This window comes from uncultured Sphingomonas sp. (assembly GCF_964237155.1).
In the GTDB taxonomy this organism is placed as follows: Bacteria; Pseudomonadota; Alphaproteobacteria; order Sphingomonadales; family Sphingomonadaceae; genus Sphingomonas.
In genome coordinates, this window is record NZ_CAXSHH010000006.1 from 1 (window position 1) to 56236 (window position 56236).

The following is a 56236-nucleotide window of genomic DNA, read 5'->3' on the forward strand; positions in this document are numbered from 1 at the left end:
CGGTGAATCAGCGAACGGCGCTCAGCTCAACCCGCTGATTGGGTTTGAGCCCTAGATGAACTTTGCGCTACTGCATGGGCGAGGAGACCCGGCACGTGCTCCATCATTACACTCAAACCATTTACCCAAGTTCGAACCGCCAGCCCGTCACGGGAGTAAATCCCGTGACGTCGAACGGGTCGGTTAGCCGACCCGCCGGCCGGGCTTGGGCGTCTCGCTTCGAGCTGCGCTCGGCGCGTGCGCCCTTACGCCGCGTCCCTACTCCGCCATCGCCTCCGCTGCGAGCGCCTCCGCCTCGATCAGCAGTGCGTCGTCGCCCTGGCTGGTCGAGATGCGCTCCCGCCCGATCAGCACCAGCACCGGCACCGCGAGCGGGGAGACGCGGGGGAGGTCGATGTGGACCATCGTCTCGGCGGCCCGGTCGAGGAGGTTCGCTAACCTCCCCACGTCGGTCATGCGGGCGCGGGCGTCGTCCCAGGCGGCTTGGAGGAGGAGGTGGCTCGGCTCGTATTTGCGGAGCACGTCGTAGATCAGGTCGGTCGAGAAGGTGACCTGACGCCCCGTCTTGCGCTTGCCGGGGATCTGGCGCTCGACGAGGCCGCCGATGACGGCGACCTCGCGGAAGGCGCGCTTCAGGAGCGAGGAGCCCTGCACCCATTCGACGAACTCGTCCTCGAGGATGTCGGGGGAGAACAGGCTCGCGGGGTCGGTGATCGGCTCCAGCCCGAAACAGGCGAGCGCGTAGTCGTTCGAGACGAAGCCGGTGGGTTTGAGCCCCTGCGCCTCCATGCGGCGAGTCACCAACATGCCGAGCGACTGGTGCGCGTTCCAGCCCTCGAAGCTGTAGGCGACCATGTAATGGCGGCCCTCGCGCGGGAAGGTTTCCACCAGAAGCTGGCCGGGGCGGGGCAGGACCGATCGGCGCGCCTGGATCTCCAGCCATTCGCGCACGTCGCCCGGGAACTCCGGCCACTTGCTCGGGTCGGCCAGGAAGCCGCGCACCCGGTCGGCCAGGCTCGTCGACAAGGCCATGCGGCTGCCCCCGTAGCTCGGCACGCGCGCGGGGCGGCTGGTGGCGCGGACGACGAGCTCCTCGGTGTCCATCCGCTCGACTTCGAGGCTTAAGCCCGCGAAGAAGAAGGTGTCGCCGGGGCTGAGGGTGGCGGCGAACGCCTCCTCGACGCGGCCGAGCTGGCGGCCGTTCTTGAAGCGGACGCCGAGCATCGTCGCCTCGACGATGATGCCCGCGTTCAGGCGGTGCTGGACGATGAACTTCGGGTGGGCGACGCGCCATGTCCCGTCGGGGTCGCGCGTCAGCCGCTTGAAGCGGTCATAGGCCTTCAGCGAATAACCGCCGTCCTGGATGAAGCCGAGCACCTGCGCGAACAGTTCGTCGGTGAGCGCCGAATAGGGGAGCGCGGAGCGGAGTTCGGCGAGCAGCCCCCGCTCCTCGAACGGCGCGGCGCAGGCGCAGGCCATGACGTGCTGCGCGAGCACGTCCAATGCGCCGGGGCGGAACAGGTCGGGGTCGAGCTCGCCCGCCTCGACGGCGTCGAGCGCGGCGCGGGCTTCGAGATATTCGAAGCGGTTGCCGGGCACGATCACCGCCTCCGACGCCTCGTCGAGCCGGTGGTTGGCGCGGCCGATCCGCTGGAGCAGCCGGGACGAGCCCTTGGGCGCGCCCATCTGGATCACGCAATCGACGTTCCCCCAATCGACGCCCAAATCCAGGCTTGCCGTGGCGACGAGTGCGCGGAGCCGTCCGTCGGCCATCGCCGCCTCGACTTTGCGCCTGGCCTCCAGCGACAGGCTGCCGTGATGGACGCCGATGGGGAGGCCTTGGTCGTTGGCCTTCCACAGATCCTGGAAAATGAGCTCGGCGAGGCTGCGGGTGTTGCAGAAGACGATCGAGGTGCGGTGGCGCTCGATCTCGCGCATCACCTGGACCGCAGCGTAGCGGCCCGAATGGCCCGACCAGGGGATGCGGTCCTGGGGCAGGAGGATCGAGATGTCGGGGTCCGCGCCGGGCTCGCCGCGCACCACGTCGACCGCGTCGATATCGCCGTCGGGGGCGAGCCAGGCGCGGTAGCCGTCGGGGTCGGCGACCGTCGCCGACAAAGCGACGCGGCGCATGGTCGGCGCGATCCGCTGGAGCCGGGCCATGCAGAGCGAAAGCAGGTCGCCGCGCTTGCCGGTCGCGAAGGCGTGGACCTCGTCGACGACGAAGGTCTTCAGCCCGGCGAACATGGTGAACGAGTCGGGGTAGCTCAGCAGCAGCGAGAGCGATTCGGGGGTGGTGAGGAGGATCTGCGGCGGGCGCACGCGCTGGCGGGCGCGGCGGTCGGAGGGGGTGTCGCCGGTGCGGGTCTCGACGCGGATGTCGAGCGCCATGTCGGCGACGGGGGCGAGCAGGTTGCGCTGGATGTCGACCGCGAGCGCTTTGAGCGGCGAGACGTAGAGGGTGTGGAGGCCCTCCGCGGGATGCTCGATCAGGTCGACGAGCGTGGGGAGGAAGCCCGACAGCGTCTTGCCCGCGCCGGTCGTCGCGACGAGCAGCGCGTGGCGGCCGGCGCGCGCCTCCTCCAGCATCGCGAGCTGGTGACGGCGGGGTCGCCAGCCCTTGCCCGCGAACCAGCCCTCCAGCGGTTCGGGTAAGCTGGTCAGCGCTTGGTGCGATCCACCGGGTCGCCGTCATACAGGTCCTTGGTCGCCTGCTCGGTCCGCTCCAGCGTCCGCCGAGAGGTCTTGTTGTTGCGCATCGCCCAGGCGATCACGAGGCCGAGCACGATGATGCCCCCGCCGATCGCGAGACCCCACAAACCACCAGCAAAACCCATGAGCCACTCCTACTCGATCGCTGTTTACCCAACGATGGGGGGCGCGCAAACGATCCCGGCACCACGGACACCGTTCGCGCGTAGTGCGGGACATGACGAAACTCGGCGACTGGCTCCAGCCCCATCCTCACGGCATCCATGTGCTTCCGGCCGATGCGTGGATCGACCCCTCGACGCCGCAGGCCCGCGCGCTGGTGACGCACGGGCACGCCGACCATGCGCGCGGCGGGCACGGCGCGGTGTGGGCGACGCCCGAGACGCTCGTCATAATGGAGGCGCGCTACGGGCCGCAGGAGGAACGCCCGGTCGCGTACGGCGAGACGATCCGGATGGGGGAGGTCGAGATCGGCTACGTTCCCGCCGGCCACGTGCTCGGCTCGGCGCAGATCGTGATGGATCATCGGGGCGAGCGGATCGTCGTGTCGGGCGATTACAAGCGCCGCCCCGACCCGACCTGCGCGCCGTTCCAGCCGGTCGCCTGCGACGTGTTCGTGACCGAGGCGACATTCGGGCTGCCCGTGTTCCGCCACCCCGACACGGGCGACGAGATGGACAAGCTGTTGGCGCGGCTCCACGCCAACCCGGATCGGTGCGTGCTGGTCGGAGCCTATGCGCTCGGCAAGGCGCAGCGCGTGATCGCCGAGCTGCGCGCGCGAGGGCATGCTAAGCCGATCTTCCTCCACGGCGCGCTGGTGCGGTTGTGCGAGCTGTATCAGCGGCACGGCGTCGAGCTGGGGGAACTACGCCCCGCGACCGATGCCCCGAAGGCGGAGATGGCGGGGCATGTCGTGATGTGCCCGCCCTCCGCCTTGAACGACCGCTGGACGCGGCGGCTACCCGACCCGATCACCGCCATGGCGTCGGGCTGGATGCGGGTTCGCCAGCGCGCCCGGCAAAAGAATGTCGAGCTGCCGATCATCCTGTCCGACCACGCCGATTGGGACGAGCTGACGGAGACGCTGCTCGAGATCTCGCCGAAGGAGGTGTGGGTCACGCACGGGCGGGAGGACGCGCTGGTCCATTGGTGCATGACCCGCCAGATCAAGGCGAGGGCGTTGCACCTGGTGGGGATGGAGGACGAGGACGACGACTAGGGTTCAGGCTGCGGCGCTCACATCGTCGGCGAACAGCCACGCCATCGCCTCGGCCTCGACGGTGAAGACCCGCGCTTCGCGCTTACCGATCGCGCGCTGGAGCTGCATGCGCGCGAGGCTGGAGGCTGTGATCAAGGCCAGACGTCGCGAGTGGTAGGTCGGATCGGTGAGCATCGCGCCGAACCGGGCGACCATGTCCTGCGACTGGATGCTGATCCGGCTGGTGTCGGACAGCGTCCGATGCTGGTTGGGGCCGCAATGTAGCGTCGCATAGACGCGCTGACGTTCGGCGACCAAACGCGCCAGATCGGCCGGGGTGAAGAAGCCGGACAGTCGCATCACGATCAAGTCGCGGGCCGGGTCGGCGGTGATCGAAAAGCTTGCGTCCATGCAGCCGGACGTAACGTGGGATACCTGAAAAATCGGCTAATGGCAGGTTGCGACGCTTGTCATGCCCCGATCAATGCCCGCTGGCGGCGGCGCTGGACCGAGCTGCCGATGCCGATCGCCTCGCGGTACTTGGCGACCGTCCGCCTCGCGAGGTCGAAGCCTTCCGCCCGGAGCAGCTCGACGAGCGTGTCGTCGGATAGCACGGCCGCTCCTTCGGCCGCGACCAGCCGGCGGATCGCGCTTTTGACCGCCTGCGCCGATGCGCCCTCGCCACCAGCTACCGAAGCGATGCCGCTGGTGAAGAAGTATTTCAGCTCGAACATGCCGCGCGCGCAGGACAGGTACTTGTTCGAGGTGACGCGGCTGACCGTCGATTCGTGCATCCCGATCGCGTCGGCGACGCGGGCTAGGGTAAGCGGTTTCAGATGCGCCACGCCGCGCAGGAAGAAGCCTTCCTGCGCGCGGACGATCTCGGTCGCGACCTTGAGGATGGTGCGCTGGCGCTGGTCGAGCGCCTTGGTCAGCCAGTTCGCCCCTTGCAGGCAGTCGGTGAGCCAGGCCTTCGACGCCTTGTCTTGGCGGTTGCGGCTGAGTTCGGAATAATAGGCGCGGTTGACGAGGACGCGCGGCAGGGTGGCGGTGTTCAGCTCGATCGCCCAGCCCCCCTCCTTGCCCGTCCCGGTGCGCGCGACGAACAGGTCGGGGGTGACGCTCAGCGACGGCTCGCCGCCATGGCGGCAGCCGGGTTTGGGATCGTAGCCGCGCAATTCGCGGATCATGTCGGCCATGTCCTCGTCATCGACACGGCAGATGCGCTTCAGCCGCCCGAGATCGCCGCGCGCGAGCAGCTCGAGATGATCGATCAGCCTGGCCATGGCGGGGTCGTACCGGTCCGCTTCCCTCGCCTGAAGGACGATACATTCGGCCAAGTCGCGCGCGCCTACGCCCGTCGGGTCGAGCGTGTGGATCACGTCGAGCGCACGCTCGACGCGCGCGAGCGGTACGGACAACCGGTCGGCGATGTCGCGCAAAGGTACGGTCAGATAGCCGCACTCGTCGATCTGATCGATCAGATGCTGCGCGATCAGCAGGTCGACGCCCGCCAGCAGCGGGCCGATCTGAGCGAGGAGATGGTCGGCGAGGCTGGAGGCGGCGGAGGCGAAAGCGTCGAGGTCGAGGCCGTCCTCGCTACCGGCCGAGCCGCCGGAGCCGTTCAGGCCGAGCGCGCCGTCCAGGCCGAAACCGCCGTCCGCGACGGAGTCCTGCTGGTGCGACTCGGTGGCGTAGTCCAGATCGAGGGGCGGCTCGGTCGGCTCCACCGCCGGGCCGTCCCCGGCCGGCCCGAACGGGTCCGACGTCCGCGGCGCTTCCGAGACGTCGGATGCGTCCCCTCCCGACGCACCAGCCTCCAGCAGCGGATTCTTCTCGACCTCCTCGGCGATGAACGCCTCGATCTCCAGGTTGGACAGCGCCAGCAGCTTGATCGCCTGCTGGAGCTGCGGCGTCATCACCAGCGACTGCGACTGCCGCAGATCGAGGCGTGGGGCCAAACTCATGACGAGAGAGGGCTCATGACGTTAAAGCGAGAAGCCTTCGCCAAGATACAGCCGGCGTACGTTGGCATCCGCCACGAGGTCGGTGGGCGACCCTGAGAACAGGACGCGGCCGTCGTAGATGATGTAGGCGCGGTCGACGATGTCGAGCGTCTCGCGGACATTGTGGTCGGTTATGAGCACGCCGATGCCGCGCCCCTTAAGCTGGCACACCAGGTCGCGGATGTCGGCGATGGAGATCGGGTCGATGCCCGCGAACGGCTCGTCGAGGAGGATGATCGACGGGTCGGCGGCGAGCGCGCGGGCGATCTCGGCGCGGCGGCGCTCGCCGCCCGACAACGCCATCGCGGCGGCGGAGCGGAGCTTGGTGAGCCCGAACTCGTCGAGGAGCGTGTCGAGCTTGGCGGCGCGCGCCTGCCCGTCGGGTTCGGCGAGTTCGAGGACGGAGAGGATATTTTTCTCGACGGACAGCCCGCGAAAGATCGAGGTCTCCTGCGGGAGATAGCCGAGCCCCAGGATGGCGCGGCGGTACATGGGCAGCCCGGTGATATCCTCGCCATTGAGCATGATGCGGCCCGAGTCCGGCTTCACCAGTCCCATGACCGAATAGAAGCAGGTGGTCTTGCCCGCGCCGTTGGGCCCGAGCAGCCCGACCACCTCGCCGCGCGCGATCGACACCGACACGTCGCTCAGGACAACGCGCTTGTCGTAGGATTTGGCGATGGAGACGACCTCCAGCCCGTTCGCGCCGCCCGGGCTCGAGGCGTCGACACGATCGAGGGTGGCGGTGGAGGTCAGGGCGTCCATGATGGGCTCGCTTCTCGGCTCGGCTGGTTGACGATACGTTACCATGCCGGCGATTGGCACGGAACCTGCCTGATCGCCTAGCTACGGTAAAGCGACGCGACGGAGTAGGTATTCAGCGCTTCGGGACGGAGAAGGTGCCCGTGACGCGGCCCGGCGTCCGCACGATCCCGTCCGGCGGCGTCGTCGCTGCCCCACCCGATCCGACCGACGACCCGTCGATCACCGCGCGGCCCGTATCGAGGTTGATCGTCAGCCGCCCGCCATTGACGGTGTTCGCCCCCTGATTCAGCGTCACGGCGCCCAGCATGGTGATGATCCGGCGGTTGAGGTCGTACACGGCATAGGATGACCGCGCGGTCTGATCGGGGCGGCGCACCGTCACGCCCCCGCTCGCATCCAGGCGCGACACTTGGGGGCTGCCGTCGAGCACCTGGCCCGTATAGGCGACCGTCATCCGGCCCGCATTCAGCGTCATGTCCGCTTGTTTCACGACGACGTCGCCCGACAGCACGCCGCGATTGGCGCGGTCCTGCAGCTCGATGACGCGCGCGGAGAAGTCGATCGGCGCGTTGGAGTTGTGGCGGACCTGCGCCACGGCCGATCCCGCCAGGAGCAGGAGGGCGAGGGGAAGGAGCGCGCGCATCGAGCTTACTTCGCCCCTTGCCGATCGATCCGCAAGCGGGCGTTACCCTCCAATCGGACGACGCGCGACTCGAGATCGGCGCGCATCGTGTCTGCGGAAAAATTCCCCTGCGGCGTGCGCCCGGTGACCGCGCCGGTGCCGGTCAGCCGACGCGCGGCCAAATCGGCGACCGCATCGCTGGTGTCGAGCCGGTAGCCGTCGGCGGCGCGAAACGCGACCGGTCCCTGGATGCGTACCTGGTCGGCCGCCATGTCGTAGCGGCCCTGGTTCGCGCGCAGCGTCGCCGGGCCCTCCGGCAGCTCGAGCCGGGCGGCCAGCGCGTTCAGCTCGACCACCGGCTCCGCCGAGCTCCGCTGCACCGCGCTACCCGCATCGAGCGTGAAGGCGCGGCCCCGCGCGTCCTGGCCGCGGTAGCGCGCGGATCGGATCCGCAGCCGCTCGCGCGCGACCTCCACCTTGTTCTTGTCGAGCACGAACGACACGTCGCCCGACGCGGTCAACGGCGCCATGACCAGGAACGCGGCGAGCACGCCGATGCTCATGGGCAGCACGATGCGCAGTCCCCTCATCAACCGGTCGCGCGAGCCGCCCGGCGCCGCGCCGCGCTGTCGCCGGGAGCGGTCGGCGAGCGCGGAATCAGATGTGCGCAAAGACATCGACCTCCGGCCAGCCCGCCAAGTCGAGGTCGGCGCGGTGGGGCAGGAAGTCGAAGCACGCGCGCGCCAGGTCGGTGCGGCCCTCGCGATCCAACCGTCGGTCGAGTTCGTCGCGCAGCCGGTGGAGGTAGCGCACGTCGGACGCGGCGTATTCCTTCTGCGCGTCGCTCAGCTGCGGGTTGCCCCAGTCGGAGGATTGCTGCTGCTTGGACAGCTCCACGCCCAGCAACTCACGCACGATCTCCTTCAGGCCGTGCCGGTCGGTGTAGGTCCGCACCAGCCGCGACGCGATCTTGGTGCAATAGACGGGCGCCGCGACCGTATCGAGATAATGGCGGATCGCCGCGAGGTCGAAGCGCGCGAAATGATAGAGCTTCACGCGCCCCGGGTCGCCCAGCACCGCGCGGAGTTCGGGCGCGGCGTAGTCGCTGCCGGGCGCGAAGCGAACCAGATGTTCGTTCGGTCCGCCGTCGGACAGCTGCACCACGCACAACCGGTCGCGCGGTGTGTGGAGACCCATCGTCTCCGTATCGACGGCGATCGCCGCGCCGGGGGCGAACAGGCCGGGGGGCAGGTCTTCTTGGTGGAGGTGCACGGTCATCGCGCCGGCCCTAGCGACCCGCGCCCCGTCACTCAATGCTCGCCATGGGGCATGCGCTCGCGCCCCGTCGGCCACGGTGACGGGAGATCGCGATGTGAAGTTGTCGCGGACCGAATAATTCGTTCGCCCGGGCTTGACGAAACCGCTATGGATCGTCGAAGTATCGCATGGAATATTGCGTGCGCCACCCTCATGCGTTCGTCCGGCGCGAGGTTTGGTCGGGATCACGGGCGAACCGGGAAGACGAACAGGGTTATGAGTTTCGACAAGGGTGGCCGCGGAAACCGTGGCGGGCGCGGACGCGACAAGCGGGACGGCTTCGGCGGCGGCGATAGCGAGTTCGGCGGCGGCAGCAGCTTCGGTGGCGGCGGCGACCGCTTCGGTGGCGGCAGCAGCTTCGGCGGTGGCGGTAGCAGCTATGGCGGCGGTGGCGGCGGGAGCAGCTTCGGCGGCGGTGGCGGTGGTTTCCGTGGCGGCGGTGGGGGTGGCTTCTCCGGCGGCGGTGGCGGTGGGTTCGGCGGCGGCGGCGGCGGTGGAGCCGGTCGCGGCATGCCTCCCCAGGTCGTCGGCGAAGGCACGGGCGTGGTCAAGTTCTTCAACGCGCAAAAGGGCTTCGGCTTCGTGGTGCGCGACGACGGCGGCGAGGACGTGTTCGTCCATATCTCCGCCGTCGAGCAGGCTGGATTGACCGCCCTGGCCGAGGGGCAGCCGATGGGCTTCACCCTCGTCGATCGCGGCGGCCGCATCTCGGCGACCGAGCTCAAGATCGACGGCGAGCCGATGGCCGTCACCGACCGCGGCCCGCCGCGCGACCGCGATGCGGGCCCCCCGCGCGCAGGCGGCGGCGGCTTTGGCGGCGGCGACCGGGGCGGCCCGGGCGGTGGTGACCGGGGCGGCGCGCCCCAGCGCCAGCTGACTGGCGAAAAGGCGACGGGCACGGTCAAGTTCTTCAACGCCATGAAGGGCTTCGGCTTCATCAGTCGTGACGACGGCCAGCCCGACGCGTTCGTCCATATCTCGGCCGTCGAGCGCGCGGGCATGACCGCGCTCAACGAGGGGGACCGCCTCCAGTTCGAGATCGAGGTTGATCGCCGCGGAAAATATGCGGCGGTGAACCTGTCCTCCGGCCAGTAATCCGGCCCCTCGTCCGATCGGGAAGCCCGGCTCCACCGACGTGGGGCCGGGCTTCGTCGTATGCGCTCGGTGAGTGCCCGACGCGACGGGTCGTCGGAATTGTTGAGGCGACGGGACGCACCGTTATGGAGTGCCGCCGATGCACGGAAAATCGATGATCCCCGGACGCGTCGGCCGCGCCCTGTTCGTGTTCCCGGGATTGCTGGCGCTCGGATCGCCCGCGGCGGTCAAGCCCGCTCCCCAAGCAGCCATGGCCTCGGCGATCCCGATCCTGACCGCGACGATGGTCGCTCGCTATCCGCATGATCCGAGCGCTTTCACCCAGGGGCTGATCTGGCGGGAGGGGGCGCTGTACGAGAGCGTGGGGCGGGAAGGCAGGTCGGAGGTGCGCCGCGTGCGCCTGGCCGACGGACGCGTGCTCGCGCGCGCCGCGATACCGCCCGCCCAGTTCGGCGAGGGTCTGACAGCGCACGGGAACGAGCTGATCAGCCTCACCTGGCACGACGGCGTCGCGCATCGCTGGGACGCCCGCTCCCTCAAGCGCCGGGGCGTGTTCCGCTATGCGGGCGAGGGTTGGGGATTGGCGGGCGACGGACGCTCGCTCGTGCTGTCAGACGGCACGCCGACGCTGCGCTTCCTCGACCCGAAGACCTTCGCCGAGCGCCGCCGCGTGGCCGTCACGCTGCGCGGGCGACCGTTGCGCGACCTGAACGAGCTGGAGTGGTTCGACGGCGCGGTCCACGCCAACATCTGGCACACGCCGTACATCGCCCGGATCGACCCCACGAGGGGCGTCGTGACCGCGTTGATCGACCTTTCCGCGATCGCGCGCGAAGTCGGCGCGGCCGACCCGGAGGCGGTCGCGAACGGCATCGCCTGGGACCCGGACAAGCGGCGGCTGTTCGTCACGGGCAAACTGTGGCCGGCCCTGTTCGAGATCCGGCTGGAGCCACGCCGTCCATAACGCGACCGACCGGCCGATCCGTCCGGGCCTGCCGGAACAAGCCTTCGCCCGCCCGGTCCACGGCCCGACCGATAAGATACCGACGATGGCGATGGGCCTGCTTGCGCTCGCCGCGCACCGCATCGTGCGGACGTTGAAGGCAGGGCGCGACTGCGGGCAGCAAGTTACATCCATTATGGATGTAACTTGCTGCCCGGTCAGGGTGAGCATCGCTCCCGCCAGGACGCCCGTCACCGCCTGCTACCGCGCTCATCATCGCGGACGGCGCGCGGATCGCCTTCCCCGTGTGCGGGCCCGGAACGCGGGGCAAGCGTCGCGCGATCGCTAGGTAACCAGCCGCCGCAACGTCTCTACCCTGTCCGCCTCCGCCGCCGGCTTGTCCGTCCGTATCCGCGCGATCCGGGGAAACCGCATCGCCACCCCCGATTTGTGGCGCGTCGAACCGTGGATCGAGTCGAACGCGATCTCCAGCACCATCGTTTTCTCCACCTCGCGCACCGGACCGAAGCGATTGAGCGTGTTGGTGCGCACGAACTTGTCGAGCCGGCGAAGCTCCTCGTCGGTGATGCCGCTATAGGCCTTGCCGACGGGCTGGAGCTCGCCCTCCTCGGTCCAGCAACCGAAGGTATAGTCGCTGTAATAGCTCGACCGCCGCCCGCTCCCGCGCTGCGCGTACATGATGACGCAATCGGCGGTGAGCGGGTCGCGCTTCCATTTGTACCACAGCCCCGCGCGACGCCCGCCGATGTAGGGCGAGTCGCGGCGTTTCAGCATCACCCCCTCGATCGCTGCGTCGCGCGTCCCCGCGCGGATCGCCTCCAACTCGGTGAAGTCGCTCGCCTTGATCACTTGGCTCAGGTCGAACCGGTCGGGATCGAGCCCGGGCATGAATGCCTCCAACCGCGCGCGGCGGTCGGTCCATGACAACGCGCGCAGGTCCTCCGTCCCGTCGACGAGCAGATCGTACACACGCACGAAGGCGGGATAATCGGCCAGCATCTTCGCCGACACGACCTTGCGCCCGAGCCGCTGCTGGAGCGCGTTGAAGCTCGCCGCGCCCCCGCCGTCCTCCAGCGCGCCGCCCTGATGCTCGCCCTTCACCATCAGCTCGCCATCGACGACGCCGGGCGTCGAGAACGCGGCCGCCACGTCGGGGAACGACCCGGTCACGTCGTCGCCCGTGCGGCTATAGAGCCGCGTGTGCCCGGCCACATGGACGATCTGAACGCGGATGCCGTCCCATTTCCACTCGGCGGCGTACTCGTCGAGCGACACGCGCGCATCCTCCAGCCCGTGCGCGAGCATGAAGGGTCGGAAGGTGGGCACGTCGACGGGGCTGGGCCGCTCGCCGCGCCCCTCCACCCAATCGAACAGCGACAGGTATGGCGGGTCGAGCCCGTGCCACACCTCCTCGACCAGATCGACATCGACGCCGTACGCGTCCGCCAGCGCGGTCTTGGCGAGTCGCGCCGACAGCCCCGCGCGCAGCTCGCCCGTCGCCATCTTCAGGAGCGCGAACCGCTCCTCCGGATCGAGCTGGTCGAGCATCCGCGCCAGTTCGGCGGGCGCGTCCGAGCGCGACAGGTGGCGCAACCGGTCGACCGCGCCCGATACGGTCAGCGGCTCGGCCGCGACGGGGACGACCGGCGCGGGCCACAGCAGCGACACGGTCTCCGCCGTGTCGCCCACGAAATCGCGGCTCATGCGGAACAGCACGGGGTCGATCCGCGTCTCGATCAGCGCGCGGATCAGCGCGGGCTTGACCGCGGGCAGGTCGAGATCGCCCGTCAGCGCCGCCATCGCCCAGCCCCGGTCGGGGTCGGGCGTCGCGCGGAGGTAATCGGCGACGAGCTTGAGCTTGGCGTTGCGCGAACGGGTGTAGATGAGCGAGTCGAGCAGGGCTGCGAATGCGTGCATGGCGAGCGAACGCATAGGCAAGCGCCCGCGCTCCCGCTAGGCGACCGGGGTGCGTCGTCTTATCCTGATACTGTTGCTTTCGCCCTTGTTGCTGGCGATCTGGAGCTACGGCACCGCCACCTCGAAAGCGGTGGTTCGCCGGGCGACGGTCGCGTTACCGGCTTGGCCGAACGGGACGCTGCCGATCCGTGTGCTGCTATGGAGCGACGTTCATATCGGGAACCCCACCACCGGGCCGGAGCGGCTCGAACGACTGGTGGCGCAGGCGAACGCCCTGCGGCCCGACCTGATCGTGATCGCGGGCGACTTCATCGCAGGTCATGAGCACGCGGACATCGCCGCCGCGCCTGGGCTGGCGGCGCTGACGCGATTGCGCGCGCCGCTGGGCGTCGTCGCGGTGCTCGGCAATCACGATCACTGGACCGACCCGGGCCGGGTTCGACGCGTCCTGACGGCCGCTGGCGTCCGGGTGCTCGTCAACGAGGCAGTCCGGCGAGGACCGTTGGCCGTGGGCGGCCTGGACGATCCGCCGACGCGCCACGCCGACCTGCCGGCGACGCTCGAAGCGATGCGCTCCGTCGGCGGCGTTCCGCTGCTCCTGTCGCACTCGCCCGAGATAGCGCCGAAACTGCCGGGGGGCGTGCCGCTGCTGCTCGCCGGACATACGCATTGCGGGCAGGTCGTGCTTCCCATCCTCGGCGCTCCGGTGCAGGTGACCGCGCCGCGTTATCGCTGTGGGTTGGTACGTGAAGGACCGAGGCTTACGGTGGTGACGGCGGGTACGGGGACGAGCGGATTGCCGTTCCGCTTCGGGGCGGTACCGGACATGTGGCTGCTGACGTTGGGGCCTTAGACGCGCGATCGACGACGCGGGAGTAAATACCGCGTCGTCGGTCGCGGTCGTAGCCGCGCCGGCCGCTCGGCTCGCTGGTTCGGAGACTTAGGCCGCGCCTAAGCCGTCCGGCTCGCCTCGAACAAAAACCAAGCCCGCTCTTCCGCTTGGTCGATCCACTCGTCCGCGATCGACGATGTCGCCGTATCGCGCGCCTCTTCCGCACGCTCGCGGGCATCGCGGATCACCTCGACGAGCTTCAGGTTGTCCTCGCGCAAGTTGGCCAGCATCTCCTGCGGCGGCACGAAATCACGGTCGTCGTCGCGGATCGACTGGTGGCGCTGAATATCTCCGATCGATCGGAGCGTGACGTTGCCCGTCTTGCGGACGCGCTCGGCGATCACGTCGGTCGTCTCCAGGATCTGCGTCGCCTGGTCGTCGAGCATCAGGTGATAATCGCGGAAATGCGGGCCGGACACGTGCCAATGGTAGTTCTTGGTCTTGAGATACAGCGCGAACGAGTCGGCGAGCACCAGATTCAGCCCGTCGGCGACGCTGCGCGTGTCATTGCGGTTCAGGTCGGTGGGCGTGTCGAGCTGCTTGGGAACGGCGTCGGCCATGGGATGCTCCGGAATGTGGTTCGGAAGCGGAACGACGCGCGCGCCGATTGGCTCCCGCGTCACGGCGGCCCGGGCGCCGAAAGCGCGATCGCGGCGCCCGTGACGAGGAACGGCGCCGCCGCGACCCGGCGAACGGCGGCAAGGCAACCCAGGCACGCTCGCCGGCCAACGCGGCCATCAACGCATCCACACGCTCACCCCGCCAGCCGCACCGCGCAGGCCGCCGCGAACGCGTCGCACGCCGCCGCGTCGCTCCGCTCGCACCCGACCGCATCGCTGAGCATCCCCAGCCAGCCATGGACCAGCGGCCCATGCTCCCCGCGCGACAGGGCGCGGTCGAGCAGGTGCGCCACCGTCACCGCCGGATGCAGCCCCGCCCGGTGCGCGATCGCGCGTACCTGGTCGAGCTCCCCGGCCAGATCGCGCGCCCGGGCGCGCGCGACGCGGCCGTCGATCGCGGCGATGCGCCTCGTCAGGTCCGCCCTCACGGCGTCCAGTCCCATTCCCGTCATGGCGTTTTCTCCCGTCCCGATCGTTGGCTGCACGATCGGTGTGAAGGTCGCGTTACAGATGCGCCAGGTTGACTTGGGAATGGTGTTCCGTCATGCGCGTCGCCAATCAAGCGGCGGGCGCTCGTCCGCCGCTTTTGCAGTTTCAGCACCGTTTCGTAGAAGGATAGGGCCCATGGCCAAGCCGACCACCATCAAGATCAAGCTCGTCAGCACCGCCGACACCGGCTTCTTTTACGTCACCAAGAAGAACCCGCGTACCAAGACGGAAAAGCTGTCCTTCAGCAAATACGATCCCGTCGTGCGCAAGCATGTCGAGTTCAAGGAAGCCAAGATCAAGTAAGGCGCGGGGCGGCTTGCGGCGCCCCGCCGCAAGACTCGCCCAAGCCCGGCCGGCCTGGCACTGCCAGGACCGACGACGCGGCTTCGCCGCGACGCACACCCCGTCACGTCAGCCCGCGTCACATCAGCGCGGCGATCTCGTTCATGAAGCGCTGGAGGCTGATCGGTTTCGACACGTACGCGTCCGCGCCCGCGGCGCGGATGCGCTCCTCGTCCTCGCGTCCCGCATAGGCGGTGACGGCCATCACCGGGATCGACCGGAGATCGGCGTCGGCCTTGAGCGCCAGGATCAGGTCGTATCCGGTCACGTGCGGCATCTGAATGTCCATCACGATCAGGTCGGGCGCGAACGCGCGCGCGCGGTCCACCGCCTCGCGCCCGTCGCGCACCGGCTCGACCGAGTGGTGGTGCGCGCGGAGCAGGTCGCAGAACAACTTGAGGTTGAGTTCGTTGTCCTCGACAACCAGTACCTTCTTCGTCAAATCGCGCGACCCATCACCATCTCGGATACAGCCATTTGCGCCGACAAGATACACCCGACGCCGCCTCGCTCGCGCTCCGGGCGCTGGTCTGGACACTCGGCGAGCCCGACCGGGCGCAGCGCCTCCTCGACGTGACCGGCCTCGACCCGGGCGACTTGCGCGAACGCGCGGGCGAGCCCGCCGTGCTCGCGGCGGTGCTCGGCTTCCTGGAGGGCCACCAACCCGACCTGCTCGCCTGCGCCGAGGAGCTGGAGGTCGCGCCCGAGACGCTGGTCGCGGCGCATGAGGAGCTCGAGCGTTGAGGCCGCTCCTGATCTGCGACTGCGACGAGGTGCTGCTCCACATGGTTCGCCATTTCGGCGACTGGGTGGGCGAGGCGCACGACATGGACTTCACCGTCGGCAGCCCGGAGATCTGGGGCAGCATGCGCCGCCGTTCGACCGGTGAAACGCCCGCGCGCGAGGAGATGTGGGCGCTGCTCGGCGGCTTCTTCCCCGACGAGATGCGTCGCCAGACGCTCGTGCCCCACGCCGCCGAGGCGCTCGCGGATTTGGGCGAGCAGGCGGACATCGTCGTCCTCACCAACATCGCCAACGAGTGCCACGGCCCCCGCGGCGACCAGCTTGCCAGGTTCGGCATTGACGCGCGGGTCGTCTGCAATTCGGGCGGCAAGGGTGGCCCCGTCGCCCGGCTGGTCGCCGAATACGGCGCGACCGTCGCGGTGTTCGTCGACGACCTGCCCGTCCATCATGAGTCGGTCGCGACCCATGCGCCGGGCGTCCACCGCCTGCATATGGTGTCGGAGCCCGAGCTCGCGCCGCATATCGCGCCCGCGCCGCACGCCCACGCCCGCATCGACGATTGGCGCGACGCGCGCGCCTGGATCGCGGCGCGCTTCGACGGGGGGACGCCCGCCGCGACTTGACGCCAAGAACTTGACCGGCGGACGGGGTCGGGGCAGCGACCGCGCATGATCGATACCATCGACGCGAAGCTGGCCGAACTGGGCCTGACACTTCCTCGGGCGGCCGCGCCCGTTGCGGCCTACGTGCCCACCGTCGAGGCGGGCGGGATGCTCTACCTATCGGGCCAGCTTCCCTTTCGCGACGGGCAGGTCGTGACCGGACGCCTGGGCGAGACCCTGTCGCTCGAAGAGGGGCAGGATGCCGCCAGGCTTTGCGGATTGATGGTCGTCGCGCAGGTCAAGGCGGCGCTGGGCGGGTTCGACCGGGTCCGCCGGGTCGTCAAGCTGGGCGTCTTCGTCAACTCCACCCCTGACTTCACCGACCAGCCCAAGGTCGCGAACGGCGCGTCCGAGCTGATGGCGGCCTTGTTCGGGGAGGCGGGCCGACACGCACGCGCCGCCGTCGGCGTCGCCGCGCTACCGCTCGGCGCGGCGGTCGAGGTGGACGCGGTCATCGAGCTCGACTGACCGGGTTGGAGGCGGGTCGCCCGCCCCCTATCTCGATGGACGAATGACCGCCGTCACCGCCCGCATCCTCGACGGCGTCCGCCAGCTGCCCGCGGCGGAGTGGGACGCCTGCGCCGGGGCGGGCAATCCCTTTATGTCCCATGCCTTCCTGTCGATCCTCGAGGAGTCGGGGAGCGTCGGCGGCCGATCGGGCTGGCAGGCGGTGCCGATCGTCGTCGAGGGCGCGTGCGGGACCACGCGCGCGGTCGCGCCCGCCTACGCCAAGAGCCACAGCCAGGGCGAATACGTCTTTGATCACGGCTGGGCCGATGCCTGGGAGCGCGCGGGCGGGCGTTATTACCCCAAAATACAGCTCGCGGCGCCCTTCAGTCCGGTCCCGGGGCCGCGCCTGCTGCTGCGCGACGACGCCGATGCGCCGGCGCTGATCGCGGGGGTGGAGGCGGTGGTCGATCAGCACGGCCTCTCGTCCGCGCACGCGACCTTCGTCAGCCCCGCCCAGGTGCCGCTATTCGAGGCGGCGGGCTGGTTGATCCGCGAAGGCGTCCAGTTCCACTGGGCGAATGACGGCTATGCGACCTTCGACGACTTCCTCGCCGCGCTCGCGTCGCGCAAGCGCAAGGCGATCCGCAAGGAGCGCGCGGGCGCGGTCGAGGGGCTCACGATCCGCCACCTGACCGGCGCCGAGCTGACCGAGGCGCATTGGGACGCGTTCTGGCGCTTCTATCAGGATACCGGCCGGCGCAAATGGGGCCAGCCCTACCTGACCCGCGCCTTCTTCTCGCTGCTCGGCGAGCGGATGGGCGACCGCACGCTCCTGATCCTCGCCGAACGGAACGGCCGGCCGATCGCGGGGGCGCTCAACCTGATCGGCTCCGACACGCTCTATGGCCGTTATTGGGGATCGACCGAGGAGGTGCCGTTCCTCCATTTCGAGCTCTGCTATTACCAGGCGATCGACGCCGCGATCGCGCGCGGCCTGCGGTTCGTCGAGGCGGGCGCGCAGGGCGAGCACAAGCTCGCGCGCGGTTACTCGCCGGTCGCCACCTGGTCCGCCCACTACCTGCCCGATCCCAACTTCCGCGAGGCGGTCGCCGGTTTCCTCCGCCGCGAGCGCGCGGGGGTGGCCGCGGAGCGCGAGCACCTGGAGGCGTTCACCCCGTTTCGGAAGGCGGGCTGAGCGGCCGACGATCATCGACGCGCAGCAGCAGGTGCGATCCGTCACGCCATACCGGCGTCAGGCCTCGCAGCAGCGCCGGGTCGTAGCGCGGCGGCTGGAGGAGCCAGACGTAATCGAACGCCTCGCGCGGGAACTCGGCCAGCGCGCGGGCGATCGGTCGCCACAGCTCGCGCCGGCACTGGACATACGTCACCATCTGGCTGGGATCGTGCGAATAGCGGCCCGACGCGTAGTACCGCGTCGTCAGCAACTGGCCGCCGGGCATCGACCATTGATCGTTCGAATAGGCCAGGCGACGCACCAGCGCCATCGCCGGGATATGCTCGAGCCGCGAATAGGCCCACTCGTCGCGACAGCTCCGCCCGACGAAGGTCAGCAAGCGCGCGCCCACCGGTATGTGGGGCAACGCGGCCAACGCGCGGTCGTAGCTGCGGTCATACAGCACGTAGCTCCACGTCGTGCCGCCGAGGCGGACGAGGAAGAAGGCGAGGCCCAGCGCCGCCAGCGTCGCCGATCCCCTGACCGACAACCCGCGTCGGGGCCGGAGCGCGATCAGCGCGATCGCGACCGCGAAGGGGATCAACCGCATGTCCGCATAGGCCGACCCGAACACCACGCGCGGCAGCAGGAGGAACACCAGCAGCAGGAACAGCGCGGACAGCAGCAGGTTGCGTGAATATTCGACCCGCTTGTCGCGCACGCCCTTCAGGAGGATCAGGTAGATGATCACCGTCGACGCCACGTCGAACATCATCCAGCGATCGCGCAGGATCATGATCATCCAGCTCCATTTGGCGGCCCAGTTGAACCAGTCGCCGGTGGTGCCCGTGACATGGTCGCTCGACCGCCAGAGGATCATCAACGCTATCGGCAGCGCGAGCGGGAGGCAGCCGAGACCCGCCCGTACCGCCGGCAGCGCCCAACGCCGTGCGAACCCGCGCTCTCCGATGGCGGCGTCGTGCCGGCGGATCAGCTCGGCCGAGAATGCGAGCACGCCCAGCACCCCCCAGCCGAACGTGTGGCATAGCCACAGCAGGCACGAGGCGGGGACGAACAGCGCCGCGCGCAACCGCAACCGCCCGAGCCGCGCGAGCCGGAGCCATAGCGCGAACAGGTTCAGCGCGATCGCCATCGACAGCGCGAAGTTCACGAACCCGAACTGGAACGGGTAGCCGTACGCCAGCGGCAACGCGAACAGCGCGGTCGCGGGGACGCGCCCATGCACCTCGCGCGCGATCCACAGCAGCCCCGCCACCGTCAATGCCGGGATGAAAATGACGATCAGCTTGACGCCGAACTCCAGCCCGAACAGCCGCGCCATCGGCTCGATGAGCAGATCGACGCCCAGGTTGCCGATCACCTGCCAGTGGAAATCGTACCAGCCGGCCAGGTGCGGGTGCCGGCCCTGCGACAGCTGCACGCGGAAGCGGCCCATATGTCCGGGCAGGTCGACGAGCGGCGGGATGTCGGGCCACCAGAGCGGTATCGTCGCGGCCAGCGCGGCCAGCGCGACGAACAGCCGGGTCTGCCACCAATGGAGTTTGGTCGTGGGCTGGGCGGGCATCGCCGCAGGGTCTAGGCGCGCGGTCCGGACGCGACAAGCGGTCCGGCCAGCCCTATCCGGATGCTCGCCGACCCCGGCGCGCGTCAGCGGTCGCGGCGTCCCAGCAACCGCAACCGGAGCGCGTTGAGCTTGATGAACCCCGCCGCGTCCCGCTGGTCGTACGCGCCGCCGTCATCCTCGAACGTCACCACCTTTTCCGAATAGAGCGAATGCGGCGAGCGGCGGCCGACAACGTGCGCGGCACCCTTATAGAGCTTCAGGCGAACGGCGCCGTCGACCTTGGCCTGCGAATGGTCGATCGCCGCCTGCAGCATCTCGCGCTCGGGCGAGAACCAGAAGCCGTTATAGACCAGCTCGGCATAGCGCGGCATCAGCTCGTCCTTCAGGTGCGCCGCGCCCCGGTCGAGCGTCAGCTGCTCGATCGCGCGGTGCGCGACGTGCAGGATCGTGCCGCCCGGCGTTTCATACATGCCCCGCGACTTCATCCCCACGAAGCGGTTCTCGACCAGGTCGAGCCGCCCGATCCCGTGCGCGCGGCCGAGGTCGTTGAGCTTGGCGAGCAGCGACGCGGGGGACAGCCCCTCGCCGTTCACCGCCACCGCGTCGCCGCGCTCGAAATCGACGGTGATTACCTCGGCCAAGTCGGGAGCGTCCTCCGGCGCGACCGTGCGCGAATAGACGTAAGGGGGAACCTCCTCCCACGGATCCTCCAGCACCAGTCCCTCCGACGAGGTGTGGAGCAGGTTCGCGTCGGTCGAGAAGGGCGCCTCGCCGCGCTTGTCGCGCGGGATCGGGATCTGGCGCGACTCGGCGTACTCGATCAGCTTCGTGCGGCTCGTCAGGTCCCACTCCCGCCAAGGCGCGATCACCCGGATGTCGGGCTGGAGCGCGTAGTACCCCAGCTCGAAGCGGACCTGGTCGTTGCCCTTGCCGGTCGCCCCGTGCGCCACCGCGTCCGCGCCGACCTCGCGCGCGATCTCGATCTGGCGCTTGGCGATCAGCGGCCGCGCGATCGAGGTGCCAAGCAGATATAGCCCCTCATACAGCGCGTTGGCGCGGATCGTCGGATAGACGTAATCGCGCACGAACTCCTCGCGCAGGTCGTCGATGAAGACGTGTTCGGGCTTCACTCCCATCATTAGCGCCTTGTCGCGCGCGGGCCCCAGCTCCTCGCCCTGGCCCAAATCGGCGGTGAAGGTCACGACCTCGCACCCGTAATTATCCTGCAGCCAGCGCAGGATCACGCTGGTGTCGAGCCCGCCCGAATAGGCGAGCACCACTTTGTTCACGGGATCGGTCACGACGCGGTCCTTCGGGATCGGGGAGCCCGCGCCCGTACCGGGCGTTCATGGGGGGTACAAGGCCGGGCGGGCATCGACGCCCGACCCATTCGGAGTACCCGCCCGTGTCGCGACCGTCGTCCCTGATCTTCCTAGCCCCACTCTTCGTCGTCGCGCCCGCCCTGGCACAGGAGACGCAGGCCACCGCCGCCGCCCGCTTCTCGCGGGAGTTCGCCGCGACCGACCTGAACAAGGACGGCGCATGGACCAAGCCGGAGATCGCCGCGCGCCTGGGCCGGATGCGCGCGGGCACCAAGAAGCCCGATCCCATCAACGTGAAACGGCTGACCGACCTGTGGTTCGGCCGCGCCGACCTGAACAAGAACGGCAAGGTGACCGAGGCGGAGGCGCAGGGGCTGCTGGCGGCGGTGTTCCAACGCTACGACGCGAACAAGGACGGTCGCATCGGCGGCGGCGAGCGCGCGGCCGCCAAGTCGGGCGTGCAGGGCCGCTAGGAAGGGATCGAAGCGGGAGGGTCGCCCGTTCACGCGGGCATGACCCACCTAAAGACCTCGCCCGCCCATATCGTTCTCGCCGCGTTGGCGCTCGCGACGGCCACCGCCGCCCTGGCCCAGACGCCGACCACCCGCGCCGCGTCGCGCGCCTGGGTCCGGACCGAGTTCGCCCGCGCCGACGTCAACCGCGACGGCGTGCTCGCGCGCGGCGAGGTGACGCGCGCGGTCAACCGTCATCACGGCCGGCTGTCGACCGGGCGCAGCCGCATCCTGACCAATATGTGGTTCAACCGCCTGGACGGGAACCGGTCCAACTCGATCGGGCGCGACGAGGCGCAGACGGTCAATGACGAGTTCTGGGACCGGTTCGACCGGAACCGCGACGGCCGCCTCGGCCCGCGCGAGCGGGGGTTCGCCGAGGCGTTCCTGAAGAACCCCGCCCGCTAGACTCCGAGACCCCTCCCGCGTCATATTGGCGCGGGAGGACAGGACTATGGACGAGGTGGAAACGCTGCTGGCCAAGGTTCCGCCTGCCCGCGCGACGGAAGCGCGTCAGGCGGTCGCGCTGATGGCGCGGGTCACGGGCGAACCGCCCGCCGCCTAGGGATCGATGATCGGGTTCGGCCGCTATCGCTATCGCCACGAAAGCGGGCGCGAGGGAGAGGCGTTCCGCGTCGGCCTCGCCGCGCGCAAGGACGCGCTGACGCTGTACCTGCCGTGCGAAGGGGCGATGGGCGACGCGCTGATCAACCGGCTCGGCCCGGTCAAGCGCGGCAAGGGGTGCGTGTACGTCAAGCGGCTGGCCGAGGTGGACCTGCCCGCGCTGGAGGCGCTCGTCGCGCACGTCCATGCGAACCCGCCGAGCGCGATCTGACCCGACCCTCTCTCGCGTAGCCCTATGCGGGAGAGGGTCGGGAGGCGCCGCCTCGCAACGCCCCCTCCGCCTCCGCCATATAATCCCGCGTCACCGGCACCTCGCGCCGCGCGCGCGAAAATTGCAGCTGGTAATTGCACATCCCCCCAAACTCGAACGCCGCCGCCGCGCCCGACAGGTAGAAGGTCCACATCCGGTAGAACGGCTCGTCATACATCGCGACGATCGCCTCGCGCGCCGCGACCGCGCGCTCGTACCAATGCCGGATCGTCCAGGCGTAATGCAGCCTGAGCACCTCCACGTCCGTCGGGAACATCCTGAGGCCCTCATGCCCGCGCACGATCTCGGACAATGCCGGGTTGTACCCGCCCGGAAAGATGTGCTTGGCGGTCCAGGCGTCCGTCACCCCGGGCTTTCCCATCCGCCCGATCGTGTGGAGCAGCATCACCCCGTCCTCGGTCAGCAGGTCGCGGCATTTCGCGAAGAACGCCCGGTATTGCGGCGGGCCGACATGCTCGAACATTCCCACCGACACGATCCGGTCGAACCGGCCCTCCACGGCGCGGTAGTCGATCAGCTCGAACCGGACCTTGTCCGCCACCCCCGCCGCCTCGGCCCGCGCGCGCGCGACCGCGAGCTGCTCGGTCGATAGCGTGACGCCGAGCACTTCCGCGCCCGTCTTGGCGTGCAGATACAACGCCAACCCGCCCCATCCGCACCCGATATCGAGGACGCGCATCCCCGGCGCGATGAGCAGCTTGGCGGCGATGTGCGCCTGCTTGTCGGCCTGCGCCCTCTCCAGCGTGTTGCCCGGATCGGTGAAGTAGGCGCAGCTGTAATTCAGGTCGGCATCGAGGAAGAGCCGGTAGAAATCGGCCGACAGGTCGTAATGATGCGCGACGTTGCGCCGCGATCGCCGCGCCGAGTTGTACCGGTCGAGCCGGTATCTGACCGCGTCCACTGCGCGTGTCGTCCGGCCGCCCTTCAGCTGGTTGCGCCCGTGCTCCCAGGCATTGCCCCCCTTTATCAGGCGGACGAGGTCCCATACCTCGCCCTCGTCGATCAAGAGGCGGCCGTCCATGTACATCTCCCCGGCGCCAAGCCCCGGATCGGTCAGGATGCGTCGCTCGGCCGCGCGGTCGGTGAAACGGATCGTCACGTCCTTCAGGTCGGGGTCGGATCGCCCGAACACGACGCGTTCGCCGCCCGGATGGACGACGGTCAACCGCCCGCGCTTGACCGCGCGCGCCAGGAATCGATCGATCAACGCCATCGGTGGATATCCCCCTTTTGCGAAGCCTAGCCGTAGGCGCGCCAGAAGAACACGCCCGTCGTCACCGCGGTCACGAGCAACGTCCACGCCCTGACCGCGCCCGCAGGCAGCCTGAGCCCTAGATGCGCTCCCGCCCACCCGCCGATCACCGCCCCGACCAGCATCGGCAGGCACGCCGCCCAAGCGACCATCCCGACCGCCACGAACACGCACGCCGCCGCCGCGTTGGCGATCGCCAGCATCAGCGTGCGCGGCGCGAACAACGCGCGCGGTGCGATCCCCGCGAGCAGCCCGTAAATCGCCGTCGTGATCAGCCCGACGCCGCCACCGAAATAGCCGCCATAGACCCCCAGCATCGCCTGCGCCGCGACCAGCGACCGCGGCCCGATCGCCGCGCGCGCATGGAGCCACGCGGCGGCGCGCTTGCCGAACGCGATGACGAGGAACGCGAACAGCAGCAGCCAGGGAATGAGCAGATCGAATGTCGCGGTCGGCGTCCACACCAACAGCAGGCTTCCCGCGATTGCGCCGGCGAACGTGATCCCCGCGAGCATGGCGACCGGCACCCCGCCCAGCGGCCCGAGCTCCCCCCGGAACGTCCACGCGCTAGCCGCCGCGCCAGGCAACAGCGCGACGTTCGAGGTCGCGTTGGCGGTGTTGGCGGGCAGCCCGAGCGCGATCAGCGCGGGCAGGGTGGCGAACGTCCCGCCCCCCGCCAGCGCGTTCATCGCCCCGCCGACGACCCCGGCGGCGAAGGACAGGGCGAGGGAGGGGAGGTCGGGCACCACTTCCCTTCGGGCGTCCAAAAGCCATTGTCGACTCGTATACAGACGCCGAAGGCGGTGACCAGCCGTCCCACCTACCTCGTCACCCCGGGCTAGACCCGGGGTCCCGCTGACCATCGCTCGAAAGAAGAAGCGAGGTGCCGGGTCGAGCCCGGCATGACGTGTAGGGCGGAAAACGCATATCGGACTGTGCGGGCGCGGCCGGGCGGCTTCTCACAGAACGATACTGATCGGTCCGGCGGGATGGTGTCCGGGTTCGGACGTGGATCGAGAGCGGACGTGAGAAAACGCTGTCCTACACAATCGATTTCCGGTCCAAGCTCGACGGTGCCGCCTCGACTCGCCCCGATGCCCCCGCAAGCAGCGAGCGGGTCACGCGCTCGCCACTCGTCTCCCCGGCGGAGGCGATGGTGTTCGCCCACGACCCGAACCAGCACACGGTTCGTCGCGCCACGCACTCACCTCACCGACGAAAACGCTCGATACGCGTTACCTTCGTTACCTTCGCCCGCTCGGGCCGGGACCGTTCTTGGCGTGACCTTTAGTGAACTTCCGCCCACCTCACGACAGTCCCTCGATCTCGCCCGCCGCGTTCAGCCGCATGCCTTCCGCCGCGGGTACGCGGGGCAAGCCGGGCATCGTCATCAGGTCGCCGCAGATCGCGACCACGAAACCAGCGCCCGCCGCCAGCCTGACCTCGCGCACGGGCAGGGTGAACCCCGTCGGCGCGCCGACCAGCCCCGGGTCGGCCGAGAAGCTATATTGCGTTTTGGCCATGCACACCGGCAACCCGCCATGCCCCGCCGCCTCCCACGTCGCCAGTTGCCTGCGGATCACGGGCGACGCGTCCACGTCCCGCGCGCGGTAGATGCGCTTGGCCACGCGCTCGATCTTGTCGAACAGCGGCATCTCGTCGGGATATAGCGGCGCGAACCGCGCCGCGCCGCCATCGGCCAGCGCCGCGACCGCTTCGGCCAACTCGACCGCGCCCGCGCCGCCTTCCGCCCAATGCCGACAGACGATCGCCTCCGATCCGGCCGCCCGGGCGAGTTCGCGGACCGAGTCCAGCTCGGCGGTCGTATCCGCGTCGAACCCGTTGATCGCCACCACCGCCGGCACTCCGAACGAGCGTACGTTCTCCAGATGACGCCGCAGGTTGGCCGCCCCCCGCTGCACCGCGCCGACATCCTCGTGGCCAAGATCACCCTTGGCGACCCCGCCGTTCATCTTGAGCGCGCGCACCGTCGCGACGATCACGGCGGCGTCGGGCGACAGCCCCGCCTGCCGGCACTTGATGTCGAAGAACTTCTCCGCCCCTAGATCCGCGCCGAATCCCGCCTCGGTCACGACATAGTCACCCAGCGCCATCGCGGCTCGCGTCGCGATCACCGAATTGCAGCCATGCGCGATGTTGGCGAACGGCCCGCCATGCACGAACGCCGGGGTGCCTTCCAGCGTCTGGACGAGGTTGGGCTTGATCGCCCCCCTGAGCAGCACCGCCATCGCCCCGTCCGCCTTCAGATCGCGTGCGGTGACTGGCCGCCGGTCGCGCGTGGATGCGACGACGATCCGGCCGAGCCGGTCCTGCAGATCGTCCAGGTCGCGGGCGAGGCACAGGATCGCCATCACCTCCGACGCGACGGTGATGTCGAACCCGGACTCGCGCGGGAAGCCCTCGGCCGCCCCGCCGAGCGACTGGACGATCCGGCGGAGCGCCCGGTCGTTGACGTCGAGCACGCGCCGCCACGTCACCCGCCGCACGTCGATATCGAGCGTATTACCCCAATGGACATGGTTGTCGATCATCGCCGCGAGCAGGTTGTGCGCCGCCGTCACCGCATGGAAGTCGCCGGTGAAATGAAGGTTGATCTCCTCCATCGGCGCGACCTGCGCGCGGCCCCCGCCGGTCGCGCCGCCCTTGGTCCCGAAACACGGGCCCAGCGACGGCTCGCGCAGCGCCAGCACCGCGCGGCGACCGGTCAACGTCAACGCGTCCGCCAGCCCGATCGAGGTGGTCGTCTTACCCTCGCCCGCGGGCGTCGGGTTGATCGCGGTGACGAGGATCAACTTCCCACGCCCGCGCGGGACGCCGATCGCGCCCGGGTCGATCTTGGCCTTGTAGCGCCCGTAAGACTCGACCGCCCCGTCCGGGATGCCCAGCCGGGCGGCGACCTCGCCGATGGGTCGGAGCGTCGCGGCGCGGGAGATCTCGATGTCGGTCTGCATCCCCGGCCGCTACCCCGGCGCGGCGGGCTAGGCCAGCGCCGCCATCTTCTCGTCGGCCTGCCGGTCGAGCTCGGCGCGCGACTTGCGCTCCGCCGCGGTCTTCAGCTGCCCGCACGCCGCGTCGATGTCGCGGCCGCGCGGCCGCCGGACTGGCGCGGAGATACCGCCCTCGAACACGATGTCGGAGAAGCGCGCGACGCGCTCGGGCGTGGAGCATTCATACGGCGCGCCGGGCCACGGGTTGAACGGGATCAGGTTGACCTTGGCGGGCAGGCGGTAATGGCGGAGCAGCCGCACCAGCTCGCGCGCGTCCTCGTCGCTATCGTTCTTGTCCCGGAGCATGACGTATTCGAACGTGATCCGCCGGGCGTTGTTCGCGCCGGGATAATCGGCGCACGCCTGCAGCAGCTCCTCGATCCCGTATTTCCGGTTCAGCGGCACGATCTCGTCGCGCACCTCCTTGGTCACCGCATGGAGCGAGACGGCCAGGTTGACCCCAATCTCCGCCCCCGCGCGCGCCATCATCGGCACGACGCCCGATGTCGACAGCGTGATCCGGCGCTTGGACAAGGCGAGTCCGTCGCCGTCCATCACCACCCGGAGCGCGTCGCGCACCGCGTCGAAATTATAGAGCGGCTCGCCCATACCCATCATGACGATGTTGGTGAGCATTCGCCCCTCGGGTTGGCTCGGCCATTCGCCCAAGCCGTCGCGCGCGAGCATCACTTGCCCGACGATCTCGCCCGCGGTCAGGTTGCGCACCAGCCGCATCGTCCCCGTGTGGCAGAAGCGGCAGTTGAGCGTGCAGCCGACCTGGCTCGACACGCACAGCGTCCCCCGGTCGGCGTCGGGGATGAACACCATCTCGTAATCCTGCGCGTCCGGCGAGCGGAGCAGCCATTTGCGGGTGCCATCGATGGATACCTGCGCCTCGATCACCTCGGGCCGCCCAACCACGAAGCGTTCGGCGAGCCAGGGCGTCTGCGCCTTGGCGATGTCGGTCATCTGGTGGAACTCGATCGCGCCGCGATTGTAGATCCAGTGCCAGATCTGCTTGGCGCGCAGCTTGGCTTGGCGGGGCTCCATGCCGCCCGCGAGCAGCGCCTCGCGCAGCTGGTCCCTGCCCAGCCCGACCAGGTCGACGCGCCCGTCGGGCCGCGGCGCGGTCGCGCGCGGGACGGGCACGGGGTCGATGTGCCCGGGAATGGGCATGAGGGCGGCCGGAACTGTCTGCATGGGCGGGGATATAGTCGAAAACGCCTCGATATTCCACTCGGGCCGGGTTGGGACCGATCGGCGCGTCCGGCGTTCAGTCGGTTTGATCCGCAGGAGCTTTCAGCCGATGACCGACCAAGCCGAAACCGCCATCCAGGCCCGCCGCCGTGAGATCGCGGCCGAGCATGTGCTGTTCAAGACGATCGAATATGTCGAGGCGCGCCACCCCGGGCTGCTCGATTTCGTCGAAGCGAGCCTGGACCATCTCGGCGACCCGGCGAAGGACGAGACCAAGGATGACGAGGCCGTCCGCGCGATCGCCCGCAAGATGATCGCGGGTGCCAGGCGCGAGGGGGTAGGCTAGCCGCTCAAGCAGGCGAGCGCGGCCGCGTCGATCGCGGTGGCCGCGCCGTCGAGCCGGTACAGGTCGGCGAAGGGTCGTCCGCCAACACCCACGGCATCGACGCTCATGCTGCGCCCCGACCGCATCGCCGCCACCGCCGCGCGCTCGGCGGCGGCATCGGGTGCCCAGGCGTCGGTGCCGTTCGCAACCAGGGGGAAGCGCCGCTCGCCGATCGAGAGCGTCACGCCCGCCGACCGGTCGCGTGGGCGCGACAGCCGGATGTGGAGGCTGTTCCGCCGCCCGAGCGCGGGCCGCGTGCCGACGCCCGCGAAGGGTCGCCACGAGCGGCGGCCGCCCGCGATCGCGGGCTCGGCGATCGCGTAGCAATGGCCCGGGTCGCGGAACGCCCCCCATCCGCCATGGACGCCGATCAACTCGCGCGCCTCGACGGGTGCGGCGACCAGCAGCAGCGCGCCGAGAGGGCGCCTCATACGGGCGCGTGCCCGCCGCCGAGATGGACCACCGTTTCGCGCCCGCCCTCGATCATCGCGACGCTCCCCTGTGGCAGCCCGGAGGCGAGTGGGCTGCCGAGCGCCGGGTCGACGGGCAGGCCGGTCATCACGCCGCGCATCACCCGGCTAGAGATGCCGTGCATGATGATCAGACGGTCGCTCGCGTCCGCATCGGTATCGGCGAGCCAGCCGCCGACGCGCCCGGCGATGTCGGCGTATCCTTCGCCGTCGGGTGCGACCCTGAGCGCGTGGGTGGCGGGATCGATCACCGGCCCGACCTCCGCGACGACGTCGGCATAGTAGCGCCCGCCCCATGATCCCATGCCGATCTCGACCAGCCGCGCGTCGGTCCGTGCGCCGTGCCAGTCGAGCTCCAGATGCTCGGCGATCACCGCCAACGTCTGGAGCGCGCGACCCGTCGGCGATGCCCACAGCGTCAGCGCCGGCTTGGGACCGAGCGATGCCCGCAGCGCCCGCCCCATCTCGTCCGCCTGCGCGAAGCCGGCGCGCGTCAGCGGCGTGTGCGCGTGATCGCCCTGCAACCGGCGCGCGGCGTTGAACACCGTCTCGCCGTGGCGCGCGACGAAGTCCCGGCCCTTCCTCGTTCCCAAGCCCATCGCCCGCTTGTCGGGCCCCGCGCCGCCGGAGGCAACCGCGTTAAGCCCGCGCCGACCATCTTCGCTCCAATCCGCCGGCCGGTTACGACAAGCTCGGCGGCGAGGACGGGGGTCGACGGCTTGACCGCCGAGGCGACCGAACGCGACCTGGACGTGGCGGGCGACCGCATACGCCTGCGCGCGGGCCGCGACCTGTATCTCGGCGGCCGCGTCGGCTTCCTCATCTCGCCGGTGGCGATGGGCTACCTGAAGGGCGGTTACACCAACGCGCGCTTCGAGACCCGCTATGACGCGCCGGGCCTCACGTTCGAGGACCGCACCGACGCCGACTGCTTCCGCTTCTAACGCGTTGACCGGTCGTCAACCGGATTCGGGGGAGGGATCGGGGCGCTTGCTCAGACCCCTTTTCCTTGGGTAGGACGAACGACGACATCGCCCTCCTCGCAGTGTGAGGGCCGGGGAGTTCCAATGAAGGCGACCATCGAACGCGCGACCCTGTTGAAGGGCCTGAGCCACGTCCAGTCGGTGGTGGAACGCCGCAACACCATCCCCATCCTGTCGAACGTGCTGCTCGACGCCCGCGACGGCGCGCTCCGGATGATGGCGACCGACCTCGACCTCCAGATCAACGAGAGCGTGGCCGCCGACGTGGACCAACCCGGCGCTATCACCGTGTCGGCGCACACGTTGTTCGACATCGCCCGCAAGCTGCCCGAGGGGTCGCAGGTCCAGCTCGCCGCCGCCGACGGCCGCATGACGATCATGGCGGGCCGCGCGCGCTTCTCGCTCGGCACGCTCCCGCGCGACGACTTCCCCGTGATCGCCGAGGGCGAGCTGCCGACCAAATTCGAGCTTCCCGCCGAGACGCTGAAGCAGGTGATCGATAAGACGCGCTTCGCGATCTCGACCGAGGAGACGCGGTATTACCTGAACGGCATCTTTTTCCATATCTCCGAGGATGCGGGTCAGCCCGTCCTCAAGGCGGCGGCTACCGACGGTCATCGGCTGGCGCGCGTGACGATGCCGCGCCCCGAGGGGTCGGACGGGATGCCCGACGTGATCGTTCCGCGCAAATGCGTCGCCGAGCTTAGGAAGCTGCTCGATGAGGTCGATGGGTCGGTCGGCGTATCGCTGTCGCCCACCAAGATCCGCTTCGACCTGGGTCAGGCGGTGCTGACCTCCAAGCTAATCGACGGCACCTTTCCCGATTACAGCCGCGTTATCCCGACGGGCAACGACAAGATCCTCCGCCTCGACCCGCAAAGCCTGAAGGAGAGCGTCGACCGCGTCGCGACTATCGCTACCGAGAAGACCCGCGCGGTTAAGATGGCGCTCGACCGCGATAAGGTGACATTATCGGTCACCTCCCCCGAGAATGGCACCGCCGCCGAGGAGGTGCCGGGCGACTACACGTCCTCATCGTTCGAGATCGGCTTTAACAGCCGTTACCTGCTCGACATCTTAGGCCAGATCGACGGTGACACCGTGGAAGTCCACCTGAACGACGCCGCCGCCCCCACGCTGATCCGCGAGAACGACAAGAGCGCGGCGTTGTACGTGCTGATGCCGATGCGAGTGTAAACCCGAACCGGGCTTGACCGACGGCCAGTAATTCCTTACCGACAACATTGTCAGTAAGGAACTTGCCGCATGTACCAGACCCAGGCCGTCGGCACGTACAAGCGCGATTGGCGCACTGCGATAGCGGCGCTGCGCAAGCTGCTGGCGAATGGCGACGACACCACGCAGGTGTTCATCATCATGCGCGCGCTGAACGGCGCGGCGACGCCGAAGAATTACGAGCGATTACTCAGGAACCCGGACGGAGCACGCCAAGCTTACGACCGGATCGAGCTGGCGGCGGACCTGTTCTCCGATCCGGCGTTCATCGCGAGCTTCGGGCCCGGCACGGTCGGCGCGGCGTATCGCGACTGGCTGGCGGAGACGGGCTATTCGGCGCAGGGGCTGGCGGCGGTGTCGAACCTGGACGGGCTGGAGAAGCCGATCCCGCATCCCTACGCCTGGTTCGGGCGGCGGACGCGCGACGTGCACGACATCTGGCATGTGCTGACCGGCTACAAGGCGGACGAAACGATGGGCGAGGCGGCGTTGGTCGCGTTCTCCTATGCCCAGACCAAGGGCATGGGCTGGGCGCTGATCGGGGTCGGAGCGGCATTGAAGAGCGTCCGCGCGACGAACGGAAGGCTGTTCGTCCGCGCGGTTTGGGAGGGCTATCGGCGGGGCAAGCGCGCCGAGTGGCTGCTCGGCGAGGATTACGCGGCGCTGATGCACGAGCCGCTGGATGCCGCACGCAAGCGGCTGCGGATCGGGGAGCCGGTCGCGTACCGGGATGCGCAGCGCGAGTTGGGCGCGGCGCTTTCCTCCTACGCCAGCAAGCGGAAGGAAGCCGCGCTCGCCTGACACGCCCGGCGGCGCTAGGGCCGGGCGCGATGCTGTCGCGCCTCGTCCTCACCGACTTCCGCAACCATGCAGGCCTGACGCTGGAGGCCGGACCAGGCTTCGTGGTGCTGACGGGCGAGAACGGATCGGGCAAGACCAACGTGCTCGAGGCGGTGTCGCTGCTCGCGCCGGGGAAGGGGCTGCGCCGCGCCGACCTGTCGGACATGGCGCGGCAGGGCGGGCCGGGCGGGTTCGGGGTCGCGGCGACGTTGACGTCCGACGGCGCGGAGCGGGTCGAGATCGCGACGGGTGCGCTCGCCGCCGCGCCCGAGCGGCGGGTCACGCGGGTCCAGGCCGCGCCCGCGACCGCCGCGTCATTGCCCGAATGGCTGACGGTGCTGTGGCTGACGCCCGCGACCGACCGGCTGTTCGTCGAGCCGGCGGGGGAGCGGCGGCGGTTCCTCGACCGGCTGACGCTGGCGTTGTCGCCCGCCCACGCCACCCACGCGGCGCGGTACGAGGCGGCGATGCGCGCGCGGGGCAGGTTGCTGGCCGAGGGGCTGGAGGGCGCGCGGCCCGACCCCGAATGGCTGTCGGCGCTGGAGGCGCAGATGGCGGAGCACGGCGCGGCGGTGGACGGCGCGCGGCGGGAGACGGTGAAGCTGCTCGGCGAGCGGCTGAGGGCCCGGGCGGCGGGGCCGTTCGCGCGGGCGGGGCTGGCGCTGGAGGGGTGGAGCGGCGATGCGGGCGAGCTGCTGCGGCTGCTCCGAGAAGGGCGTCGGCGTGACGCGGCGGCGGGGCGGGCGCTTAGCGGACCGCACCGCGCCGACCTCGTCGTCACGCATCTGGACAAGGACCGCGCCGCCGCGCTTGCCTCGACCGGCGAGCAGAAGGCGCTGTTGATCGGGCTGGTGCTCGCGCATGGCGAGATCGTCGCTGAGCGGACTGGCCGCGCGCCGGTGCTGCTGCTCGACGAGGTGGCCGCCCACCTCGACCCGTCGCGGCGCGCGGCGCTGTTCGAGCGGCTGGCCGGGCGCGGGCAGGTGTGGATGACGGGGACCGAGCCCGCCTTTTTCGAGGCGATGGGCGCGGACGCGACGCGGGTGGAACTGGGGTAAGGCGGGCGCTTCGTGGGTCGAATCGCTCACGGTCGTGCGCATCCCGTGCATCCATCCGGCGGCTGAGCCGTTGCGCCGTCACATCATCACCTAAGGAAATTCACATGGTTAACATCAGCGGCATCAAGGAACATATGGACGTGATCGGCGCGGATGGCATCCATGTCGGCACGGTCGACAAGGTCGAGGGCGATCGCATCAAGCTGACCAAGCGCGACGGCCCGGCGGCCGGGCAGGGAAGCCAGCACCATTTCCTGTCGACCGGCCTGATCGCAAAGGTCGACGGCCAGACGGTCCGCCTGTCGGCCAACGCCGCCAACGCGCTCATGTTCGAAGAGGAAAAGGACGGATCGGCGCGCGGCACGACGCATCCGACCTCCTATCAGCCCCCCGTTTCGGACACCAAGCGCGACGTCAAGCGGGATACCAATCGGGATGGGGCGGGTGTCGATTGGAAGACGGTCGGGCTAGGCGCGGCCACGCTCGGCGCGGTCGCCGGGGCCGCGTTGCTGGCGCGGAACAATACCCCCAAGCGCGACGGGACCCCCAAGCGCGACGGGTTCGAACTCAGGCTGCAGACCGACGAGGGCATGCAACTCATCTCGTCTTCCAAAGTCGAGGGGACGCCCGTGGTCGGCCGGAACGGCGAGCATCTGGGCAAGATCGAGAACTTCATGGTCGACAAATATTCGGGCCGCGTCGCCTATGCGGTGATGTCGTTCGGCGGCACGCTGGGCTTTGGCGACTCGCTGTTCCCGCTGCCCTGGTCGTACCTGAATTACGACGTGGCCAAGGACGGCTACGTGCTCGACGTCACCAAGGAGCAGCTGGCCAAGGCACCCAAGTTCAAGGCGAGCGAGACGCCGGAGTTCGACAAGGGCTACCGGCAGGACGTGGCGCGGTTCTACGACCGGTCGGGCGTGTGATCGGGTGACCAAGGTCGGCGCGGGAGCGATGCTCCCGCGCCGGTTCGGGCGGAAGTTCACTAAAGTTCACGCCAACGACGCTTGTTCGCCGGAGACGGCGGAAGGTGCGGACCTGAAGAAGTTGACGAAGTTGGCCCGCGAACGCGGCCTCGACTTCAGGAAGAGCATCGCCGGGCTTAGGCGCAGCTTTTAACACACCGACACTGCAAAGCGAACGATCGGTCGAGATCGTTTCGGTTTATGGACGGATGTCAAAGAGCGTGGGGCGTGACGACCCCGAGTCGCGGTCACCCTGGCATGGGCCGGGGATTGTAGGACAGCGGTTTCGATCGCCGACGAGGCTATCGGCTTCAACGCGATCCCGGACGCGATGGCGCGGGTGCTCGGTCGCGACCACGACTTGCCCGTGGTCGCGGGCGAGTCGCCCCACGAACAAGGGTATAAGCTCGGTCACGATTTCACCGATGCAATCCAGCATCGCGCGCGCGACCGCGTTGTCGCGGAGCTCAGCGCGCGAGATAAGCCAGATCTCGGCGTCGAGGCCGTCGATCGGCCCGAAGCAGCGCACCAACCTTGGGTCGGTGTCGGCGACGATGCACGGTAGGACGGAAATTCCGAGCCCGACCGCGATCGCAGCCTGTAGATGCGAGAGGCTGGAGGCGCGCGATACGATGCGAGCACCGCCCGCCACCGCGTCGAGCCACGCGAAGGTCGGAATCGTCGACAAGGGCGGCTCCGCGAACAGCAGGGCATGATCGATCAGGCCGGATGCATCGGACGGAAAACCATGCGTCGCCGCATAATCCTGGGAGCAATATACGGCCCAGGCCGATTGCGCCACGCGCTTTGCCACCAATGTTTCGTCGCACGGCCTGATCCCGGCGCGGACAGCTATGTCGGCCTCGCCGCGTGCGACATCCACGGGACGGTCGGTTCCGAGCAGTTGCACCTGGACATTTGGATGAAGACGGCCGAAATGCTTGATCGCGGGCATCAGAAGCAACTCAACGAGGTTCTCCGGCACCGTGACCCGAAGCGTCCCGAGTGCGGATCGCAGGCCCGCCTCGCAGCATCCGCCGAAATCGATCGCCGCCGTCTCGACGATCTCGGCTCGTTCGAAGAGGCTTCGGCCGAGCGCGGTAAGTTCATATCCATTGTGTCGATGATCGAAGAGCCGCGCGCTCAACGCGGTCTCGAGCGCCTCGATGCGTCGTACGATGGTCGGCTGACTGACGCGGAGGTGCCGGGCCGCGGCCGCCGTCGTGCCCGTCCGCCCGACCGCCAGAAACGGTCGCAGGTCATTCCAGTCGAACATATGCGCTCCCGATCGCGACCAGGGCGGCCAGCTATACATTCTTGTATCGATGCTAGGCAAACTCGTGGATTGAGACCTACCCCCGCTTTTGAGATCAGGGTGTCCGTATGCAGAACCTAACTCGGGAGGTAAGCGTGACACGTATCTCGAAATACCTGGCGAAGGGGATCGCCGGTCTATGCCTATTCGGCGCGAGTCCGCTCGCAGCCCAGATGTTCGAGCTTCGATATTCGGGCTGGTTGAGCGCCGACGAGACGCTGATCGGGTCATCAGGTATAGATCTGATCGAGGCCGACACGCGCTTCGACTTCACGGCGCGGTTCGACACCGCGGGTCCCAATCTGGTCGCGGCGCTCCCGTTTCCCGGTTTCGTCGCCTACGCGCCTACTTCGGCGACGATCAGCATCTTGGGCCAGAACTACCGCGTGATCGGGGCGACCGAAGATCCCGCTTATGGGATCGGCATCGCGCTCTTCGATCGGAGTAATGTCTTCTTTCCCGGTATTTACGGGGTGGGTTTCATCGCTAATCCATCGCAGGACGGCGCGGGCATCATTGGGGACTTCGCGTCCGCCAGTCCGGGTTTCAGCGTCGCCAACCCGACATCGACGGTCTTCTCGGACTTCGCCGGCGCGGGATATCTTGCGGGAATCGGCTGCGCGCCGCCCGACCCCCGTCCTTGCACGGCCTCGCCGATCGCTCTGATCGGGAGCGGCGGTGCGTCCTTCGGGCTTGGGCTCGTGACTGGCGAGCGTGTCGGCGGCTTGTCACATTCAGCATCGCTGACCGCGGTTCCGGAACCCGGCACTTGGGCGTTGCTGATGTTGGGCTTCGGCGCGGTGGGAGCCGTGCTTCGGCGGCAGCGTCGACCGAGAGCGGGACTGGCAGGGCGGTTAAGGACCTGAGCTCGCGATCTCACTGGCGCAGATGCGCCATCTTCACCGTCGGTCGCGGTGCTCCCCTACCCTCAATATCCGCCCGCACCCGCGACGCGGCAAAGCCGCGTCGTCGAATGACACGGCCGGACGAGGGCCGGCCGGGCGTCGGCCGTGGCGGCGCTGGTTCGTCGGGCTAAGCTGCGTTTAGTCCGACCGCGACGCCGTGCTTTCGTTCCGCCTCCGAAAATCCTATATGTCACCGATGACGGACACCCTCCAATCCACCAATAATTCCGGCGACTACGGCGCCTCCTCGATCAAGGTGCTGAAAGGGCTCGACGCGGTGCGTAAGCGCCCGGGCATGTATATCGGCGATACCGACGACGGGTCGGGGCTGCACCATATGGTGTTCGAGGTCTCCGACAACGCGATCGACGAGGCGCTGGCGGGGCATTGCGACCGGATCGACATCGTCCTGAACCCCGACGGGTCGGTGTCGGTGACCGACAACGGGCGGGGCATCCCGACGGGCATCCATCCCGAGGAGGGCGTGTCGGCGGCCGAGGTCATCATGACCCAGCTCCATGCGGGGGGCAAGTTCGACAATACGAACGACGACAACGCCTACAAGGTGTCGGGCGGGCTGCACGGCGTGGGCGTGTCGGTGGTGAACGCGCTGTCCGAATGGCTCGACCTGACGATCTGGCGCGACGGCGAGGAGCACCGGATGCGCTTCGCCCACGGCGACGCGGTCGCGCCGCTGGAGCGGACGGGGGCGTCGGCGCGCAAGGGGACGATGGTGACGTTCCTGCCCAGCCCGACCACCTTCAAGATCGTCGAGTTCGATTTCGACAAGCTGGAGCACCGATATCGGGAACTGGCGTTCCTGAACTCCGGCGTGCGGTTGTTCATCACCGATGCGCGGCACGACGAGCCGCGGACCGTCGAGCTCTATTATGAGGGCGGGATCGCCGCGTTCGTGAAGTATCTCGACCGCGCCAAGACGCCGCTGATGTCCAATCCGGTGGCGATCAACGGGCAGCGCGACGATGTCGGGATCGACGTCGCGCTGGAATGGAACGACAGCTATTACGAGCAGGTCCTGGCCTTCACCAACAACATCCCGCAGCGCGACGGGGGGACGCATATGGCCGCCTTCCGCGCGGCGCTGACGCGGACGCTCAACAACTATGCCGAGAAGTCGGGGTTGCTGAAGAAGGAAAAGGTGTCGCTGACGGGCGACGACATGCGCGAGGGGCTGACCGCGATCGTATCGGTCAAACTGCCCGATCCGAAATTCTCGTCGCAGACCAAGGACAAGCTGGTCTCGTCCGAGGTGCGCGCCCCGCTCGAGTCCCTCATGGCTGACAAGCTGGCCGAGTGGCTGGAGGAGAACCCCGCGACCGCCAAGGCGATCATCCAGAAGGTGATCGACGCCGCCGCCGCGCGCGAGGCCGCCAAGCGCGCGCGCGAGCTGACGCGGCGCAAGGGGGCGATGGACATCGCCTCGCTGCCGGGCAAGCTGGCCGATTGCCAGGAGCGCGACCCGTCCAAGTCCGAGCTGTTCCTGGTCGAGGGCGACTCGGCGGGCGGTTCGGCGAAGCAGGGGCGCGACCGGCATTTCCAGGCGATCCTGCCGCTCCGGGGCAAGATCCTGAACACCGAGCGAGCGCGCGAGGACCGGATGCTGTCGTCCAAGGAGATCGGCACGCTGATCACCGCGATGGGGACGGGCATCCGCGACGACTTCAACGCGGACAAGCTGCGCTACCACAAGGTCGTCATCATGACGGACGCCGACGTCGACGGCGCGCATATCCGCACGCTACTGCTGACGTTGTTCTACCGGCACATGCCGCGGATCATCGAGGGCGGGTATCTCTATATCGCGCAGCCGCCGCTCTACAAGGCGACGCGCGGGCGGTCGGAGGTGTATCTGAAGGATGATGCGGCGCTCGACGATTATCTGGTCGACGCCGGGCTGAACGCGCTGGTGATGGAGACGGCGGGCGGGGCGCGGTCGGGGCGCGACCTGCGCGAGCTGGTCGAGCATGCCCGGCGGATGCGGACGCTGATGCGGTACGTGCCCCGGCGCTACGACCCGTCGATGATCGAAGTGTTGGCGCTGGGCGGGACGCTCGACCCGCAGATCGACCGGGCGGCGCGCGAGGCGGCGTTGGTCGAGGTCGTGCGGCTGCTCGGGAGCAACGACGAGGAGGCGCGCTGGTCCGCGCGGCTGACCGAAGACGGCGGGGTGCATTTCGAGCGGCTGTGGCGCGGGGTGACCGACCATCACATCGTGGAAAGCGGGTTCCTGGCGTCGGCGGAAGCGCGCAAGCTCCACGCGCTCGCGGCCGAGCAGTCGGAGGCGTACGGGGCCCAAGCCAAGCTCGTGCCGATGAAGGGCGCGCCGCAGCCGGCCGAGGTCGATCCGGGCGAAGAGGGCGAGGCCGAAACGATCACCGTGTCGCGCCGCGAGACGCGCGTGTCGCGGCCGAGCCAGCTGATCGACGCGATCCTGGCGGCGGGGCGCAAGGGGCTGGCGATCCAGCGCTACAAGGGGCTGGGCGAGATGAACGCCGAGCAGTTGTGGGAGACGACGCTCGACCCCGCGAACCGGACCATGCTGCGCGTGAGCTCGGCGGACGTGGAGGGCGCGAACGAGATCTTCACCCAGCTGATGGGCGAGGTGGTCGAGCCGCGGCGCGAGTTCATTCAGGACAATGCGCTGAACGTGGCCAACCTGGACGTCTGATCGGCGACGTTCGGTCCGCGCGGGGGATATCCAGAAACGAACACCAGCTAGTCGGGTCCGCGCACGGCGCCGACGGCGATCGTTGATCTGCACTGGGATGGGTGCGATCAACGAAGCACCTCCCGCGGTCGGGAACGGACATCTCGCAAATGGAACGCGGAAGTTCAGCCCGCTTGGCGCGCCTTGGCGGATCCACGCGCATGATGGAGGGGAGGGCATCATCGGCCATGTGAATGATTTCCGAGAATACGGAATTGCGGGTCACCATCGCACCTGCTCCCCGTCGCCCTTGCGCCCGCCCGGGATCGAAGGCGGCCTTCACCTACAGGCCGATACCGCATGCCCAAACGGGACAGCAGGTCTGGACGGCCACATGCGTCCGATTAGGATCGCTGACCGGGTTCTCGGACGTTAGAAGCCGCTGCTCTGGAACCATACGGGACAGATAGGAACGAGAGTGGCCCTATACGGCTATGCGCGGGTGTCGACGACCAAGCAGGACCTGACGATCCAGCAGGAGGCGCTACGTGCGGCCGGGTGCCAGGTGATCCGGTCGGAGAAGAAGACCGGCATCAAGCGGGAAGGGCGGCGACCATCGCGCGCCGCCTCGGCGTGGCGATGTCGTCCATCTACCGGGTCGTGCCCAATCTCAGCCGCACCGGTGGTAGACCTGCTAACTAGGCTGGCTAGATAGCGTCGCCACGTCGAGTTCCTCGACGCGTGGGCCCGCTTTGACGGACGGATCAACCGGATCACGCTCGCGCAGACCATGTTAAACGGGAAGCCCGGCATATCCTTCATGGAGATCACGCAGCCCAAGGGCGGTCGCGAGTATTTCGCCTTCGGCATCGAGATGCCCGAGCCGGTATTTCGCGCCTGTGGCGGCGCAGTCCGCATGATGGCGCTGCGTGGCCTCGTCCCCAGCGTCGAGAGCGTGCCGGCGAGCAGGCGCGCCCAGATCGCGGCCGCTCCGCTGGCGCGTCGGATCGCTTTCTCGAAACCGCGCAGGACAAGCAATACGCGGCCTTGTCGCAAGGATTATTGATGTCGCAGGCGGCGACGCTGATGCGCATGCGCGAACTCGACTATGATCTGCTATTCGGCAGTGACATCACCGATTCGCCGATCCGCGCGAACCGGCGACGTTGAAGGTGCGCCGTTGCACGTCGGCGAAATCGGTCGGCCGACCTGTCATCGCAATCGGACTGGGCGATGTGGACATATCGAGTGCGCGTAGAAATGATGAGCAACCGGGGCGGGAGCTGACGGTGGGCATCCGGCGTGTGGACGCCGTGCTCCTCGACCAGCTTGAGCGCGCGAGCGGTCCAGAGGTAGCGGCCTTTTCTGTTCGTGGTGCTTTTCTTCACCGCGGCGACGATCTCGTACCAGCGCTCGATCTCGCCGTCACCCATGACACGCGCGTGCCCGCGATCGGCGCGGTGCGCGTCGCGCGGGTGGTCATCGCCGCGCAGCGCCCGGTACAGGGTGGCGCGCGACGCGGCGTAGAAGTCCTGTTGACGATCGCCGTCAAAAGGCGAGCGATGCCATGACCCGGAAGACGCTGTCATCGCTCTTGTCGCCGATCACTCCCGAATAGCCCGAAGTTACTGTCAGCCGATTCGCCAGCGTCCAAGCCAGATCGACTGCGACGGCCGCCGCATCGCGCGACAAGGGCGCGCCGTTCACCAGGAACGGACGAGTGCCGCTGATGAACCGGAGCGAGGATCGCGGGTACGCATCGTCAAAGACATGCTGCCAGCCGAGGCGAGACCGAGCACTCAGTCCGTCGACGATCGGAGTTCGGGCACGAAAGCCAGCCGTCGACAGGACGAATGTCTCACGCCGTGTCCGTCCGGCAAGCGCGGCATCACCGCCGGTTTCGGCGAAACCGTCGGTTTCGCTACGATAGTACTCCACGCCGGCAAACGGTTCGACGATGCCGCCCAGCATGGCGTGAGGAAGCCCGACTTCAACCTGACCGTGAGCCACATCGCTGTTATAACCCGAAGAGAGCCGGGCGGCATAGCCGGTGAAGAGGACGTCGCGGCGTACGGCGTTATCGACCCAGGCGTATCCAAGGCTCGAACGAATGCTAAGCGGTCCGACGCTGCCGCCCGCGTAGACAAGCGCGTGCTTGCTTTTTGCCGATCCCGAACTCGCGCGTGCATCGATGGAAAAAGTTGTTCTCGTATAGCCGCCGGCGACTCCGATGCGTCCGTTCTCGCCCATGGCCAAGTCGATCCCGCCGACGCCGCCCCAGCTTCGGCGTTCGACCGAACTCGCGCTGCGGCCGCCGTCGTCCGTCCCGCTGCGGCCGGCGGCCTGAGCCCACAGGGAAACTCCGATGTCGTTCTGCGGCGATAGCAGGCGTGAGCGCGCCGCGTCCTGCGCTCCCTGCGCATCGCGCACCATCGTCGTGCGCAACGACGCATGCGCCTCGCCCGACAACTGGTCCAGACCCGACCGCACGGCGCCGTCGTCCGGGTTGAGCGTCAGCGCGGCGTATGCGCCATTGCCCGCCCCAAGCGCCGCCAAGGATCCAGCGACTTGCACCTGATTGTCCGAGAGCCCGAGCCCGGCCAGCGTGCCGGCCGAGCGCGCGACATCGACAAAGACGGCGTTGCCGGTCTGAGCCAGCCGCAGCTCGGTCCCACCAGCCGCTGTCTGGACTAACGTGTACGTGTCGCCGACGCGGCCGGCGGCGGTCAATAACGTATAACGCGTCCCTACCACATATTCCCCAGCATCGCGCGTGACCGCCAGTAGGGCGCCGCCTGCGATGGTTGCGGTACCGCCGATCACGACGCGATCGGACGAGCCCGCAGCTGTTAGTCCTGCGGCATAGGTCGATCCGGCTGCTTGTGAGTAGTTGCCGGTTGTCGTGATCGTCCCGATCCCGAGGCCGGGCGCGACAACACCGCCTGAGTTTGCTGTGATGCTGGCGACCGTGCCGGCTCCCGCCAGCGTGCCGCCTGTCGCCACGGTCACTCCGGACGGCAACGCGCCCGCCAGGACCAGTCCGCCGGCTCCGATCGTCGTCCGTCCGGAGAAGCCCGCCTGATCGCCGGCGGTCAACGCGCCCACCCCGATCTTCGTCAGCTGGCCAGTTCCCGTCAGCGATCCTGCGAAACGGCCATCGGCCGCTTGATCGAAGATCAGCGTACCCGAGTTGGCTATGCTGCCGGTGAGCGAGGTGGATGTGCCGATCAGCGTGGCCGGAGCGGCGACCGGGATGCCGTCGACGAAGGTCGAGGCTGCCGTAAGCGTCCAACTACCGCTGTTCACCGCGAGAGCTTCGAAATTGACCGCACCGGCGAAACTGCCGATTTGATTGCCGCCGAGATTGATCAGGTCGATCCCGGCACCGCCGTCGATCTCGCTGCTGATCACCGATCCTGTCTGCAGGTCGAGCGTGTCGTTGCCGCCGCCCATGTCGATCGCCCCGACCACGCCGCCAGTGATGGTTCCGGAGTTCGTGATCGTGTCGGCGAAGTCGCCGACGAAGCGGATCGCTCGCCCGGTCGTGGCACGTATCGTGCCCGCGTTGGTGATCGTGGTCGCGCCGTCCGCGACCCCGCCGGGGTTGGTGTCGCGGTTGATGAGCACCGCGTTGCCCGCGCCGAAGATCAGGGCTCCGGCCGTGTTGGTGATGACACCGCCGCCCATCGCGACACCTTCGGCGCTGTTCGCGCGACCGCCTGAGTCGACGCCATTGGCGCTCAGGCCCTGGATTACGCCGCTGTTGGTTACCGAGCCGATGAAATCAATGTCCACGCCGTCGCCATCGCCGTTATCAGCAACGCCGTCCCACTGGCCGGTGATCGTGCCGGTGTTCACAACGGTGCCGGTGCCGTCGGACCCGACGCCGGACCCGTTCCGGCCGGTAATCGCGCCCGCGTTGGTGATGTCGACCGCTGCGTCGCTCGTGATACCGTGACGAAGCCCTGAGATCGTGCCGCTCGCCTGATTGATGACCGTTCCCAACCGGGCCTGCCAATCGATACCGTCATAGTTGTTGTTCGCGGCACCGTCGGAAAAGATCAGGCCGGCATTCGTGACCACCGCGCCCCGGCCGGGACGGACCGCGTCCTGACCCACAGTGCGGAGCACGCCGCTGGCATAGTTGTTGATGACGATCGACGCCGCTCCAGACGCCGCGGCGTCGAAGTCGAGTGCTTGCCCGCTGCCCGTGGTCTGGATCGTTCCGAAATTGTCGACGCGGACTCCGCCTCCCGTCGGATTGAAGTTGATCCGGAACGCGTCGTCGGCGCTGCTGATCATCGCGCCGACATTGTTCGTCAGCGCGATGGTTCGGGCGTTCGCGGCCCCCGCGATGTTGATCGCGCGACCCGTCGCATTAGTGCTGCTGATCGTCCCCGAGTTCATGATCGTGAGCGGCGTCGCGGTGGTGGATATCGTGGCTGCCAGCGCGCTGGTCAGCGTCGCCCCGCTAGCGACGGATTAGGTCCCGCCGACGAGGTTGCCGGTCAGCGCCAGCGTTCCGCCGGCCACGCTTGTTGGCCCGGAATAGCCCTGCGCACCGAGCGTCAGCGTTCCCGTCCCCGATTTCACGACCTGACCGGTGCCGCTGATCGTGCCGGCGAAGGCGCTGTTGGTAGCCTGATCGAACTGCAGCGTACCGGCGTTCGCGAACGCGCCGTTGAGCACCGCGCCCGTGCCGATCGCGGTGGCACCACTCGCGATCGTCGTTCCGCCCGCATAGGTCTGCGTACCGGTCACGGTCCAATTGCCGCTGGCCACCGCCAGCGTCTCGATATTCGCGGTGCTCCCCAGCGTACCTGTCCCGCTGCCCGTCAGCGTAAGCGCGTCTATCCCGCCTCCGCCATCGACGACCCCGCTGATGCGCGCGCCGGCCTCGACCGTGATCCGGTCCACGCCCGAGCCGAGTGATATGGCGGTGGGTGCGCCGCTGCTAACGATGCCAGCGACCCGGAGGTTCACATTCGCGCCCGTTCCCGCGATCGCCGTCGCCTGGCTGGCGCTTACGGTTCCGCCCGCGAGAACCGCGATCGTCAGGTCGCCGGCTCCGGCCTGATACGTGACGGCATTGCTGCCCGCCCCGGTCGCCGACACGGTGCCGCCGATAGTTAGGCTGGAGCCTCCGCCGAGGGCGACGGCCGTAGAGCCGTTACCGACCGTCGACACGCTGCCGGTCGTGCTGATCGTGATGGTCGCCGATGAAGTGATGGGGCCGAAGATCCCGCCGACGGAGGTCGTGATCGCAGGGGCGTTCCCGCCAAGGGAGCGCACGACGCCATCGATGAGAAGCGTGCCACCATTCCCGCCGATCGCGATGGCGGCGCTAGAATTCTGGAGAGCGAACGCGCTGCGCTGCTGGACGCCAGCGTTTCGATCGTGCCGCCCTGAGCGACGGTCAGACTGGCGCTTTGCCCGAGCAGGACGCCGCGGGCGTTGGCACGCCGAGCCGTGATGACGCCCGCATGATCGACCGTGACGCCGGCATTCGCGGAAACCGCGTTGGCGACATTGAAGATCTGACTGCCCGCGCTGGTCGTAAGCCTGCCGAGGGGATTGATCTCGATCGTCGATGTGCGGGGGCTAGCGCCCCCGAACGGATCGTCGAGCTGCACGATAGCACCCGGAAGCACGCTGATCAGCGTTCCCGTCGCGCCGTTCCTCTCCGGATTGGGCGCTGCAGCGTCGCACACCACTGTCGTGCCCGTGGTGATGCAGCGCGCCTCGGCGGCGGCGGCCACCATAGCCCAAATCCCTGCGCTGGACGCGCACAAGAACCTCGTGCGCCCGCGCACGGCCAAATCGCTTTTCATGTGCCCCCCGGATTGCTGCCCCTGCCTCCTGGGGACCTTCCTTTAAGTCAATCGCCTTCGGCCAACCAGCGAAATGTCTCGCGCTATCGACGAACGGATACGAGGCTACTTTCCCGTGAACCCGCCGCGCATGCCAGCATCCAAGCCGCAGAGCGACGTGCCCCGCCTGCGTATGCGCTCACCGGTCGCTTAGGAGTCGGCGACCGACCGGCCGATGCGGTCGAACCGGTACACGGTCAGCACGTCGCCCGGCTCCAGCCGGTCAACCAGGCTCCGCCAGCATCGGCCAGGCCTTTCGTCCGCTCGCCTGCTCCTCGACGATGCTGTCGCATCCGGCTATCTCGAGCGCGTAGTGCTGGACGTCGCTGCCGCTGTCCTGGGGCTCGGTCGAGACCCGCGCGTAGCCGCGAATCGTGCCGCTCATTCGCCCCCTGTTTCTGTCCGCGGGCACGCGGCAGAGAGCCGCAACAGGTCGAGAGGGGGCGTGATCACCTGTTTTTGTCCGCGTGCTATGTCCTGTGATGGTGGAAACGCGCAACGGCCGCCTTCGAGCGGCGAGAAGGCGATAGCGGCTGTTAGTCAAGCTACCCGGCAATGTCTGCCGTGCGCCCGATTTCCGATCTTCACTTGTTTATCCGCGTCTTTTGCGAGCGGACGACCTCAAATACCCTCAATCTCCACCCGCTCGTCCTGCGCCCAGCATGCATTCTGCGTCGCGCGTCGCGGAACTAACGGGCCTGTCACGAAAACGTGCGCTTGCGGGAGCCACCCTGACCCATAAGCCGCAACGACCATCATCATGCAAATCTTGCATTCGGATAGGTGGGTTAATCACGCTTGCTGCCAATCAGGGCCCGCGTCGGTAGTTGTGAAGCTGCAAATGTTGCGGCATGCTCCGTGGATGGGGCGCACGATCACGACATTGTCACTTGCTCTTGCGTCGATATCGGCGATCGCCGCGGCCGGAGGCGCGCGGGCTCAGCAGGCTTCATCGTTCCGCGATCGATTGCCGCAGGACGAGGTGATCTACTTTCTTCTGCCCGATCGGTTCGACAATGGCGATCCGACAAACGATCGCGGCGGTCTGACGGGTGACCGGTTGGCGACCGGGTTCGATCCGGCGCACAAGGGCTTCTTTCACGGCGGCGACTTGGCCGGGTTGACGGCAAGGCTGGACTATATCCAGGCCTTGGGCGCGACCGCGATCTGGATCGGGCCGGTGTTCCGGAACAAGCCGGTGCAGGGACCGCGCGGGCAGGAGAGCGCCGGCTATCACGGCTATTGGATCACCGACTTCACCCGCGTCGATCCCCATTTCGGCACCGATGCCGAGTTCAAGATGCTGGTCGATGCGGCGCATGCGCGCGGCATGAAGGTGTACATGGACATTATCGCCAACCACACCGCGGACGTGATCCGATATCGCGAGTGTGCATCGGAGGACTGTCCGTATCGCAGCCGCGCGGATTACCCGTATCGCCGTCGAGGCGGCGCGGGCGGCCCCGCGATCAACCACGGCTTCACTGGCGAGAACTTCGCCGCGCTGACCGACGACCGTCACGCGTACACGCCCCTCGTGGACCCGACCGAACGCACGGTGAAGGTGCCGGGATGGTTGAACGATCCCGGTTATTACCACAATCGTGGCGACTCGACCTTTGCCGGCGAGAGTTCGACGATGGGCGACTTCTCCGGCCTCGATGATTTGATGACCGAGCATCCGCGGGTCGTTGCAGGAATGATCGAGATATTCGGCGGATGGATCGAGCGATATGGCATCGACGGTTTCCGTATCGATACCGCGCGCCATGTGGACGCGGCGTTCTGGGCCACATTCGTTCCGGCGATGCTCGACCGGGCGAAGGCACGGGGCATTCCCAATTTCCACATCTTCGGCGAAGTGGCGCTCCACTCGCTCGACCCGGGCGCGCTTGCCAAGCACACGCGCGTCGACCGGTTGCCTGCGGTGCTCGACTTCGCCTTTCGCCAAGCCGTGTTGGATACGGTAGCCGGGACACGTGGTACCAGCGCCTTCGAGACCGTGTTCGACGGCGACTCCTTGTATGAGCGCGGTTCCGACACGGCGGCGACGCTGCCGACCTTCATCAGCAATCACGATGATGGCCGATTCGCCTTTTTCATCCGGCGCGGGCTTCCATCGGCCGGTGACGACGAAGTGCTTCGCCGGACGATGCTGGGCCATGCGATGATGCTGACGCTGCGCGGCGTACCGACCATCTATTCGGGCGACGAGCAGGGCTTCACCGGCGATGGCCGCGATCAGGACGCGCGTGAGGACATGTTCGCCAGCCGCGTCGCGTCTTATAATGACAATCGCCTGCTCGGTACGGCGGGGACGACCGCGACGGCGCGATTCGGCCGCGAGAACCCGTTGTTCCGGCAGATCGCGACGCTGGCGAGATTGAGGACGGCCACTCCGGCGCTTACCCGCGGACGCCAGACCTTGCGGGCGCATGGCGACAAGCCCGGGCTGCTCGCGGTCTCGCGCTTCGATCCGATGACCGGCCGTGAGGTGCTGCTAGCCTTCAACACGTCGACGACATCGGTGACGCGCCAAGTCGAGGTCGCCATCGCGTCCGACCGGTTCGACACGCTCGCCGGGCGATGCGCCGCGCGGGCCAACGCGCCGGGAAGCGTCACCGTCACCCTGCCACCGCTCGGCTATGCGGTGTGCGCGGCACGATAAACTGACAACGATAAAACAAACAGGAGAGATCGATGCGCTGGATTCATTCGTTGGGAGTATTGGCGGCATGCGCGATGCTGGCGTCGCCCGCGTTCGCCAAGGTCGTGGCGACGGGCACGTCACCGGATCGCCAGATCGTCGTCACGATCGACATCGATAGCGATGGCCGCCCGCTCTATGCGGTGACGCGGCGCGGCAAGCCGGTGATCGCCAACAGCCGGCTGGGCTTCTTGTTCACCGACGCGCGCAAGCTCGAACGGGGGATGAGTTTCGTCGGCGTCACCCGCGCGGTCAAACGTGACCGGTGGGAGCAGCCCTGGGGCGAATGGCGCACGATCGATACCCACCAGAACGAGATGCGCGTCCGGCTTCGCGAGACGGCCGGCTTGCGGCGGATGCTGGATGTGGTGTTTCGTATCCAGGACGATGGCGTCGGCTTTCGCTACGAATTCCCCGACCAGTCGGCGCTCAAGATCGCCAACATCGCCGAGGAATTGACCGAGTTCGCCTTCGCCGAGGATGCGACCGCGTGGTGGAAACCGGCGTTCCTGTGGAACCGTGAGGAATATGTCTATCAGCGCACGCCGCTGAACGCGGTCGGCACCGCGGCGACCCCGATCACGGTCAAGCTGGCCGGCGGGACGCATGTCGCCCTGCATGAGGCGGCGCTCGTCGATTATTCGAGCATGGCGGTGACGCGAGGAGAGGGCAACACGCTGCGCGCCATGCTGACCCCGGGCGCGGGGCGACCCAAGGTGACGCGAACCGCCCCGTTCCACACGCCCTGGCGCACGCTGATCATCGCCGACGACGCGCCCGGGCTGTATATGAGCCACCTGATGCTCGACCTGAACGAACCCAACAAGCTGGGCGACGTCAGTTGGGTCAAGCCGGGCAAGTTCGTCGGCGTGTGGTGGAACATGATCAAGGGCGATTGGACCTGGGCGCGCGGACCCAAGCACGGCGCGACCAACGCCAATGTCCGCCGCTACATCGACTTCGCGGCCGCGAACGGCATTCCAGGCGTACTGGTCGAGGGGTGGAACGTCGGCTGGGACGGCGAGTGGTTCGGCAACGGCAACAACATGAACTTCGCCCGGCCGACCGAGGATTTCGACGCCGACGCGCTCGCCGACTATGCACGGGGAAAAGGCGTCAGCCTGATCGGGCATCACGAAACGGGCGGCGCGGTCAGTCATTATGAGCGCCAGTTCGACGCGGCGTTCAAATTCGCCGCCGATCACGGCGAACGCGTGGTCAAGACCGGCTATGTCGCCGATGCCGGGCAGCTCGAGCGGATCAACCCCGACGGAACCGTGTCTCGCGAGTGGCACGAGAGCCAGTGGATGTCGAACCACCACCTCCGCGTGCTGGAGGCGGCGGCGAAGTACAAGGTGGCGATCGACACGCACGAGCCGATCAAGGACACGGGCCTACGGCGCACCTATCCCAACTGGGTGGCGCGCGAGGGATCGCGGGGCATGGAATATAATGCGTGGCCGAGCAAGAACCCGCCCGAGCACGAGGCGAATCTGGTGTTCACGCGAATGCTGGAAGGGCCCATGGACTTCACCCCCGGCATGCTGAGCCTGAAGGGATCGGATGACAGCGACATCCTGTCGACGATCGCCAAGCAACTGGCGCTGTATGTCGTGCTCTATTCGCCGGTGCAGATGGCGGCGGACACGCCGGAGAATTACGCACGCTATCCGGCCGCGTTTCAGTTCATCCGCGACGTGCCGGTCGACTGGTCGGATACACGCGTCGTGAACGGCGAGGTCGGCGATTACGTCACCATCGTCCGCAAGGATCGCGCATCGGACAATTGGTATCTGGGCAGCGTCGGCGACGAACAGGCGCGCACGATGACCGTGCCGCTCGACTTCTTCGACGCCGGTCGGACCTACATCGCGGAGATCTACCGCGACGGACCGGGGGCCGATTATCGCACCGCCGCGCGGCATTCGATCGCGATCGAGAAGCGCAGCGTCCGGCGCGGTGAGACGATGACGATCGCGCTGGCACCTGGTGGTGGGCAGGCGATCCGCTTTGTCGCGGACGGCCCGGCCCCGCGGCGGTGACGGCCGCCCCGCTGGAGGCCTCATCGTCGACCCGCCGACCGGCGATGCGGTTCTGGCAGTTGTGGAACATCTCGTTCGGGTTCTTCGGCATCCAGATCGGCTTCGCGTTGCAGAACGCGAACGTCAGCCGGATCTTCCAGACGTTGGGGGCGTCGATCGATGACCTGCCGATCTTGTGGATCGCGGGGCCGGTCACCGGTCTGATCGTGCAGCCGATCATCGGCTATCTGAGCGATCGGACCTGGGGCCGGATGGGGCGCAGACGCCCTTTTTTCCTCGTCGGCGCGATCCTGTGCTCGCTGGCGTTGATCCTGTTCCCCGGCGCGTCGGCACTGTGGATGGCGGCGGGTCTGTTGTGGCTGCTGGACGCGTCGATCAACGTGTCGATGGAGCCGTTCCGCGCCTTCGTCGGCGACATGCTCGACGAGACGCAGCGGACCGCGGGCTACGCGTTTCAGACCGTGTTCATCGGCGCGGGCGCGGTGGTCGCGTCGCTTGCGCCGGCGATGTTGACCGCGGCGGGGGTCGCCAACACCGACGCGCCGGGCGTGGTGCCGCCTTCCGTGGCCTATGCCTTCTACGGCGGGGCGGCGGTGCTGTTCGCCGCGGTGGCGTGGACCGTTTTCACGACCCGGGAATATTCTCCGGCCGAATTGGCGCGGTTCGGCGAAACCGTGGCGAATATGCCGCCGGTGGCCGGAGCGGCACCATCGGCACTAACCGGCGCGATCTGGCTGGCGGCAGGATCGGTGATCAGCATGCTGGTCTGGGCGTTTGCGCTCGACAATCCGCTGTACGTCCTGGGGTTTGGCCTGGCCGCCTTTGGCGCGGCGCAGGTGATCAACGCCGCGGCGGTCGCTCGCGGCCGGCTGGACGGCGCGCTCAACCACATCCTGTCGGACCTGCGGAGCATGCCGGTGACGATGCGCAAGCTCGCGGTCATCCAGTTCCTGTCCTGGTTCGCGTTGTTCATCCTGTGGATCTACGCCACGCCGATCATCACCCGCTATCAGTTCGGCGCCACCGATCCGGCCAGCGCGGCCTATAACAATGGTGCCGATTGGGTCGGGGTGCTGTTCGCGGTTTATAACGGCGTGGCGGCGCTCTATGCATTCATGCTGGCACCCTTGGCGGCGCGGTGGGGCGCGGCTCGGCTGCACGCGGCCAACCTTCTCGCCGGCGCGGCTGGCCTTGCGTCGATAGCGGTGATCGGCGATCCGACGTGGCTGATGCTGTCGATGATCGGCATCGGCATGGCGTGGGCCTCGATCCTGACGCTGCCCTACGCGATCCTATCGAGCAGCCTGCCGCAAGCCAAGCTTGGCGTATATATGGGGCTGTTCAACATCTTCATCGTCCTGCCACAGCTGATCGTGGCGGCGGTGATGGGGCCGCTAGCCAGGACGTTGTATCCTGACGCCCCGATCGTGGCGTTCCTGATCGGGGCCGCCTGCCTGGTCACGGCGGCGCTGTATGCATGGTTCGGCGGCATCGTGGACCGCCGCGCGGCGACGCGCTAGCACCCGCCACATGGCGCGCAAGATCACTCGGTTGGAAGATCTGGCGACGCTGGCCGGGGTGTCGATCGCAACGGTCAGCCGCGCGTTGAACGATAGCCCAGCGATCAACCTGGCGACCAAGCAGCGTATCTGGAAGCTGGCGCGCGAGAACAACTATCCGTTCCGCCGCTATATGCCGGCCGGCCCGATCGGCGCGCGCGCGACGATCGCGATCGTCGTGCCCAAACCGCAGAGCCGCGAGGGGCAGCTCGACGACCCCTTCTTCCTCGAACTTTTCGCCGGCGTCGGTGAGGCTGCGCGCGAGCGCGGATGCGACGTCATCGTCAGCCACGTGTCGCCATCGACCTATGAGGATCTGGCGACGCTGATGACGACCAGTCGCGCGGCGGGCGTGATCTTCCTCGGGCAGAGCACGCTGCATCGCGAGTTCAACCAGTTGGCGGAAACGGAATCGGCGTTCGTCGTGTGGGGCGCGCAACTGCCCGATCAGACCTATTGTTCGGTCGGCAGCGACAATGTCGAGGGCGGCAGACGGGCGACCGCCCACCTGGCCCGGCTGGGGCGTCGCCGCATCGTGTTCCTCGGCGACACCGAGGCACCTGAAGCCGGGCAGCGTCTGCAGGGCTATTACGACGCGCTGCGTCAGGCGACGATGACGGTCGATCCAGCGTTGGTGGTGCCGTCGCACTTCGAAGTGGAATCAGCCGCAGCCGCGGCGGACGCGCTGCTGGCCCGTGACGGCAGGCGCGAGGGAGCGTTCGACGGCATCGTGGCCGTTTCAGACCTGGTCGCGCTGGGCGCGATCCGCGCGCTGACCCGGGCTGGCGTGCGCGTGCCTCAGGACGTGTCGGTGGTGGGATACGACAATGTCCCGTTCGCTCGCTACAGCACGCCGGCGCTCACCACCATTTCACAGAACACTTCGCGTGCGGGCCGCTTGCTGGTGACCAAGCTGCTCGCGGCGAGCGCCACCGACGAGATCCGATCGGAACGGATAGCCACCGACCTGATCGTGCGGGAGAGCTGCGGCGGGTGACGTCAGCTTCGGATGGCCAGCAACGCGCCGAACGGCGGCAGCATCCGGGCGGTCGCGCCGTTCACGACGGTCAGCACGCGCCAGCCGTCCGGAAGCGGCCAATCCACCGCGTGCCGCCCGGTGTTGAACACGCACAGCACCGCATCGAGATCCGTTCCGCGCTGAAAACCCAATAACGGCGACGGGTAGTCGAGCGGCGCGACGCCACCGGTCCGCAGCGCGGGACGGTCGTGGCGCAGCGCGACCATCGCGCGAGTATGCGCGAGCATCGAACCCGCATCGTCCTGTTGCCGGTCGACCGACAGCGCGCGGTGCGCCGGATCGAGGGGCAGCCATGGCTCGGCCGTCGAGAATCCGGCTTGGTGGGCCACGGCCTGCCACGGCATCGGCGTGCGTGCGCCGTCGCGGCCATGGGTTTGAGGCCAATTGGCGATGGCTTCGGGGTCCTGCAGCCGTTCGAACGGCACGCAGCCTTGGGGCAGCCCCAGTTCTTCGCCCTGGTAGATGAACGCATTGCCGCGCAAACACATCAGCAGCGTCATGGCGAACCGCGCAACGACTTGCGTGTCGTGATCCCCCGCCCAGCGTGATGCCACCCGCGGGGCATCATGATTGGAGAACGCCCAACTGGGCCAACCAACGCCGGGATCGGAAGGCCACCCCGCCTGCGCGGAGGCGACCAATGTCGGATCCAGCGCGTCCGCGTAAAGGAAGGTGAAGCCATAGGCGCTGTGCAGCCGATCCGCCCCGGCCGTATAGTCCAGCATCTCACGATCGGCCTGCTCGCCGCCGACTTCGGCGACGGTGAAGTAGCAGCCGCGCGCATCGAGCATGCCGCGCAACCGGGCAAGGAAGTCGCCGATCTCGGGTTGCGACTGGTTGTGCAGGTGGTGCTGGAAATCGAACGGCCGGGTTCGGCGAGCTGGTTTCGCGACGGGCGGGTTATCGGTCAGCGCAGGGTCGTGGATCGCGAAGTTGATCGCATCCAAGCGGAACCCGTCGACCCCGCGATCCAGCCAGAATCGCGCCGTGTCGATGAGCGCGTCCTGCACCGCCGGATTGCGCACGTTGAGATCGGGTTGCGCGGCAAGGAAGTTGTGCAGGTAATATTGCTCACGCCGCGCATCCCACGTCCAGGACGGGCCCCCGAACACCGACTGCCAATTCGACGGCGGCGAACCGTCGGGCTTCGCATCGGCCCAGACATACCAGTCGGCGCGCGCATTGTCGCGGCTCGCGCGGCTCTCGCGGAACCAGGCGTGATCGTCCGAGGTGTGCGAATAGACCTGATCGATGATGACCCTGAGCCCCAGCGCATGCGCACGAGCGATCAGCGCGTCGAAATCCGCGAGCGTGCCGAACACCGGGTCGACCGCGCGATAATCGGCGATGTCATAGCCGAAGTCGCGCATCGGTGAGGCGAAGAAGGGTGAAAGCCAGATCCCGTCCACGCCCAGCGAGGCGACATGATCCAGTCTCGCGGTGGCCCCCGGAAGGTCGCCGATCCCGTCGCCGTCGCTGTCGGCAAAGCTTCGCGGGTAGATCTGGTAGAGGATGGCACCACGCCACCAATCGGCCGCCGTCGGATCACGCGTCCTGTCGACCGGTGTCGGGGACCATGTCGCCATGGCAGCGCGATCACCCAACACCTGTTCCATGCACACCCCCTCACGACGCCGGTTCCGTTTCGGCCGGACCAGCATCGATCCCGTTGCAACTATTTGCAGGTGAGTGGCCAGGGCGTCAATCCGATGGGGTCATGTGATCGCCCGACAGCCGCTATGATCGCTGAAAGATTTGCGGACGAGGCGATTGCCATGAAGCGCCGGATGCGGTCATCGTGCGGCATGGCAGGGTTAGCAGCGACCGAGACGACGATCCCCCACGTTCCCGTCCTTACCGGCGTCACGCGCGCGCGGTTCGAGCAGGAGATCGTGCCGGCGGGGCGACCTGTGATGCTGCGCGGGCTGGTCGCATCCTGGCCGATCGTAGCGGCGGCGAGTCGCTCGGATGAGGCGCTCGCCGGCTATCTTGTCGCACGTCCAGCGACGCAGCCGGTCAATACGTGGTTCATCGAGCCTGCGCTGCGCGGCAGGTTCGGGTACGCGCAGGACATGCGCGGGTTCAACCACGAACGCCGCGTCGTGCCGATCGCCGACCTGCTCGACTATCTCATCGAGCACCGCGGTGACGCCGCCGCGTTCACCGCCTATGCCGGCGGCATCCCGATCACATCGACGCTGCCTGGGTTGCGTGACGACCTACCGATGCCGCTGCTCGATCAAGCGCGCGACATGCTCGTGTCGCTGTGGCTGGGTGGGCAAGCGCACACCGCGGCGCATTGGGACGTGCCGCAGAACCTGGCCTGCGTCGTTGCGGGACGGCGACGGTTCACGCTGTTTCCGACCGATCAGGTGCAAAATCTTTATATCGGGCCATTGGATCATACGTTGGCGGGGCAGCCGACCAGCCTGGTCGATGTCGCCGCCCCCGACTTCGATCGCTTTCCCCGGTTTCGCGATGCGTTGGCGACGGCCGAACTGGCCGAACTCTCACCGGGCGACGCTCTCTATCTGCCCAGCTTGTGGTGGCATCATGTCGAGTCGCTCGATCCGGTGGGCGCGATGATCAACTTCTGGTGGCGTGACGGCCCCGACTGGATGATCACCCCGCTATTCACGCTGTTTCATGCTTTGCTGACCTTGCGCGACCTGCCCGAGAACGAGCGGGCGGCGTGGCGGACCTTCTTCGATCATTATATCTTTCAGCGGAACGGTGATCCGATGGCGCATCTGCCGCCCGACGCGCGGGGAGTGTTCGGCGATCTCACCGCCGATGTACGCCAACGCCTGAAGGCCTTCCTCATCGGACCGTTGCAGCCATGATCAGGCCGGAAGCGGGCGACCGCGCGCTGCGGCGGATCGTGATCGTGGGCGGGGGATCCGCGGGCTGGATGGCGGCGGCGTCGATCGCGCACACCGTTCGCGGCGGGTGCGAAGTCACGGTGGTCGAGTCGGACGAGATCGGCACCGTCGGCGTGGGCGAGGCGACCATCCCGCCGATCAAGACCTATCTGCAGCGGCTGGGCATCGACGAGGCAAGCTTCGTGCGGGCGACCCGCGCCACCTTCAAGCTGGGCATCGAGTTCGTCGGCTGGTCGCGCCCGGGAAGACGCTATTTCCACCCGTTTGGAACCTACGGCATCGGCTTCGACAGCGTGCCCCTGCATCAATACTGGCTGCGCGAGGCGCTGGCGGGGCGGGCTGCGCCGCTGGACGATCACTCCATGGCATGGGGCATGGCGCGGCGCGGACGCTTCGCCCAGCCGAGCAAGGATCCCCAAACGGTCCAGTCGACCTTCGACTATGCCTATCATTTCGACGCCGGGCTGTTCGCGCAGTTCCTGCGTCGGCACGCCGAGGGCAATGGGGCCACGCGGATCGAGGGGCGGGTCGTCGATGTCCGGCGTGACGCCGCGACCGGCTTCGTCACCGCGATCGGGCTGGCCGATGGGCAGGAAGTCGCCGGCGACTTCTTCATTGACTGCACCGGTTTCGCGAGCGTGCTGCTCGGGCGGACGCTGGGAACCGGTTACCATGACTGGAGCGGCTGGTTACCGTGCGACCGGGCGGTCGCGATCGCGTGCGAGGGCGGCAGCGAGCGCCAGCCTTTCACGCGATCGACCGCGCGGGATGCGGGATGGCAATGGCGCATCCCGCTTCAGCATCGCATCGGCAACGGGCATGTCTTCGCCAGTGCTCATATGAGCGAGGATGAAGCGACGCGGACGCTGCTCGGGTCGCTGGAAGGTGCGCCGATCGGTGCGCCACGCGTGTTGCGCTTCACCACCGGACGGCGGCATTCGTTCTGGCGCGGCAACTGCCTGGCGCTCGGGCTTGCTGCCGGGTTCATGGAGCCGCTGGAATCGACCAGCCTGCATCTCGTCCAAAGCGGTATCCAACGCTTCCTGGCGTTGTTTCCCGATCGCGACTGCGACCCGCTGGGAGCGCGTGAATACGACCGGCTGACCGGCGAGGAATATGAGCGGATCCGCGATTTCCTGATCCTTCACTATCACGCAACCGCCCGGGACGGCGCGATGTGGAGCCATTGCCGCGCGATGACCTTGCCCGACGACCTGGCCTATCGCGTCGCGCAGTTCCGTGCCGGCGGACGGCTGGTGTCGCCGGGGCCGGAACTCTTCCTCAATGCGAGCTGGCTGGCGGTGCTGATCGGGCAGGACGGATTGCCCGGCCGGTACGATCCCCTGGTCGATCAGCGGCCCGTCGTCGACGCGGCTGGCCGACTTTCCCGTATCGCGGCGCTGATCGGCGAGACCGCCGATCTGATGCCGCGACACGAGGAATGGGTAGCACACCTCACCGCCGGATAACGTACTTTGCAAAACTTTGCATCGACTCCGAGTTGCGGAGATGTTGCAATTCCCTCCGAAGCGAGACTATGCTGCGCGATCATCATAGCCGCTCCACCCGTTT

General features: G+C 68.1%; 56 protein-coding genes. 31 read left to right on the forward strand and 25 right to left on the reverse strand.

Going from position 1 to position 56236, the window contains the following annotated elements:
• Positions 1–258 precede the first annotated feature (258 nt).
• Both ACFE71_RS02520 and ACFE71_RS02525 read right to left on the reverse strand, forming a co-directional pair.
• Positions 259–2643, reverse strand: a complete 2385-nt coding sequence (locus tag ACFE71_RS02520) for a ligase-associated DNA damage response DEXH box helicase (protein ID WP_375427306.1) — start codon at positions 2641–2643, stop codon at positions 259–261.
• A 17-nt stretch (positions 2644–2660) separates the two neighbouring features.
• Positions 2661–2837, reverse strand: a complete 177-nt coding sequence (locus ACFE71_RS02525; RefSeq protein WP_375427242.1) for a hypothetical protein — start codon at positions 2835–2837, stop codon at positions 2661–2663.
• Between the two features lie 92 nt (positions 2838–2929).
• Here ACFE71_RS02525 and ACFE71_RS02530 point away from each other — a divergent pair, with 92 nt between their 5' ends.
• Positions 2930–3931 carry a ligase-associated DNA damage response exonuclease gene (locus tag ACFE71_RS02530; protein WP_375427243.1) on the forward strand — a complete coding sequence of 334 codons (1002 nt, stop codon included), beginning with the start codon at positions 2930–2932 and terminating at the stop codon, positions 3929–3931.
• 3 nt (positions 3932–3934) lie between these two features.
• Here the strand turns inward: ACFE71_RS02530 and ACFE71_RS02535 are convergent, their stop codons facing one another.
• The 6 genes from ACFE71_RS02535 to ACFE71_RS02560 all read right to left on the reverse strand — a co-directional run bounded on the left by ACFE71_RS02535 (position 3935) and on the right by ACFE71_RS02560 (position 8581).
• Positions 3935–4321: a hypothetical protein gene (locus ACFE71_RS02535; RefSeq protein ID WP_375427244.1), complete on the reverse strand. Its 387-nt coding sequence runs from the start codon at positions 4319–4321 to the stop codon at positions 3935–3937.
• 59 nt (positions 4322–4380) lie between these two features.
• Complete coding sequence (gene rpoN, locus ACFE71_RS02540; protein WP_375403208.1) at positions 4381–5877, reverse strand: RNA polymerase factor sigma-54; 1497 nt, start codon at positions 5875–5877, stop codon at positions 4381–4383.
• Positions 5878–5898: 21 nt separating this feature from the next.
• Positions 5899–6681, reverse strand: coding sequence for an LPS export ABC transporter ATP-binding protein (gene lptB / locus ACFE71_RS02545; RefSeq protein WP_375427245.1), 783 nt, complete (start codon positions 6679–6681; stop codon positions 5899–5901).
• A 112-nt stretch (positions 6682–6793) separates the two neighbouring features.
• Positions 6794–7324 (reverse strand): LptA/OstA family protein, encoded by a 531-nt coding sequence (locus ACFE71_RS02550; protein WP_375403210.1) that lies wholly within the window; start codon positions 7322–7324, stop codon positions 6794–6796.
• 5 nt (positions 7325–7329) lie between these two features.
• Positions 7330–7974 carry an LPS export ABC transporter periplasmic protein LptC gene (lptC, locus tag ACFE71_RS02555; protein WP_375427246.1) on the reverse strand — a complete coding sequence of 215 codons (645 nt, stop codon included), beginning with the start codon at positions 7972–7974 and terminating at the stop codon, positions 7330–7332.
• Positions 7961–8581, reverse strand: a complete 621-nt coding sequence (locus tag ACFE71_RS02560) for a ribonuclease D (RefSeq protein WP_375427247.1) — start codon at positions 8579–8581, stop codon at positions 7961–7963. The genes lptC and ACFE71_RS02560 overlap by 14 nt, the downstream gene beginning before the upstream one ends.
• Positions 8582–8836: 255 nt before the next feature.
• On the opposite strand from ACFE71_RS02560, the gene ACFE71_RS02565 reads away from it, so the two are divergent.
• Both ACFE71_RS02565 and ACFE71_RS02570 read left to right on the forward strand, forming a co-directional pair.
• Complete coding sequence (locus tag ACFE71_RS02565) at positions 8837–9715, forward strand: cold-shock protein (RefSeq protein WP_375427248.1); 879 nt, start codon at positions 8837–8839, stop codon at positions 9713–9715.
• 154 nt (positions 9716–9869) lie between these two features.
• Complete coding sequence (locus ACFE71_RS02570) at positions 9870–10679, forward strand: glutaminyl-peptide cyclotransferase (protein ID WP_375427249.1); 810 nt, start codon at positions 9870–9872, stop codon at positions 10677–10679.
• 324 nt (positions 10680–11003) lie between these two features.
• Here ACFE71_RS02570 and ACFE71_RS02575 read toward each other — a convergent pair whose 3' ends face one another.
• A complete protein-coding gene (locus ACFE71_RS02575) occupies positions 11004–12596 on the reverse strand; it encodes a cisplatin damage response ATP-dependent DNA ligase (protein WP_375427307.1) in 1593 nt (530 codons plus the stop codon).
• Positions 12597–12645: 49 nt separating this feature from the next.
• Here ACFE71_RS02575 and ACFE71_RS02580 point away from each other — a divergent pair, with 49 nt between their 5' ends.
• Positions 12646–13449: a metallophosphoesterase gene (locus ACFE71_RS02580; protein WP_375427250.1), complete on the forward strand. Its 804-nt coding sequence runs from the start codon at positions 12646–12648 to the stop codon at positions 13447–13449.
• A 98-nt stretch (positions 13450–13547) separates the two neighbouring features.
• Here ACFE71_RS02580 and ACFE71_RS02585 read toward each other — a convergent pair whose 3' ends face one another.
• Positions 13548–14048 (reverse strand): Dps family protein, encoded by a 501-nt coding sequence (locus ACFE71_RS02585; protein ID WP_375427251.1) that lies wholly within the window; start codon positions 14046–14048, stop codon positions 13548–13550.
• Between the two features lie 194 nt (positions 14049–14242).
• A complete protein-coding gene (locus tag ACFE71_RS02590) occupies positions 14243–14560 on the reverse strand; it encodes a hypothetical protein (RefSeq protein ID WP_375427252.1) in 318 nt (105 codons plus the stop codon).
• Between the two features lie 172 nt (positions 14561–14732).
• Here ACFE71_RS02590 and rpmG point away from each other — a divergent pair, with 172 nt between their 5' ends.
• Entirely contained in the window at positions 14733–14900 is a 168-nt protein-coding gene (rpmG, locus tag ACFE71_RS02595) for a 50S ribosomal protein L33 (RefSeq protein ID WP_375403220.1), read from the forward strand.
• 118 nt (positions 14901–15018) lie between these two features.
• Here rpmG and ACFE71_RS02600 read toward each other — a convergent pair whose 3' ends face one another.
• Complete coding sequence (locus ACFE71_RS02600; protein WP_375427253.1) at positions 15019–15381, reverse strand: response regulator; 363 nt, start codon at positions 15379–15381, stop codon at positions 15019–15021.
• A 35-nt stretch (positions 15382–15416) separates the two neighbouring features.
• On the opposite strand from ACFE71_RS02600, the gene ACFE71_RS02605 reads away from it, so the two are divergent.
• Genes ACFE71_RS02605 through ACFE71_RS02620 form a run of 4 tightly spaced genes read left to right on the forward strand, consistent with a single transcriptional unit; the run spans position 15417 to position 17990 of the window.
• The gene (locus ACFE71_RS02605; protein ID WP_375427254.1) at positions 15417–15683 is read left to right on the forward strand and encodes a DUF3572 domain-containing protein; all 267 of its coding nucleotides are present in this window, start codon (positions 15417–15419) and stop codon (positions 15681–15683) included.
• Positions 15680–16306 (forward strand): HAD family hydrolase, encoded by a 627-nt coding sequence (locus ACFE71_RS02610; RefSeq protein ID WP_375427255.1) that lies wholly within the window; start codon positions 15680–15682, stop codon positions 16304–16306. The genes ACFE71_RS02605 and ACFE71_RS02610 overlap by 4 nt, the downstream gene beginning before the upstream one ends.
• Before the next feature lie 45 nt (positions 16307–16351).
• Positions 16352–16813 (forward strand): RidA family protein, encoded by a 462-nt coding sequence (locus tag ACFE71_RS02615; protein WP_375427256.1) that lies wholly within the window; start codon positions 16352–16354, stop codon positions 16811–16813.
• A gap of 43 nt (positions 16814–16856) precedes the next feature.
• Complete coding sequence (locus ACFE71_RS02620) at positions 16857–17990, forward strand: GNAT family N-acetyltransferase (protein WP_375427257.1); 1134 nt, start codon at positions 16857–16859, stop codon at positions 17988–17990.
• On the opposite strand, the gene ACFE71_RS02625 is transcribed toward ACFE71_RS02620, so the two are convergent.
• A complete protein-coding gene (locus ACFE71_RS02625; RefSeq protein ID WP_375427258.1) occupies positions 17965–19554 on the reverse strand; it encodes a hypothetical protein in 1590 nt (529 codons plus the stop codon). The genes ACFE71_RS02620 and ACFE71_RS02625 overlap by 26 nt on opposite strands.
• Positions 19555–19637: 83 nt before the next feature.
• Complete coding sequence (locus ACFE71_RS02630) at positions 19638–20855, reverse strand: argininosuccinate synthase (protein WP_375427259.1); 1218 nt, start codon at positions 20853–20855, stop codon at positions 19638–19640.
• Between the two features lie 104 nt (positions 20856–20959).
• On the opposite strand from ACFE71_RS02630, the gene ACFE71_RS02635 reads away from it, so the two are divergent.
• The 3 genes from ACFE71_RS02635 to ACFE71_RS02645 all read left to right on the forward strand — a co-directional run bounded on the left by ACFE71_RS02635 (position 20960) and on the right by ACFE71_RS02645 (position 22223).
• Complete coding sequence (locus ACFE71_RS02635) at positions 20960–21349, forward strand: EF-hand domain-containing protein (protein ID WP_375427260.1); 390 nt, start codon at positions 20960–20962, stop codon at positions 21347–21349.
• A 39-nt stretch (positions 21350–21388) separates the two neighbouring features.
• Positions 21389–21796, forward strand: coding sequence for a hypothetical protein (locus tag ACFE71_RS02640; RefSeq protein WP_375427261.1), 408 nt, complete (start codon positions 21389–21391; stop codon positions 21794–21796).
• Between the two features lie 163 nt (positions 21797–21959).
• Entirely contained in the window at positions 21960–22223 is a 264-nt protein-coding gene (locus tag ACFE71_RS02645; protein ID WP_375427262.1) for a DUF1801 domain-containing protein, read from the forward strand.
• A 22-nt stretch (positions 22224–22245) separates the two neighbouring features.
• On the opposite strand, the gene ACFE71_RS02650 is transcribed toward ACFE71_RS02645, so the two are convergent.
• From ACFE71_RS02650 to rlmN, 4 genes are all read right to left on the reverse strand, one after another.
• The gene (locus ACFE71_RS02650) at positions 22246–23496 is read right to left on the reverse strand and encodes a class I SAM-dependent methyltransferase (RefSeq protein WP_375427263.1); all 1251 of its coding nucleotides are present in this window, start codon (positions 23494–23496) and stop codon (positions 22246–22248) included.
• 26 nt (positions 23497–23522) lie between these two features.
• Positions 23523–24281, reverse strand: a complete 759-nt coding sequence (locus ACFE71_RS02655; protein ID WP_375427264.1) for a sulfite exporter TauE/SafE family protein — start codon at positions 24279–24281, stop codon at positions 23523–23525.
• Positions 24282–24842: 561 nt separating this feature from the next.
• Positions 24843–26507 carry a formate--tetrahydrofolate ligase gene (locus ACFE71_RS02660; protein ID WP_375427265.1) on the reverse strand — a complete coding sequence of 555 codons (1665 nt, stop codon included), beginning with the start codon at positions 26505–26507 and terminating at the stop codon, positions 24843–24845.
• Between the two features lie 27 nt (positions 26508–26534).
• Positions 26535–27743: a 23S rRNA (adenine(2503)-C(2))-methyltransferase RlmN gene (rlmN, locus tag ACFE71_RS02665; RefSeq protein WP_375427266.1), complete on the reverse strand. Its 1209-nt coding sequence runs from the start codon at positions 27741–27743 to the stop codon at positions 26535–26537.
• 106 nt (positions 27744–27849) lie between these two features.
• Here rlmN and ACFE71_RS02670 point away from each other — a divergent pair, with 106 nt between their 5' ends.
• The gene (locus ACFE71_RS02670; RefSeq protein ID WP_375427267.1) at positions 27850–28086 is read left to right on the forward strand and encodes a hypothetical protein; all 237 of its coding nucleotides are present in this window, start codon (positions 27850–27852) and stop codon (positions 28084–28086) included.
• On the opposite strand, the gene ACFE71_RS02675 is transcribed toward ACFE71_RS02670, so the two are convergent.
• Together ACFE71_RS02675 and ACFE71_RS02680 are read right to left on the reverse strand one after the other, a co-directional pair.
• A complete protein-coding gene (locus tag ACFE71_RS02675; protein ID WP_375427268.1) occupies positions 28083–28556 on the reverse strand; it encodes a hypothetical protein in 474 nt (157 codons plus the stop codon). The genes ACFE71_RS02670 and ACFE71_RS02675 overlap by 4 nt on opposite strands.
• Entirely contained in the window at positions 28553–29194 is a 642-nt protein-coding gene (locus ACFE71_RS02680; protein WP_375427269.1) for a histidine phosphatase family protein, read from the reverse strand. The genes ACFE71_RS02675 and ACFE71_RS02680 overlap by 4 nt, the downstream gene beginning before the upstream one ends.
• Positions 29195–29314: 120 nt before the next feature.
• Between ACFE71_RS02680 and ACFE71_RS02685 the strand changes: the two genes are divergently transcribed.
• The 6 genes from ACFE71_RS02685 (at position 29315) to ACFE71_RS02710 (ending at position 33831) form a co-directional block, all read left to right on the forward strand.
• Positions 29315–29539 carry a hypothetical protein gene (locus ACFE71_RS02685; protein WP_375427270.1) on the forward strand — a complete coding sequence of 75 codons (225 nt, stop codon included), beginning with the start codon at positions 29315–29317 and terminating at the stop codon, positions 29537–29539.
• A 123-nt stretch (positions 29540–29662) separates the two neighbouring features.
• Positions 29663–30775, forward strand: a complete 1113-nt coding sequence (dnaN, locus tag ACFE71_RS02690; protein WP_375427271.1) for a DNA polymerase III subunit beta — start codon at positions 29663–29665, stop codon at positions 30773–30775.
• A 69-nt stretch (positions 30776–30844) separates the two neighbouring features.
• On the forward strand, positions 30845–31615 hold the full coding sequence (locus ACFE71_RS02695) for a Coq4 family protein (protein WP_375427272.1): 771 nt from the start codon (positions 30845–30847) through the stop codon (positions 31613–31615).
• Between the two features lie 29 nt (positions 31616–31644).
• Positions 31645–32712: a DNA replication/repair protein RecF gene (gene recF / locus ACFE71_RS02700; protein WP_375427273.1), complete on the forward strand. Its 1068-nt coding sequence runs from the start codon at positions 31645–31647 to the stop codon at positions 32710–32712.
• Positions 32713–32816: 104 nt separating this feature from the next.
• The gene (locus tag ACFE71_RS02705) at positions 32817–33638 is read left to right on the forward strand and encodes a DUF2171 domain-containing protein (RefSeq protein ID WP_375427274.1); all 822 of its coding nucleotides are present in this window, start codon (positions 32817–32819) and stop codon (positions 33636–33638) included.
• Between the two features lie 4 nt (positions 33639–33642).
• The gene (locus ACFE71_RS02710; protein WP_375427275.1) at positions 33643–33831 is read left to right on the forward strand and encodes a hypothetical protein; all 189 of its coding nucleotides are present in this window, start codon (positions 33643–33645) and stop codon (positions 33829–33831) included.
• Between the two features lie 45 nt (positions 33832–33876).
• On the opposite strand, the gene ACFE71_RS02715 is transcribed toward ACFE71_RS02710, so the two are convergent.
• On the reverse strand, positions 33877–34953 hold the full coding sequence (locus tag ACFE71_RS02715; protein ID WP_375427276.1) for a LysR family transcriptional regulator: 1077 nt from the start codon (positions 34951–34953) through the stop codon (positions 33877–33879).
• A 134-nt stretch (positions 34954–35087) separates the two neighbouring features.
• On the opposite strand from ACFE71_RS02715, the gene ACFE71_RS02720 reads away from it, so the two are divergent.
• From ACFE71_RS02720 to ACFE71_RS02740, 5 genes are all read left to right on the forward strand, one after another.
• A complete protein-coding gene (locus ACFE71_RS02720) occupies positions 35088–35858 on the forward strand; it encodes a PEPxxWA-CTERM sorting domain-containing protein (RefSeq protein WP_375427277.1) in 771 nt (256 codons plus the stop codon).
• A 235-nt stretch (positions 35859–36093) separates the two neighbouring features.
• Positions 36094–38586 carry a DNA topoisomerase (ATP-hydrolyzing) subunit B gene (gyrB, locus tag ACFE71_RS02725; RefSeq protein WP_375427278.1) on the forward strand — a complete coding sequence of 831 codons (2493 nt, stop codon included), beginning with the start codon at positions 36094–36096 and terminating at the stop codon, positions 38584–38586.
• Between the two features lie 481 nt (positions 38587–39067).
• Positions 39068–39280, forward strand: coding sequence for a hypothetical protein (locus ACFE71_RS02730; protein ID WP_375427308.1), 213 nt, complete (start codon positions 39068–39070; stop codon positions 39278–39280).
• Positions 39281–39385: 105 nt separating this feature from the next.
• A complete protein-coding gene (locus tag ACFE71_RS02735) occupies positions 39386–39631 on the forward strand; it encodes a hypothetical protein (RefSeq protein ID WP_375427279.1) in 246 nt (81 codons plus the stop codon).
• A 238-nt stretch (positions 39632–39869) separates the two neighbouring features.
• A complete protein-coding gene (locus tag ACFE71_RS02740; RefSeq protein WP_375427280.1) occupies positions 39870–40136 on the forward strand; it encodes a hypothetical protein in 267 nt (88 codons plus the stop codon).
• Here ACFE71_RS02740 and ACFE71_RS02745 read toward each other — a convergent pair.
• Positions 40114–42867, reverse strand: coding sequence for an autotransporter domain-containing protein (locus tag ACFE71_RS02745; protein ID WP_375427281.1), 2754 nt, complete (start codon positions 42865–42867; stop codon positions 40114–40116). The genes ACFE71_RS02740 and ACFE71_RS02745 overlap by 23 nt on opposite strands.
• On the opposite strand from ACFE71_RS02745, the gene ACFE71_RS02750 reads away from it, so the two are divergent.
• Positions 42833–43051, forward strand: coding sequence for a hypothetical protein (locus ACFE71_RS02750; protein WP_375427282.1), 219 nt, complete (start codon positions 42833–42835; stop codon positions 43049–43051). The two genes, ACFE71_RS02745 and ACFE71_RS02750, sit on opposite strands and share 35 nt — an antisense overlap.
• Here ACFE71_RS02750 and ACFE71_RS02755 read toward each other — a convergent pair.
• Together ACFE71_RS02755 and ACFE71_RS02760 are read right to left on the reverse strand one after the other, a co-directional pair.
• Positions 43048–43857, reverse strand: a complete 810-nt coding sequence (locus ACFE71_RS02755) for an autotransporter-associated beta strand repeat-containing protein (protein WP_375427283.1) — start codon at positions 43855–43857, stop codon at positions 43048–43050. The genes ACFE71_RS02750 and ACFE71_RS02755 overlap by 4 nt on opposite strands.
• Positions 43858–44658: 801 nt before the next feature.
• Positions 44659–44820 carry a recombinase family protein gene (locus tag ACFE71_RS02760; RefSeq protein ID WP_375427284.1) on the reverse strand — a complete coding sequence of 54 codons (162 nt, stop codon included), beginning with the start codon at positions 44818–44820 and terminating at the stop codon, positions 44659–44661.
• A 477-nt stretch (positions 44821–45297) separates the two neighbouring features.
• Between ACFE71_RS02760 and ACFE71_RS02765 the strand changes: the two genes are divergently transcribed.
• From ACFE71_RS02765 to ACFE71_RS02780, 4 genes are read left to right on the forward strand one after another with little or no spacing between them, the layout of a single operon-like run.
• On the forward strand, positions 45298–47103 hold the full coding sequence (locus ACFE71_RS02765; RefSeq protein WP_375427285.1) for an alpha-amylase family glycosyl hydrolase: 1806 nt from the start codon (positions 45298–45300) through the stop codon (positions 47101–47103).
• A gap of 32 nt (positions 47104–47135) precedes the next feature.
• A complete protein-coding gene (locus ACFE71_RS02770; RefSeq protein ID WP_375427286.1) occupies positions 47136–49184 on the forward strand; it encodes a glycoside hydrolase family 97 protein in 2049 nt (682 codons plus the stop codon).
• The gene (locus ACFE71_RS02775) at positions 49181–50704 is read left to right on the forward strand and encodes an MFS transporter (RefSeq protein WP_375427287.1); all 1524 of its coding nucleotides are present in this window, start codon (positions 49181–49183) and stop codon (positions 50702–50704) included. The genes ACFE71_RS02770 and ACFE71_RS02775 overlap by 4 nt, the downstream gene beginning before the upstream one ends.
• Positions 50705–50714: 10 nt before the next feature.
• Entirely contained in the window at positions 50715–51740 is a 1026-nt protein-coding gene (locus ACFE71_RS02780) for a LacI family DNA-binding transcriptional regulator (RefSeq protein ID WP_375427288.1), read from the forward strand.
• Between the two features lie 2 nt (positions 51741–51742).
• Here the strand turns inward: ACFE71_RS02780 and ACFE71_RS02785 are convergent, their stop codons facing one another.
• Positions 51743–53368, reverse strand: a complete 1626-nt coding sequence (locus ACFE71_RS02785; protein WP_375427309.1) for an alpha-amylase family glycosyl hydrolase — start codon at positions 53366–53368, stop codon at positions 51743–51745.
• 219 nt (positions 53369–53587) lie between these two features.
• On the opposite strand from ACFE71_RS02785, the gene ACFE71_RS02790 reads away from it, so the two are divergent.
• Both ACFE71_RS02790 and ACFE71_RS02795 read left to right on the forward strand, forming a co-directional pair.
• Positions 53588–54625 carry a cupin-like domain-containing protein gene (locus ACFE71_RS02790; RefSeq protein ID WP_375427289.1) on the forward strand — a complete coding sequence of 346 codons (1038 nt, stop codon included), beginning with the start codon at positions 53588–53590 and terminating at the stop codon, positions 54623–54625.
• Positions 54622–56133: a tryptophan halogenase family protein gene (locus tag ACFE71_RS02795; protein WP_375427290.1), complete on the forward strand. Its 1512-nt coding sequence runs from the start codon at positions 54622–54624 to the stop codon at positions 56131–56133. Before ACFE71_RS02790 ends, ACFE71_RS02795 begins: the two co-directional genes overlap by 4 nt.
• The last annotated feature ends 103 nt before the right edge of the window (positions 56134–56236 follow it).

Excerpts from the sequence above, each read along its gene's own strand:
- ACFE71_RS02525 (WP_375427242.1), bottom strand. The coding sequence starts at position 2,837 with ATGGGTTTTGCTGGTGGTTTGTGGGGTCTCGCGATCGGCGGGGGCATC.
- ACFE71_RS02530 (WP_375427243.1), top strand. The coding sequence starts at position 2,930 with ATGACGAAACTCGGCGACTGGCTCCAGCCCCATCCTCACGGCATCCAT.
- ACFE71_RS02535 (WP_375427244.1), bottom strand. The coding sequence starts at position 4,321 with ATGGACGCAAGCTTTTCGATCACCGCCGACCCGGCCCGCGACTTGATC.
- rpoN (WP_375403208.1), bottom strand. The coding sequence starts at position 5,877 with ATGAGTTTGGCCCCACGCCTCGATCTGCGGCAGTCGCAGTCGCTGGTG.
- lptB (WP_375427245.1), bottom strand. The coding sequence starts at position 6,681 with ATGGACGCCCTGACCTCCACCGCCACCCTCGATCGTGTCGACGCCTCG.
- ACFE71_RS02550 (WP_375403210.1), bottom strand. The coding sequence starts at position 7,324 with ATGCGCGCGCTCCTTCCCCTCGCCCTCCTGCTCCTGGCGGGATCGGCC.
- ACFE71_RS02560 (WP_375427247.1), bottom strand. The coding sequence starts at position 8,581 with ATGACCGTGCACCTCCACCAAGAAGACCTGCCCCCCGGCCTGTTCGCC.
- ACFE71_RS02565 (WP_375427248.1), top strand. The coding sequence starts at position 8,837 with ATGAGTTTCGACAAGGGTGGCCGCGGAAACCGTGGCGGGCGCGGACGC.
- ACFE71_RS02570 (WP_375427249.1), top strand. The coding sequence starts at position 9,870 with ATGATCCCCGGACGCGTCGGCCGCGCCCTGTTCGTGTTCCCGGGATTG.
- ACFE71_RS02575 (WP_375427307.1), bottom strand. The coding sequence starts at position 12,596 with ATGCACGCATTCGCAGCCCTGCTCGACTCGCTCATCTACACCCGTTCG.
- ACFE71_RS02585 (WP_375427251.1), bottom strand. The coding sequence starts at position 14,048 with ATGGCCGACGCCGTTCCCAAGCAGCTCGACACGCCCACCGACCTGAAC.
- ACFE71_RS02590 (WP_375427252.1), bottom strand. The coding sequence starts at position 14,560 with ATGACGGGAATGGGACTGGACGCCGTGAGGGCGGACCTGACGAGGCGC.
- rpmG (WP_375403220.1), top strand. The coding sequence starts at position 14,733 with ATGGCCAAGCCGACCACCATCAAGATCAAGCTCGTCAGCACCGCCGAC.
- ACFE71_RS02615 (WP_375427256.1), top strand. The coding sequence starts at position 16,352 with ATGATCGATACCATCGACGCGAAGCTGGCCGAACTGGGCCTGACACTT.
- ACFE71_RS02620 (WP_375427257.1), top strand. The coding sequence starts at position 16,857 with ATGACCGCCGTCACCGCCCGCATCCTCGACGGCGTCCGCCAGCTGCCC.
- ACFE71_RS02625 (WP_375427258.1), bottom strand. The coding sequence starts at position 19,554 with ATGCCCGCCCAGCCCACGACCAAACTCCATTGGTGGCAGACCCGGCTG.
- ACFE71_RS02640 (WP_375427261.1), top strand. The coding sequence starts at position 21,389 with ATGACCCACCTAAAGACCTCGCCCGCCCATATCGTTCTCGCCGCGTTG.
- ACFE71_RS02645 (WP_375427262.1), top strand. The coding sequence starts at position 21,960 with ATGATCGGGTTCGGCCGCTATCGCTATCGCCACGAAAGCGGGCGCGAG.
- ACFE71_RS02650 (WP_375427263.1), bottom strand. The coding sequence starts at position 23,496 with ATGGCGTTGATCGATCGATTCCTGGCGCGCGCGGTCAAGCGCGGGCGG.
- ACFE71_RS02660 (WP_375427265.1), bottom strand. The coding sequence starts at position 26,507 with ATGCAGACCGACATCGAGATCTCCCGCGCCGCGACGCTCCGACCCATC.
- rlmN (WP_375427266.1), bottom strand. The coding sequence starts at position 27,743 with ATGCAGACAGTTCCGGCCGCCCTCATGCCCATTCCCGGGCACATCGAC.
- ACFE71_RS02670 (WP_375427267.1), top strand. The coding sequence starts at position 27,850 with ATGACCGACCAAGCCGAAACCGCCATCCAGGCCCGCCGCCGTGAGATC.
- ACFE71_RS02675 (WP_375427268.1), bottom strand. The coding sequence starts at position 28,556 with ATGAGGCGCCCTCTCGGCGCGCTGCTGCTGGTCGCCGCACCCGTCGAG.
- ACFE71_RS02680 (WP_375427269.1), bottom strand. The coding sequence starts at position 29,194 with ATGGGCTTGGGAACGAGGAAGGGCCGGGACTTCGTCGCGCGCCACGGC.
- dnaN (WP_375427271.1), top strand. The coding sequence starts at position 29,663 with ATGAAGGCGACCATCGAACGCGCGACCCTGTTGAAGGGCCTGAGCCAC.
- ACFE71_RS02695 (WP_375427272.1), top strand. The coding sequence starts at position 30,845 with ATGTACCAGACCCAGGCCGTCGGCACGTACAAGCGCGATTGGCGCACT.
- recF (WP_375427273.1), top strand. The coding sequence starts at position 31,645 with ATGCTGTCGCGCCTCGTCCTCACCGACTTCCGCAACCATGCAGGCCTG.
- ACFE71_RS02705 (WP_375427274.1), top strand. The coding sequence starts at position 32,817 with ATGGTTAACATCAGCGGCATCAAGGAACATATGGACGTGATCGGCGCG.
- ACFE71_RS02715 (WP_375427276.1), bottom strand. The coding sequence starts at position 34,953 with ATGTTCGACTGGAATGACCTGCGACCGTTTCTGGCGGTCGGGCGGACG.
- gyrB (WP_375427278.1), top strand. The coding sequence starts at position 36,094 with ATGACGGACACCCTCCAATCCACCAATAATTCCGGCGACTACGGCGCC.
- ACFE71_RS02735 (WP_375427279.1), top strand. The coding sequence starts at position 39,386 with ATGGAGATCACGCAGCCCAAGGGCGGTCGCGAGTATTTCGCCTTCGGC.
- ACFE71_RS02745 (WP_375427281.1), bottom strand. The coding sequence starts at position 42,867 with ATGATCAGCAGCGCCGACGACGCGTTCCGGATCAACTTCAATCCGACG.
- ACFE71_RS02760 (WP_375427284.1), bottom strand. The coding sequence starts at position 44,820 with ATGAGCGGCACGATTCGCGGCTACGCGCGGGTCTCGACCGAGCCCCAG.
- ACFE71_RS02765 (WP_375427285.1), top strand. The coding sequence starts at position 45,298 with ATGGGGCGCACGATCACGACATTGTCACTTGCTCTTGCGTCGATATCG.
- ACFE71_RS02770 (WP_375427286.1), top strand. The coding sequence starts at position 47,136 with ATGCGCTGGATTCATTCGTTGGGAGTATTGGCGGCATGCGCGATGCTG.
- ACFE71_RS02780 (WP_375427288.1), top strand. The coding sequence starts at position 50,715 with ATGGCGCGCAAGATCACTCGGTTGGAAGATCTGGCGACGCTGGCCGGG.
- ACFE71_RS02785 (WP_375427309.1), bottom strand. The coding sequence starts at position 53,368 with ATGGCGACATGGTCCCCGACACCGGTCGACAGGACGCGTGATCCGACG.
- ACFE71_RS02790 (WP_375427289.1), top strand. The coding sequence starts at position 53,588 with ATGGCAGGGTTAGCAGCGACCGAGACGACGATCCCCCACGTTCCCGTC.
- ACFE71_RS02795 (WP_375427290.1), top strand. The coding sequence starts at position 54,622 with ATGATCAGGCCGGAAGCGGGCGACCGCGCGCTGCGGCGGATCGTGATC.